At 58.8% G+C, this 57,671-nt stretch carries 50 protein-coding genes and 1 tRNA gene (2 of these 51 cut by a window edge); 27 read left to right on the forward strand and 24 right to left on the reverse strand.

All coding sequences use genetic code 11. From position 1 onward, the window contains the following. Both P8A25_RS01645 and P8A25_RS01650 read left to right on the forward strand, forming a co-directional pair. Positions 1-1,766: the 3' portion of an autotransporter-associated beta strand repeat-containing protein gene (locus P8A25_RS01645; protein ID WP_215458442.1), read on the forward strand. The gene continues 3,715 nt to the left of window position 1, outside the view; only the last 1,766 of its 5,481 coding nucleotides appear in the window; its start codon lies beyond the left edge, outside the window; it ends in the stop codon at positions 1,764-1,766. Continuing rightward, positions 1,648-2,028: a PEP-CTERM sorting domain-containing protein gene (locus P8A25_RS01650; RefSeq protein WP_215443498.1), complete on the forward strand. Its 381-nt coding sequence runs from the start codon at positions 1,648-1,650 to the stop codon at positions 2,026-2,028. Before P8A25_RS01645 ends, P8A25_RS01650 begins: the two co-directional genes overlap by 119 nt. 106 nt (positions 2,029-2,134) lie before the next feature. Here the strand turns inward: P8A25_RS01650 and mazG are convergent, their stop codons facing one another. Beyond that, entirely contained in the window at positions 2,135-2,944 is an 810-nt protein-coding gene (gene mazG / locus P8A25_RS01655) for a nucleoside triphosphate pyrophosphohydrolase (protein WP_102727560.1), read from the reverse strand. A gap of 85 nt (positions 2,945-3,029) precedes the next feature. On the opposite strand from mazG, the gene P8A25_RS01660 reads away from it, so the two are divergent. The 4 genes from P8A25_RS01660 (at position 3,030) to P8A25_RS01675 (ending at position 4,744) form a co-directional block, all read left to right on the forward strand. Then, complete coding sequence (locus P8A25_RS01660) at positions 3,030-3,332, forward strand: hypothetical protein (RefSeq protein WP_404838741.1); 303 nt, start codon at positions 3,030-3,032, stop codon at positions 3,330-3,332. A gap of 30 nt (positions 3,333-3,362) precedes the next feature. Beyond that, positions 3,363-4,112, forward strand: coding sequence for a ComF family protein (locus P8A25_RS01665; protein WP_251828060.1), 750 nt, complete (start codon positions 3,363-3,365; stop codon positions 4,110-4,112). Between the two features lie 48 nt (positions 4,113-4,160). Then, positions 4,161-4,583 (forward strand): thioesterase family protein, encoded by a 423-nt coding sequence (locus P8A25_RS01670; protein WP_251828057.1) that lies wholly within the window; start codon positions 4,161-4,163, stop codon positions 4,581-4,583. Between the two features lie 85 nt (positions 4,584-4,668). Further along, positions 4,669-4,744: transfer RNA gene (locus P8A25_RS01675), tRNA-Lys, on the forward strand. Between the two features lie 187 nt (positions 4,745-4,931). On the opposite strand, the gene P8A25_RS01680 is transcribed toward P8A25_RS01675, so the two are convergent. From P8A25_RS01680 to P8A25_RS01725, 10 genes are all read right to left on the reverse strand, one after another. Then, a complete protein-coding gene (locus P8A25_RS01680) occupies positions 4,932-5,822 on the reverse strand; it encodes a hypothetical protein (protein WP_215443504.1) in 891 nt (296 codons plus the stop codon). A gap of 601 nt (positions 5,823-6,423) precedes the next feature. After that, positions 6,424-7,995 (reverse strand): arylsulfatase, encoded by a 1,572-nt coding sequence (locus tag P8A25_RS01685; RefSeq protein WP_102731623.1) that lies wholly within the window; start codon positions 7,993-7,995, stop codon positions 6,424-6,426. Between the two features lie 167 nt (positions 7,996-8,162). Continuing rightward, entirely contained in the window at positions 8,163-8,774 is a 612-nt protein-coding gene (locus tag P8A25_RS01690; RefSeq protein WP_102722842.1) for a hypothetical protein, read from the reverse strand. Positions 8,775-8,902: 128 nt separating this feature from the next. Continuing rightward, positions 8,903-9,586 (reverse strand): type II secretion system protein, encoded by a 684-nt coding sequence (locus P8A25_RS01695; protein WP_022397614.1) that lies wholly within the window; start codon positions 9,584-9,586, stop codon positions 8,903-8,905. Between the two features lie 147 nt (positions 9,587-9,733). After that, positions 9,734-10,498: a triose-phosphate isomerase gene (tpiA, locus tag P8A25_RS01700; RefSeq protein WP_215443506.1), complete on the reverse strand. Its 765-nt coding sequence runs from the start codon at positions 10,496-10,498 to the stop codon at positions 9,734-9,736. A 52-nt stretch (positions 10,499-10,550) separates the two neighbouring features. Continuing rightward, positions 10,551-11,789 (reverse strand): transcription antitermination factor NusB, encoded by a 1,239-nt coding sequence (locus P8A25_RS01705; RefSeq protein ID WP_215443508.1) that lies wholly within the window; start codon positions 11,787-11,789, stop codon positions 10,551-10,553. A 31-nt stretch (positions 11,790-11,820) separates the two neighbouring features. After that, positions 11,821-13,440, reverse strand: coding sequence for a sulfatase-like hydrolase/transferase (locus tag P8A25_RS01710; protein WP_215443510.1), 1,620 nt, complete (start codon positions 13,438-13,440; stop codon positions 11,821-11,823). Positions 13,441-13,539: 99 nt separating this feature from the next. Further along, a complete protein-coding gene (locus P8A25_RS01715) occupies positions 13,540-14,832 on the reverse strand; it encodes an argininosuccinate synthase (RefSeq protein WP_022397610.1) in 1,293 nt (430 codons plus the stop codon). Between the two features lie 187 nt (positions 14,833-15,019). Then, positions 15,020-15,928, reverse strand: coding sequence for a hypothetical protein (locus tag P8A25_RS01720; RefSeq protein ID WP_215443512.1), 909 nt, complete (start codon positions 15,926-15,928; stop codon positions 15,020-15,022). Between the two features lie 14 nt (positions 15,929-15,942). After that, a complete protein-coding gene (locus P8A25_RS01725; RefSeq protein ID WP_215443514.1) occupies positions 15,943-16,956 on the reverse strand; it encodes a hypothetical protein in 1,014 nt (337 codons plus the stop codon). Positions 16,957-17,295: 339 nt separating this feature from the next. Between P8A25_RS01725 and rpsN the strand changes: the two genes are divergently transcribed. From rpsN to P8A25_RS01750, 5 genes are all read left to right on the forward strand, one after another. Continuing rightward, complete coding sequence (gene rpsN, locus P8A25_RS01730; RefSeq protein WP_022397607.1) at positions 17,296-17,565, forward strand: 30S ribosomal protein S14; 270 nt, start codon at positions 17,296-17,298, stop codon at positions 17,563-17,565. A 72-nt stretch (positions 17,566-17,637) separates the two neighbouring features. Then, positions 17,638-17,898, forward strand: a complete 261-nt coding sequence (locus P8A25_RS01735; RefSeq protein WP_215443516.1) for a zinc ribbon domain-containing protein — start codon at positions 17,638-17,640, stop codon at positions 17,896-17,898. 54 nt (positions 17,899-17,952) lie between these two features. Continuing rightward, a complete protein-coding gene (locus P8A25_RS01740) occupies positions 17,953-19,365 on the forward strand; it encodes a hemolysin family protein (protein WP_215443518.1) in 1,413 nt (470 codons plus the stop codon). A 28-nt stretch (positions 19,366-19,393) separates the two neighbouring features. Continuing rightward, positions 19,394-20,008 (forward strand): ribonuclease HII, encoded by a 615-nt coding sequence (locus tag P8A25_RS01745; RefSeq protein WP_250715703.1) that lies wholly within the window; start codon positions 19,394-19,396, stop codon positions 20,006-20,008. Between the two features lie 28 nt (positions 20,009-20,036). Beyond that, positions 20,037-20,393, forward strand: coding sequence for a YraN family protein (locus tag P8A25_RS01750; protein ID WP_102731626.1), 357 nt, complete (start codon positions 20,037-20,039; stop codon positions 20,391-20,393). On the opposite strand, the gene P8A25_RS01755 is transcribed toward P8A25_RS01750, so the two are convergent. The 3 genes from P8A25_RS01755 to P8A25_RS01765 all read right to left on the reverse strand — a co-directional run bounded on the left by P8A25_RS01755 (position 20,388) and on the right by P8A25_RS01765 (position 24,677). Next, on the reverse strand, positions 20,388-22,769 hold the full coding sequence (locus P8A25_RS01755) for a heavy metal translocating P-type ATPase (protein ID WP_215443520.1): 2,382 nt from the start codon (positions 22,767-22,769) through the stop codon (positions 20,388-20,390). The two genes, P8A25_RS01750 and P8A25_RS01755, sit on opposite strands and share 6 nt — an antisense overlap. 147 nt (positions 22,770-22,916) lie before the next feature. Beyond that, positions 22,917-23,702: a glycerol-3-phosphate responsive antiterminator gene (locus P8A25_RS01760; protein ID WP_022397601.1), complete on the reverse strand. Its 786-nt coding sequence runs from the start codon at positions 23,700-23,702 to the stop codon at positions 22,917-22,919. Positions 23,703-23,705: 3 nt separating this feature from the next. Then, complete coding sequence (locus P8A25_RS01765; RefSeq protein ID WP_215443522.1) at positions 23,706-24,677, reverse strand: uracil-DNA glycosylase; 972 nt, start codon at positions 24,675-24,677, stop codon at positions 23,706-23,708. A gap of 281 nt (positions 24,678-24,958) precedes the next feature. Here P8A25_RS01765 and P8A25_RS01770 point away from each other — a divergent pair, with 281 nt between their 5' ends. The 9 genes from P8A25_RS01770 (at position 24,959) to P8A25_RS01810 (ending at position 34,658) form a co-directional block, all read left to right on the forward strand. Beyond that, positions 24,959-25,390 carry a hypothetical protein gene (locus P8A25_RS01770; protein WP_215443523.1) on the forward strand — a complete coding sequence of 144 codons (432 nt, stop codon included), beginning with the start codon at positions 24,959-24,961 and terminating at the stop codon, positions 25,388-25,390. Between the two features lie 388 nt (positions 25,391-25,778). Next, positions 25,779-26,450, forward strand: coding sequence for a 3D domain-containing protein (locus P8A25_RS01775; protein WP_240454353.1), 672 nt, complete (start codon positions 25,779-25,781; stop codon positions 26,448-26,450). A gap of 96 nt (positions 26,451-26,546) precedes the next feature. Next, positions 26,547-27,185, forward strand: coding sequence for an endonuclease III (nth, locus tag P8A25_RS01780; protein WP_022397597.1), 639 nt, complete (start codon positions 26,547-26,549; stop codon positions 27,183-27,185). A 93-nt stretch (positions 27,186-27,278) separates the two neighbouring features. Beyond that, complete coding sequence (locus P8A25_RS01785; RefSeq protein ID WP_022397596.1) at positions 27,279-28,070, forward strand: MotA/TolQ/ExbB proton channel family protein; 792 nt, start codon at positions 27,279-27,281, stop codon at positions 28,068-28,070. 78 nt (positions 28,071-28,148) lie between these two features. Further along, positions 28,149-28,655 carry a biopolymer transporter ExbD gene (locus tag P8A25_RS01790; protein WP_022397595.1) on the forward strand — a complete coding sequence of 169 codons (507 nt, stop codon included), beginning with the start codon at positions 28,149-28,151 and terminating at the stop codon, positions 28,653-28,655. An 11-nt stretch (positions 28,656-28,666) separates the two neighbouring features. After that, on the forward strand, positions 28,667-29,125 hold the full coding sequence (locus P8A25_RS01795) for a biopolymer transporter ExbD (RefSeq protein WP_022397594.1): 459 nt from the start codon (positions 28,667-28,669) through the stop codon (positions 29,123-29,125). Between the two features lie 79 nt (positions 29,126-29,204). After that, positions 29,205-30,026, forward strand: a complete 822-nt coding sequence (locus P8A25_RS01800; protein ID WP_404838742.1) for a hypothetical protein — start codon at positions 29,205-29,207, stop codon at positions 30,024-30,026. Positions 30,027-30,333: 307 nt separating this feature from the next. Further along, positions 30,334-33,567: a tetratricopeptide repeat protein gene (locus tag P8A25_RS01805; RefSeq protein WP_022397592.1), complete on the forward strand. Its 3,234-nt coding sequence runs from the start codon at positions 30,334-30,336 to the stop codon at positions 33,565-33,567. Between the two features lie 26 nt (positions 33,568-33,593). Beyond that, positions 33,594-34,658, forward strand: a complete 1,065-nt coding sequence (locus P8A25_RS01810) for a hypothetical protein (RefSeq protein ID WP_146017847.1) — start codon at positions 33,594-33,596, stop codon at positions 34,656-34,658. A gap of 766 nt (positions 34,659-35,424) precedes the next feature. Here the strand turns inward: P8A25_RS01810 and P8A25_RS01815 are convergent. The 4 genes from P8A25_RS01815 to P8A25_RS01830 form a co-directional block, all read right to left on the reverse strand. After that, entirely contained in the window at positions 35,425-37,098 is a 1,674-nt protein-coding gene (locus tag P8A25_RS01815; protein WP_102731629.1) for a hypothetical protein, read from the reverse strand. 131 nt (positions 37,099-37,229) lie between these two features. Beyond that, the gene (locus P8A25_RS01820; protein WP_102722856.1) at positions 37,230-38,351 is read right to left on the reverse strand and encodes an AsnC family transcriptional regulator; all 1,122 of its coding nucleotides are present in this window, start codon (positions 38,349-38,351) and stop codon (positions 37,230-37,232) included. A gap of 62 nt (positions 38,352-38,413) precedes the next feature. After that, entirely contained in the window at positions 38,414-40,009 is a 1,596-nt protein-coding gene (locus P8A25_RS01825) for an Rne/Rng family ribonuclease (protein WP_022397588.1), read from the reverse strand. Positions 40,010-40,205: 196 nt separating this feature from the next. Further along, positions 40,206-41,237: a rod shape-determining protein gene (locus P8A25_RS01830; RefSeq protein WP_012419593.1), complete on the reverse strand. Its 1,032-nt coding sequence runs from the start codon at positions 41,235-41,237 to the stop codon at positions 40,206-40,208. A 275-nt stretch (positions 41,238-41,512) separates the two neighbouring features. Between P8A25_RS01830 and P8A25_RS01835 the strand changes: the two genes are divergently transcribed. Both P8A25_RS01835 and P8A25_RS01840 read left to right on the forward strand, forming a co-directional pair. Continuing rightward, complete coding sequence (locus P8A25_RS01835) at positions 41,513-44,251, forward strand: glycoside hydrolase family 2 TIM barrel-domain containing protein (RefSeq protein ID WP_215443528.1); 2,739 nt, start codon at positions 41,513-41,515, stop codon at positions 44,249-44,251. Between the two features lie 14 nt (positions 44,252-44,265). Continuing rightward, positions 44,266-44,736: a MauE/DoxX family redox-associated membrane protein gene (locus P8A25_RS01840; RefSeq protein ID WP_102727542.1), complete on the forward strand. Its 471-nt coding sequence runs from the start codon at positions 44,266-44,268 to the stop codon at positions 44,734-44,736. A 537-nt stretch (positions 44,737-45,273) separates the two neighbouring features. Here the strand turns inward: P8A25_RS01840 and P8A25_RS01845 are convergent. From P8A25_RS01845 to purC, 6 genes are all read right to left on the reverse strand, one after another. Further along, on the reverse strand, positions 45,274-46,353 hold the full coding sequence (locus P8A25_RS01845) for a M42 family metallopeptidase (protein WP_404838743.1): 1,080 nt from the start codon (positions 46,351-46,353) through the stop codon (positions 45,274-45,276). Positions 46,354-46,491: 138 nt separating this feature from the next. Then, positions 46,492-47,271 (reverse strand): hypothetical protein, encoded by a 780-nt coding sequence (locus tag P8A25_RS01850; RefSeq protein ID WP_102729043.1) that lies wholly within the window; start codon positions 47,269-47,271, stop codon positions 46,492-46,494. Between the two features lie 41 nt (positions 47,272-47,312). Further along, positions 47,313-48,020, reverse strand: a complete 708-nt coding sequence (locus tag P8A25_RS01855) for a phosphoribosylformylglycinamidine synthase subunit PurQ (protein ID WP_022397582.1) — start codon at positions 48,018-48,020, stop codon at positions 47,313-47,315. A 48-nt stretch (positions 48,021-48,068) separates the two neighbouring features. Continuing rightward, positions 48,069-50,471: a phosphoribosylformylglycinamidine synthase subunit PurL gene (gene purL / locus P8A25_RS01860; protein ID WP_215443530.1), complete on the reverse strand. Its 2,403-nt coding sequence runs from the start codon at positions 50,469-50,471 to the stop codon at positions 48,069-48,071. A gap of 21 nt (positions 50,472-50,492) precedes the next feature. Further along, on the reverse strand, positions 50,493-50,939 hold the full coding sequence (locus P8A25_RS01865; protein WP_022397580.1) for a hypothetical protein: 447 nt from the start codon (positions 50,937-50,939) through the stop codon (positions 50,493-50,495). 75 nt (positions 50,940-51,014) lie between these two features. Next, positions 51,015-51,725, reverse strand: a complete 711-nt coding sequence (purC, locus tag P8A25_RS01870; protein ID WP_102731633.1) for a phosphoribosylaminoimidazolesuccinocarboxamide synthase — start codon at positions 51,723-51,725, stop codon at positions 51,015-51,017. Between the two features lie 538 nt (positions 51,726-52,263). Here purC and P8A25_RS01875 point away from each other — a divergent pair. The 5 genes from P8A25_RS01875 to P8A25_RS01895 form a co-directional block, all read left to right on the forward strand. Beyond that, on the forward strand, positions 52,264-53,862 hold the full coding sequence (locus P8A25_RS01875; RefSeq protein ID WP_215443531.1) for a hypothetical protein: 1,599 nt from the start codon (positions 52,264-52,266) through the stop codon (positions 53,860-53,862). A gap of 131 nt (positions 53,863-53,993) precedes the next feature. Then, complete coding sequence (locus P8A25_RS01880) at positions 53,994-54,221, forward strand: hypothetical protein (RefSeq protein ID WP_215458435.1); 228 nt, start codon at positions 53,994-53,996, stop codon at positions 54,219-54,221. A 201-nt stretch (positions 54,222-54,422) separates the two neighbouring features. Then, the gene (locus tag P8A25_RS01885) at positions 54,423-54,770 is read left to right on the forward strand and encodes a hypothetical protein (protein WP_215443533.1); all 348 of its coding nucleotides are present in this window, start codon (positions 54,423-54,425) and stop codon (positions 54,768-54,770) included. Positions 54,771-54,880: 110 nt separating this feature from the next. Further along, positions 54,881-56,716, forward strand: coding sequence for a GreA/GreB family elongation factor (locus P8A25_RS01890; protein WP_180971099.1), 1,836 nt, complete (start codon positions 54,881-54,883; stop codon positions 56,714-56,716). A gap of 392 nt (positions 56,717-57,108) precedes the next feature. Then, positions 57,109-57,671, forward strand: the 5' portion of a protein-coding gene (locus tag P8A25_RS01895; protein WP_215443535.1) for a PEP-CTERM sorting domain-containing protein. The gene runs 232 nt beyond the window's last position; the window shows 563 of its 795 coding nt (coding positions 1-563); it begins with the start codon at positions 57,109-57,111; its stop codon lies beyond the right edge, outside the window.

Consider the following 57,671-nt stretch of genomic DNA (forward strand, 5'->3'; position numbering starts at 1 on the left):
ACGGAGCCGGAACCCTGGTGATGGAGACGGCCAACACGTATTCCGGCGGAACGGAAATCAACGGCGGCAGGGTAGTCATGAGGGATGCCGGAGCCCTGGGGACCGGGGAAATCCGGATGTTTGACGGCACCTCCCTGGCGCTGGACTACCAGAGCGGGGGCTTTATCCAGAAGGTGGCTCTGCTGAATAACCTGCTGACGGTGGCGGAGGATTCCGTGGTGACGGTGTCCCATACGGACAGGGTGATCGGTGGCGTCATTTCCACGGTCCGGGGGGATTCCACCGCCAACCTTGTCCTGCAGCATGCCAACGGCAGCGGCCAGACCGTTTTCCAGCTGGATGACGGCTCCAAATTCCATGGAAAGATCAGCATGAGCGGGACGCAGGACGGCCAGGGAACGGTGCAGGCCTGTCTGGACCGGAACACGTGGGAAGAAGCCGGTTTTGATTTAAGCCTGAATGGTGTGCAGAGCACGATACTGCATCTTGATTCCGTGGAGGACGTCCATCACATCACCCTGGCCGGCATCATGGGGCAGGATGAGGCTTCCTTCGTGACCACGGAAGCCAGCGCGGGGCGCGATTCCTCCACCACCCTTTTCCTGGCGGTGGGGACGCAGGACCGGATTTATTGCGGCAATGTGGGCTTTGGGCAGTACATCGACATGTATGATACGGGCCTGCGCCATGATTCCGGCTACATCAGCCTGGTGAAGACGGGCATCTTTTCCCAGACGGTGGGGAATGCGCGCCTGGCTTCCCTGCAAATTGACGCGGGTTCCCTCAAGGTGGTAAACACTCTTCTGCTGGCCGGGGAATTGAGCGTGGCGCAGGATGGCAATCTGGTGGTGGGCCATGACGAATGGCAGGGGCTGTACGATTATGACGTGCAGGTCAACGACGGCGGCGTTCTGCGCCTGGGCTCCGGCTTTGGTTCCCTGACCGGGACTCCCTACACGGAAGACGGAGTTCAGAAAACCGGCAATATGATTCTTCTGAACGGCGGAGGCGTGCTGGGCATGCTGGACGCGGACTGGAGCAATGAGAATGAAATGGTGGTGAACGCCGGAGGGAAGGCCTTTGTGCTGGATACGACGGGTTACGATCCGGACTCCATGACGGCCTCCGGAAACAGCCATGTCATGACGCTCAACGGAACCGTCAAGCTCGGCGGCGCCTCCGGAACCATCATCGTCAAGAACGGCAATGCAGGCAAAAACGGCCGCGTGGTGCTGGGCGCGGCCAACACCTGGGACGGGGTCTACCAGGTAACGGACCATGCCGCGCTGGAGCTGGCGCATGCGGGCGCGCTCAATACGAAAGCCGGAGTCGAACTCCAGGGAGCGGGCTTTTCTAGGTTCTTCCGCCGGAGTGGGAATCGTGCAGGGAGCAGGCTCCGCGGCCCGCGCCCTGTTCAACGGCGTCAACGTGAACGTCAGGACGGGAGCGGCGCTGGCCCATACGGAATTCTCCGGCTCCGTGCTGGAGGTGGCCGCAGGGCAGGAGGCCCGCGTGACGGACATGCTCATTCATGCGGCGGATTCCGGCATCAGGCTGGGCGCGTTTTCCTCCCTGGCCGTCACTGGCGTTTCCACAACGGATTCCGTGCCGAACCTGAACATCAGCTATGCGGACGGCAACTTTTCCATGACAGCTCCCGATGCGTGGACGACCAATGCGCTGATTACCGGGGCCGGGCAGGCCTCCGTGGACTTCTCCGGCGGCGTGAACCTGCTGCTGACGGAGTGCTCCGGCAGCCTGATTGAAAAACTGGTGGAAGCCCGTGTGAGCACCATCAACTTCTTGCTGTATGACGGCTCCCTCACCAATGCCTTCAGCGGGGATTACTCCCTGGCCACCGTCCTTTATGACGCCGCCCTGAAAAACGCCGGCTTCATCCTGGCAAACGGGGACTCCTGGATGCGCGACGGCGTGGTGACGCTGGTGCGCACGGTTCCCGAACCCGGTACGGCCTCCGTGGCCTTGCTGGGCCTGGGCGCGCTGCTGCTGCGCCGCCGCAGGAGCTGAACTCCTGAAAAACATTCCGGCGCCGCGCGCATGAATCATGCAGACGGCGCCGGAAAAGGCAAAGCGGAGAACCGGAACAAGGCCCGGTCCGGGAAATGGAAATACTTTATTGGGCGGACTTCGCCTGCTGCCAGCGTTCCTCCATGGCGTCCAGCGAGGCTTCTTCCAGGGAAAGGCCGTCTTTGGCAAGCAGGCGTTCCATTTCATTGAAACGCCGCTCAAACTTCCTGTTCGCCCCGGCCATGGCCGTTTCCGGGTCTATTCCCTTCTTCCGGCACAGGTTGACTACGGAAAACAGGAGGTCCCCCAGTTCTTCCGTGACGTGCGGATCTTCCTCCGGCACGGGAAGGATTTCCTCGCATTCCGCGGTTTCCTCCTTCACTTTATCCAGGGCGCCCTGGGCGTCCGGCCAGTCAAACCCCGCTTTGGCGGCTTTTTTCTGGAGCTTCCATGCGCGGAGCATGGGCGGCAGCCCCTTGCCCGTTCCGTGAAGGTACGGGGTGGCCTCCGCGCCTTTTTCCTGGCGTTTGATCTTGTCCCACTGGGTCAGCACGGCATCCGTCGTGTCTGCCGTGGACTGGGCAAACACGTGGGGATGGCGGCGGACGAGCTTTTCACTCACTTCCGCGGCCACATCGTTGAAATTGAAACGCCCGGCTTCCCGGGCGATCTCCGCATGAAAAACCACTTGAAGCAGAACGTCGCCCAGCTCCTCCCGCATCTGCTCCCAGTCGTCCCTCTGGATGGTGTCCACCACCTCGTAGGCTTCCTCAATCATGTTGGAAATCAGGGAGTGGTGGGTCTGTTCCGCGTCCCAGGGGCAGCCCTGGGGAGCGCGCAGGCGTTTCATGATGGCGATGAGGCGCTGCATTTGAAGGGCAGGCTCGCGGCATTCGATCATTTCAGTGTCGTTCATGACGGAGCCATACTAATCGCGCAAGGGCGGATGACTAGCAAAAATTCCTCTTTACCCGGAACGGTTCTTCCCTACACTCGCCCCCATGGAAGTTCACACGTGGAAAGAACGCACGGAAGAGGGCACCCTGGTATACAGGGCATGCCACCACGCCAGCAAATGGAAGCTGGAATGCGCCCCCAAGGTGGGCCGTGCGGAACGTGACGATGTGGAGTGGGAACACGTGGGATTCACGCGGGCGCACTGGGTGACCCTGCGCGACGTGCTCTGGCGCAAGTACCAGCGCAAACGCTGCCCGTGGCGTTTTATTGAAGCCATAGACAAGCTTCTGGAAGACATGCCGGAAGAGGAGGAAACCGGTTCTCCCGATGGGGAGGACGGGCGGTAGGAACTCCCTTCAACTTCTGCCGTGCCGGGGATGCTGGGAGCGGTTTTCAGGGAATGGCTCTCCTGGGTGTACCCTTTCGTCTGCGAGTTGTGCGGACGGGGCGGACTGGACGGCTGTCATGTTTGTCCGGAATGCCGGGAGCGTTTCGTGCCCATTGAACCTCCCTGCTGCGCCGTCTGCGGAGAACCTGCGGAAGGTTCCTTCATCCCGTCCGGGTTATGCGCCCGCTGTGCGGAAACGGCTCCGTCCTTTGAGGAAGCCCGCGCCGCATACGTGAACGAAGGGGCATTGAGGGAGCTTCTGCTGGCCTTCAAATATGCGGGGGCCGTGCATCTGGCCGGAACCTTCGCCGGGATGATGGCGGAGGCCGTGCGCGGAAATCCCCACTGGTTCGGAGGAAAAAAGCGCCTGCTCGTTCCCGTGCCCATGCACCGCCGCAAGCTGGTGCGGAGGGGGTACAACCAGGCGCAGGAACTGGCGGTGCTGCTGGGGAGGGAACTGGGCTGGCCCTGTGCCGGGGTGCTGAAACGCCTGCCTGACCGGCTGCCCCAGGCCAGCCTGGCGCGGGAGCAGCGGCTCAGGCACGCCCGCAGGATTTATGCCGCGGATGAAAAAAGAATCAAACGTCATCCCGTCGCGGGAAGGGACGTGCTGCTGGTGGATGACGTTTTTACGACCGGGGCAACGGCGGACGCCTGCGCGCATCTGCTGCTCCGGGCCGGGGCGGCCTCCGTTTGCGTGCTGACGCTGGCGCGGACGCACCATGCATGGCATGGCTGAACCGGAATTTCCTTTCAGCTTCACCGTTTCCTTCCTACAATGGCAGTCATGAATCCGGAGCTCATGTTTCATACGGAAGACGAAGTCATGTTTTATGATACGGACTGCGGCGGAGTGGTTCATAACCTGGCCTACCTGCGCATGATTGAAGCCTGCCGCACCAGGCTGGGAGCCAAATTGGGCATGGATTACAAAACCATGAGCGATTTGCAGCAGTTCGCCGTGGTGGTCCGCCATGAAATCGACTACGTACGCCCCGCCGTGCTGGGGGACACCATTCTGACGACGGGATGGCTGCAATCCGTGGAACGGGCCCGGTTCTGGTGCGATTTTGAAATGCGCCGCGCCTCCAACAACGATCTTCTGGTGAGGGCCCATCAACAGCTGGCCCTGGTCCGGATGCCCCAGGGGCGCCCCGCGCGCATTCCAGCTGAATGGCGTGCGCGGTGGCAGGAATACATGGAATCCTGATCTTTTTTTGTCCGTCTTCCATTTTGCGCTTGCCATGAAAGGGGGCGTGGTGTTTACTGCCTCCGCCCTTCCAGCAAGGGTAAGTGCTTGGGTAGCTCAGTTGGTAGAGCAGTAGACTTTTAATCTATTGGTCCCGGGTTCGAGTCCCGGTCCAAGTACCATTCCCTTTCATACGTTGAAACTCCGCAGGAAGTATTTCCGGGCGGAGTTTCTTTTTTGAGGTAGCCGGAAAACGGGCGGGAACGTGGTATTCCTCCATCCAATGAGCATGGGAATGGGTATTGCCGTGCTGCCCGGTCCGTGAGGCCGCCGGTGGAACGGAAAGACGGAACCGGGCGGGGATGTCCATCAGGGCAAATCATGCCGGACGGCGCGTTCTATTTCATGGAACAGCAGGAAATGGTCTTTCAAATGGTACAGCCATGATCGGATGTCGGCCAGTTCGTGGGTTTCCAGCATGACCACCGGGAAGATGAACGGATTTTTTTTAACGGAGACTTCAATGAGGCCGATGATTTCATTCCTCCTGCTCAGGACGGGGATGGCGAGGTATTGCATGTATTTTTCCTCCGGGGGCTGGTTGCGCTTCCGGAAGAAGCTGCGCCGCACTTCCGCCGGCCCGGAGAGGACTACGGGGCTGAGATGGCGTTCAGCGAACAATTGTTCATCCAGCATGGAGGGAGTTCCCGTCACGGGCCGCGGAGGCTGGGCCAGCAGGGACGGGATGTCGTTATTGTGTTCTCCCTGCGCGTAGCCTGTGACGCGCAGGAAGGTCTGGCCCTGCTGCCGCTCCGCCTGGATGTAAAGCACTTCAAAGATGAGGGAGCTTTTATATTCGGCCAGGGCTGCGGCGATGGTGGAACACAGGAACAGGCAGGCGGAGTTGAAGCTTTCCGTCGTTGCGCGGGAGCCGTCCGCTTTTTTCTCCCGGCGGTTTTCTCCATTCAGCTTGTTGGCGAAGTTTTCATATTCCCCGCTGAGGGCGGCGTAGGTTTTTTTGTAAAGAGCCGCACTGCGGTTTTTCAGGGTGCAGGCCTGTTTCTTCATCTCCCGGTTCCTGTTGATCAGCCTCTGGCATTCCACGTGCCACACGATGAAAGCGGCGCCCAGGATAACCAGCAGGACGATTTTTCCCGTGTTGGCGCCTTCCATGGGCGTCCCTCCGATGATGGAGATCACAACGACCAGGATGGGCTGGAACAGGTTTGCTTTTTTGAGGAAGGAGGGCTCTTTGAACATAAGAAAGATGCGGGAGAAAGGTTGGTTGAAAAGAAGGTGATGCTGTATAAGTCTTGTTAAAGGTGTGTTATTTGTTGATTATCAAAAATATTCCATATTGAAGGTTGAAATGGTGCGGAATGAAAGCAGGAAGCGGAGAGGTTTTTTCTTATGCCATCTTAAATTAAGTTTATTTATAATCAATGAGTTTTTTGTTAATTTAGAAGCATTCTAATACGATATTTCTTTGAATGATAAGGCTTCCTTTGTTCCAATAATTGTTAGGAAAAAATAAGAGTTTTCCATTTGGGAAACGATTTGTTAAATCGCAGTGTTTTGATGTGTTTTATTTTGATTCATGGAATATCTTTGTTTACAGGGTAAAAGCATGGAGGGCCGGACTCCTTGCGGAATTGTCCGTCAATATCCGGATGGGGAAAAGGAATGGTGAATGGGCCCCCGGATATCAAGGGGGGAACAAATATTCTTCCGGCTTTTTCCCGGAAATGATGCGGGTTCCGGCTCCGGTGGCTGCGGTGCCGGAACGTCAGGGCTTGCCCCTGGAAAAACCCTGCCGCGGTAATGTTCCGTGCGCGCCTGCCAGGCTACCCGCCGTGCCGCATTATTCGGCATGGTTTTCTTCTGCCCACTTCCTGTACTGTGCGGACAGTTGTTCAATAAGCGGCTGGTGCCTGGAAGCGAGGTTTTTTTGTTCCGTCCTGTCCCTGATGTCGTATACCTGCCAGGGGCCGCGGTTGGGAGCCACCAGCTTGAATTGGCTGGTCAGGGCCGCGCGGTTCCTCTGGTGCTCCCAGAAAATGGTGCGGGAAGGGCAGGTGCCGGGAATGTAGTCCCATACCCTGGATGGAGGAAGCTTTCCGGGATTGGCCCAGTAGGCGTTGAGCGGTTTGCCGTCCATGTGGACGGGAACCGGAAGCTGGGCCCACGCCAGGCAGGTGGGGGCGAGATCCTGAAGCAGGAAGGGGGAGTGATAGCGCGCGCCGGGACGGATTCTGGAAGGGTAGCGGATGATGAAAGGCGCGGACAAGCCGCCGTCAAAGGTCTCAATCTTATACTGGCGGTAGGGAGTGTTGGACACGGCCGCCCACATGGGGCCGTACCCGTCCCGGCAGCCGGCTTCCCCCAGCGGACCGATGGGAAGAACGGTTTTCTTGTTCCTGTTGTTCTGGGGCATTTCCGCCGTTGCGCCGTTGTCTGACAGGAACATGACGATCGTGTTGCCGCTGAGGCGGTGGCGGTCCAGGGACGCAAGGATGCGTCCTATGCCGCGGTCCATGATGGAGATTTGGGCGGCGTAGGTGGCCATGCACCTGGAAAGGTAGTCCTTGCGCTCTGCTGTGGCCTTTTCATAGCCGGAAGGATTGAATTTTCCGGCCATGCCCAGCTTGGCGGAGGGAGGGACGATTCCGAGCTGTTTTTGTTTTTCCAGCCTCTTGGAGGCGATGGCATGCGGAGATTTTCCGCGGTAGGACGGCAGCATTTTTTCTATTTCCTCCCGGGGGGCCTGAAGGGGGGTGTGCGGGGCCGTGTAAGCCACGTAGAGGAAGAAGGGTTTTTTGCTTTTGGCGGCGTCGTCAATGTAGGCCAGGGCCGTTTGGGTGATGTCTTCCGTCATGTAGAAATTCTCCGGCAGGTCCTCCGGCCGGAGCAATTTTCCGTCTTCTCCGAAGGGGCGGTCCGGCATGGGCTTGTAGTAATCCGCCGCGCCTCCCAGCAGGCCGCGGGAACGGTCGAAGCCGCGGTCCCAGGGGTAGGTTCCCCGGACTTTCCCCAGATGCCATTTTCCGGAAAGGTAGGTACGGTATCCCGCTTTTTTCAGGAGTTCAGGGAGGGTGGGGATATCCGGATTCAGCCGCCCGCGGTAGCCGGGGCGTCCGCTGTCGTCGTCCAGCAGCCCTACGTCCACCTTGTGGGGCTCGCAGCCGGTCATGATGGAGGCGCGGGAGGGGGAGCAGCGGGAAGCCGTGTAGCACCGTGTAGCCAGCATGCCCTGTGCGGCGAGGGAGTCCAGATGGGGAGTGGGGATTTCCGAGCCGTAGCAGCCCAGGTCGGACCATCCCATGTCGTCAGCCAGGATGAGGACGATGTTGGGCTTGTCCGCCGGGGAGGGAACAGGGGAGAGCAGCCAGAGGGCCATGCAGGCCAGGAGGGGGAAACTTGGAATGAAGCGCATGGGAGGAACGGGGTGTATGATAAAGCAGGCAGGCCCGCGGACGGATCCTGCCCGGAGGCTGGAAAAGGAAAGCTGTCTTCCCTGTTGGCCCGGACAGCTTGCGCGACCGGGAATTCCTCCGGAAAAAGCCGGGTGGGCGATATGGTGCGCCGGAAAAAATGCGTCTGCTACCACCACAGGACGGCGCAGAGCAGAATGGCGGCTCCGTAGGCCATGCCGCCCAGGCAGAGGGGCGTCCACCAGGCCGGTTTGGAGCAGATCTTGTTCACCATGTCACGGTACAGGTAGGGTTTGCCTATCCAGAGGAGGGAAAGGAAAATGACAATGTAGCACCAGATGGGGATGAGCAGCCTGGTGACCGGATCCTGGAGGAAGGCCGCGCTGAGAAGAGGGGCCGCCACCATCAGGCCGAAGATGCCGAGCGCCCGCGGAAAGAGCAGGTTTTTCACCTGGGTGACCATCAGCACCAGGAAAACGGGACACGCAAGCTGGAGCAGCCAGCGGATGCCTTCAAACTCCGCCAGTCCTACCCGGAAATAACTCAGCACGCCCAGCCCTTCCGGAGCCACCAGCAGGAAGAACCAGAACAGGCCGATGGCCAGCAGAACCTGGGCCAGCAGGTGGTTGCGCGGGGAGGCCAGCAGAAAGGCCTGCACCTGCTGCCTTTTTACCAGTGCGTAAAGGTGAACCAGCAGCAGAACGGCGCCCAGGACATATCCCGCCACGGGCAGCGGTATCATTCCATCATACGGATGCAGGAAGGGAGCGTGCTGGTTCATCTGAACGCTAACCTTAATGATTATCCCGGCTTCGTAAAGGCGAATCAGCGGGAGAGAGAAGAAAATTCCATCGGATTCCCGGCGTCAGGCCGCTGGAATTCCCCCGCAGCCGGCGGAGGAACGCAGGCTCAGGAGCCTTGGGTGACTTTTTCAAACGTGGGATCCTCCACAGGGGTGATTTTCCCGTCCGCGTAAAGCACCATGATGCCTCCCTGATGGCGTTCCAGGGCCGGGACCACGATTTCCTCAAAGTCCTGTTCCGTGATGACGCTGCGCCCGTCAAGCGGAATGCCGTCGCTGATCCAGGGCTTGCCGCGCAGGGCCTGACCGCGCGCCACGTTCATGGGGCGTCCCTTCCGGTTGTCCAGCCAGCTGGTGTAGGAAATGGTGTCCGGGCTGGCGGGAAGGATGGAATCTTCCGCCGCGAGGATTTCCGGCCGGTTGTCATTCTTGCAGCGGAAGGTGTCCGGAAGCATGTTCGGCTCCTTGTCGCTCCGGGCGATCAGGTCGGGCTGTTCTGCGTTCACGATGGGGGCCAGAGCGTCCCACCAGTTCCGGCACTCCCTGGCGGTCAGAAGGCTGTCCTTCATGCCGCTGGAGGGCAGTTTCCCGCCGTTCTGGCCTGCGAATTCCTTGCCCCAGTCGCTGATGCGGCGCAGGTTGTCCGTGCAGCGCGTTCTGGCCGCAGTCTCCGTAGCATGGGAATAAATGCTGTAGGATACGCCAGCCAGCAGGGCGATGATGGCGATGACCACGAGAACTTCAATAAGCGTGAAACCTTTGCTGCGTGAGGGGAGTAAGCGGGCTTTCATGATTTCCCGCCATTATGCACGATTGCCGCCGCTTGAAAAGGCAGAAACTGCGCCCTGGGGCGAAAAGCGCCGGACGGAGCTCCGGAAACGAAAAGGGCCGGTCCCGTGAAGGACCGGCCCGCAGGAAAGGAAATGGCTGGATTGCGCTTACTTGGCGGAAGTGACCAGCGCGGCGAAGGATTCCGGCTTCAGGGAAGCGCCGCCCACCAGGGCGCCGTCAATGTCCGGCTGGGCCATGAGCTCCACCACGTTTTCCGGCTTTACGGAACCGCCGTACTGGATGCGCACCCTGGCGGCGGTGTCCGCGCCGAAGACGTCGGAAATGACCTTGCGGATGAAGGCGTGGGCTTCCTGCGCTTCCTTGGAGGTGGCGGTCAGGCCGGTGCCGATGGCCCAGACGGGTTCATAGGCGATGACCAGGTTGGCCACTTCTTCCGGGGTGAGATCCTTGAGACCGCCCTTGAGCTGGATTTCCAGCACGGGTTCCAGAATGCCGCCCAGGCGTTCATCCTTCGTTTCACCGATGCAGAAAATCGGGGTGATGCCGGCGGCGATGGCCTTCTTGATCTTGGCGTTGATGATGGCGTCCGTTTCTCCGAAGTACTGGCGGCGTTCGCTGTGGCCGAGCACGACGTACTTGAGGCCCAGTTCATTCAGCATGCTGGTGGAGATTTCCCCGGTGTAGGCTCCGTTGTCATACTGGGAGACGTTCTGGGCGCCTACGGCAGTGCAGGAGCAGCCGTTCAGGGCGTTCAGCACGGAGGGGATGGTGGTGAAGGGGGGAATGACGACCACGTCGCATGCGACGTCTTTTCCCTTAACGAGGTTTTTGAAGCTTTCGATGAATTGGGCGCCTTTGGCGGGGCCGATGTTCATCTTCCAGTTGGCGGCAATGATGGGTTTGCGGGACATAGTGGAATGAGATTAATCAGGAGCACGCATTGTTGCCAAATTGGGGCCGAGGTCAAGCACAGATCAAAAGGGCCGCATACGCGCCGTCCGATTTTTCCTCATGGGGAAGGATGAGTTTTTCCTCCTTCAGGGTCCATTCCGGGTGGTTTTGCAGAAAATCCCTGACCACCAGGCCGTCTTCCTCCGCGTCAATGGAACAGGTGGAATAAACCAGTCTGCCGCCCGGCTTGACGGCCTGGGAGGCGTTTTCAAGAATGCTCCTCTGGAGGGCGGCCAGGCGGCGGATTTCCTGCGGGGTCAGGCGCCAGCGCACGTCCACGCGGCGCTGGATGACCCCGGTGTTGGAACAGGGCACGTCCAGAAGCACGGCGTCAAAACGGCGTTCCCATTCCGGAGGGCAGGGGAGGGACCAGTCCGCCTGCGCCGTCCGGACGGAGGAGGAACCCTGCCTGTCCAGGTTTTCCTTCAAGGTGGGCAGACGGTGTTCATGGAGGTCCGTGGCGGTCAGGCGCGCCTTGCCTCCGGTAGCGGCGATGATGGCGGCGGATTTGCCGCCGGGGGCGGCGCAGGCGTCCAGGATTTCCTCGCCGGGCCGGGGAGCCAGCAGGTCGATGGCGTAGCGGGTGGAGGGGTCCGCCACGTAAAGGGAGCCCGCTTTGATCTCTTCCAGCGGCAGGGCGCCGTCTACGGAGAACCAGCCGGGAGCGCGGTCCAGCGGAGCCAGGGAGGCTGGCATGCCGTTCACGGGGACCAGCGGATTGGCGCGGACGTACAGGCGCGGCGTGGTGTTGTTCCAGTGGAGCAGGGCGCGGACCGTTTGCGGCTCCATCTGCTGCGTCCACCGCTGCACCAGCCACGCCGGGGTGGAATAAAGAACGGGAAGCGGCAGTTTTTCCCGTTCCTCCAGGATGGCTTTCTCCCGCCGAAGCGCGTTGCGCAGGATGGCGTTGACAAGCCCCCGCAGGCGTGCGTGCGCAAGATTGACGGTTTCATACACGGCGGCGTGGTCTGCCATCCCCAGCAGGAAAAGCTGGCACAGCCCCAGTTGGAGGATAAGGCGCATTTCCAGGTCCAGCCTGCCTTTCCGCAGGGAGTCGATCACATGGTCCAGCCAGGTCTGGTTGCGCAGCACGCCGAAGACGAGGGCCTGCACCAGATGCCTGTCCGCCGTGGAAAGCGCAGCCCGCGAACATTCCCGGTCCACGAGGGTTTCCGCAAAGGAGCGGCCTTCATGCCAGCGCATCAGGCAGGTCAGGGCTGTCTGGCGGGAGGTGGGGGGATTGTTCTTCACCGGGGAACTCTACATGCGGAACGTTCAAGTTTCAACCTGCAAAAGCAAGCGGCGGAAAAAGGGCGGTTTTCCGGGGTTGTTCCGGCTTTTGCCTGTCTTTTCTGGGACTTCCCGCTTCCTTCCTGTAAATGGCCTGGAGCCTTTCCAACTGGTCTTTCCTTGTTTCCGCCAGATTGTGCCTTTCCTCCGGGTCGCTGCTGATTTGAAAAAGGAGCCACTTGTCCTGCTTGTGCGTGAGCTTCCAGCCGTCCCCCGTGATGACCGTGTGGTCCACCACTACGTAATCACGCTGGCTGGAAGGTTTGCCGAAGAGCATGTTTTTATAGGAAACGGAATCCTTGCCTTCCGGCATGCCCACTCCCGCCAGCTCGGCAAAGGTGGCCATATGGTCGTAGCTGGCTACCAGGCTGCGGCAAACCTTCCCGTGCGGCACGGTCCCGGGCCAGGAGACGATGAGGGGAACGCGGATGCCCCCTTCATGGTTGGTCCATTTCAGCCCGGCCAGGTTGACCATGGCGTTCTTTTGGCCGATGAGCCCGCGGCTGCCGCGGAAAACGTCCAGCAGCTCCCCGGTGCCGTCCAGAACGCCGCCGTGGCAGTTGAGGCCGCGGCCCCGCTCCTTGTCCGTGCGGTAGTAAAGTTCATGCCCGTTGTCGGAGCTGAAAACGATGATGGTGCGCTTCTCCAGTCCCAGCTTGTGCACCTGGGCCAGGATGGCGCCCACCTGCCTGTCCAGCTTGTCCACCATGGAGGCGTATTCCTCCGCCGCCCCGGCGCATTCCCTGTTGCCGCCCGCAGCGCCCGCATAGGCCTGGCGGATGGCTGGATGACCGGCATACTTGTTCTCTGCGGGGGGAATATCCACCGGGCCGTGGGGCAGGTTGGTGGAGAAAAGGATGAACATGGGCCTGTTCCGGTTTTCCTCCATGAACTTGAGGGTTTCCGCCAGCATGGCGTCCGGAGCGTACGTCACTTTGCCGTCCCGGTTTCCTCTCCGTTTTTCCGTGGCTCCCGGCCCGTAAATCTCCGGCGTCTTGCCGCCGTCGGCATGCGTGTTGCCCGGAAGGGGAAGGCGTTCGCCGTCTTTCCAGAGGAAGGAAGGATAATAGCCGTGGGCCCGCTGATGGTCCATGTATCCCACGTAACGGTCCCATCCGTGCCTTTTCAACTCTCCGTGCCAGGTGGTGAAGCCCCACTCCAGCTTTCCGAACTGGCCCGTGACGTATCCTGCCTTTTTCAGCAGTTCCGGAAGGAAAACCTCTCCTCCGGAAGGCTTGATGCGGGCCGCCCTGGCCGCTTTCTTTTCCAGTTCCTCGTTGGACCAGCCTTGTTGTTCCGCCGTGATGACCAGGCCGCCGTTTGTCTGGGTGTAGGAGCGGGAGTGGCTGTCATGCACGCCCATGAGCAGGGAGGCGCGCGCCGGGCAGCAGTATTGGCTGCTGTAGCACCGGGTGAACATGATGCCCTGTTTGGCCAGGCGGTCGATGTTGGGCGTTTTCACGATCTCCTGGCCGTAGCAGCCCAGCATGCCCATGCCCAGGTCATCCGCATAAATCAGAATGATGTTGGGTCCGGAAGCGGCAGTGGCCGGGACCGGACAGAACGCCAGAGCTGAAACAACTGCCAGAAATGTGCATGAAATAAATCCCATCACGGGCAGTACGTGGAAAAGGAAAGGATTGTTGCAAAGAAAAAACCGTCCGGAACTGGTATTCCGGACGGTTGATTGAAAACGTTGTGTTGCGGGGGCTTAGTTGCCGTAGGGCTTGTTGACGCGGCTGAACTGCTTCAGGCGCAATCCATTGAGGTGGATGAAGCCTTCCGCGTCGTCCTGGTTGTACAGTTCCTCATGGCCGCCTTCCATCGTGGCGATTTCTTCGGAATACAGGGACTGCGGGGAACGGCGTCCGGCGTACATGACGTTGCCCTTGTAAAGCTTCAGGCGCACTTCCCCGTTGACGGTTTCCTGGGACTTGGTCACCAGAGCCTGGATGGCTTCACGTTCCGGCGCAAACCAGAAGCCGTTGTAAACCAGCGTGGCGTATTCCGGAATGAGGGAATCGCGCACCTTCTGCACTTCACGGTCAATGGTGATGGTTTCAATGTCGCGGTGGGCCGCCAGCAGGATGGTGCCGCCGGGGGTTTCATAAATGCCGCGGCTTTTCATGCCGACGAAGCGGTTTTCCACAATGTCCACACGGCCGATGCCGTGCTTGCCGCCCAGAGCGTTCAGCACGTACATGACGCCCAGCGGGCTGAGCAGGGTATAGCCGTCGCGTTCACCCTTCGGGGTGACGTTCAGTTCTTTCAGCAGCGTGTCAAGGCCGTCGTACTTGATGCCGATGGCATCGCCCTTTTCATACAGGATCTGAATGTATTCGGCCTGGTCCGGAGCGTCTTCCGGGGAAACGGAAAGCTTGTACATCTCACGGTCGGCGGGGGTGGTGCCGTCGTACCAGGTATCTTCCAGCATCCCTGCTTCAAAGGAAATGTGGAGCAGGTTGCGGTCCATGGAATAAGGCTTTTTCAGCGACTGGCGGATCGGGATGCCGTGGGATTCCGCGTAGGCGATCATTTCCGTACGGCCCGGGAACTGCTTGCGGAATTCGGGGTCGCGCCAGGGGGCGATGACCTTGATGTTCGGGGCCAGGGCATTGACGGCCAGTTCAAAGCGCACCTGGTCGTTCCCCTTGCCGGTGGCGCCGTGGGCGATGGCGTCCGCTCCTTCACGGATGGCCAGGTCCACCATGTCCTTGGAAATGCAGGGGCGCGCGATGGAGGTGCCCAGCAGGTAGCGGCCTTCGTAAAGGGCGTTGGCCTGCATCATGGGGAAGATGTAGTTGGCGGCGAAGTCTTCCTTGAGGTCGCCGATGAAGCACTTGGAGGCTCCCGTAGCCAGGGCCTTGGCTTCCAGGCCGTCCAGTTCTTCCGCCTGGCCTACGTCTGCGCAGTAGGCGATGATTTCGGCATTGTATTTTTCCTTGAGCCACTTCAGAAGAACAGAGGTGTCAAGGCCGCCAGAGTATGCAACTACGATTTTCATGTACGTCAATGATTAGTGTGCGGCGGCATGATGCCCCATTCCCCCCCCGGAGGAAAGGACAAAATCATGTTTAACCACGGGCTTTTTCCCGGAACTGTCCGGAGCGGCTTCCCCGGGATGGTTCCTGAACAAAAACAAGTGGAGGTTCGTCAGGATTCGTTCACCGCATAAGCCCGGAAAGCTGCTTTTAATTCTTTTTCTTGCCTCCTCTATACAGAAACTCCGTTTCCTTGGCACGTCCCAAGGTCCGGTCCACCAGTCCGTTGATCTCCTTGTCTTCGTATCCCGCCATCCGGATGTACTGGCGCGCTTCTGCCGTACGGCCGGGAAAATACCTCGCCAGAATGCGGATCAATCTTTCTTCCAGCCATTCCTCGATAATACGTTTCATACTCCTGTTCCTGTCCTGGGCCACGATGAATTGGTCTTCCCAGCCAAAAACACGTCCCTCCCGGTGCACCTTCCACGCGTTCTTTGCCCCTTCCTTCCATCGCTTCCTCAGCTTTTCTTCGGAAGTCGCCTGGTGCTCCTCCCGGAATCCTTTTAAAATTACCGCTGCGTACAACGCGCTGAACTTTCCGAGTTCCCTCCGGTCCACGTTCATGCGTCTGGCAGATTCTTCTCTTACAATCCGGGCCACGCACGTAACGGCCACCCTTTTCATAGCTAAATCTTGCGTCCTTCTTGCATACTCCCACGGGTGTTCTCCGCTGAAGTCCACCTGGTAGAACGGCGCTGCCGTCACCAGACCGCACAAGTGGTACAGTTCTCGGCACTGTCCTCCTCCCAGGTCATCAATATGGATCCCGCAATGGATTTGAAACAGACGGGCCGCGCACAGGTAGAACAGTTCCAGCTCGTTCTTTTTGAGCATTTCCTGCAGGTGCCAGTGAGGGGAGTACGGTTCCTTCACCGGCAGGTATACCCATCCCATCTCCGCCAGCATGCGGTAGCCCGGATACTCGCGGGACTGGGCCGTTTCCGGATAGGCCAGGGAAAGGCGTACCCCTGGGATCGTCGTGGCTCCCTGCGCCGGGGATGTGATGCCGGAGCAAAGCAGGATAAGCGGGAGGAAAAGGTGGAGTATTTTCATCATTATTGTGGTAATCATTATTTGTTGTCTTGCGGGGAAAACACATGGGTTCCCTGCTGGGAGTCGCGTTCCACCTGGCATTCAAATTTGGAAATCCATGCATGGACGGCTTTTCTGGTCCTGGGGTCCGTCCACCGGACCTTGAAACTCTGCGTCACGGTATTGAGCATGTAGACATCGCGGTGCTGAATAGACTGCACGTAACGTTTGCATGCCCAATCCCATTTCTGTTCCGGGGCATCCGGACTCAATCCGGCTTTCACCTCATTCATCGTCTTTTTCCATGCTATGGTGTCAATGACCCTGTTGCCGGGATCAATCTGGGACCATGTTTCTCCGGGCCGGTGTCTTCCTCCCAGGGGAGGGAAGGTTTTGTCGCTGGCGTCCGCATCTTTTTCAATCACATGGATATTCTTGAAATTGACGTTCGTGGGATGGATCGTCAATTCCAGTTGGGCGGAAGCTCCGGGTTTGCCCCGGTCTTGTGCCTGATCCGTGGGGAAGCCGGGAAACTTCGCAGCGTCCGCAATCATTCCCCTGCCGCCTCCTTCCTTTTTCCTGTGCTTCCCGGTGATGTGCGTAGGGAGGCATACCTCCAGTTTGAGCGGTTTATCGGGCATCTGCTGCGTTTTCGAACAATATGCCCAGACTTTGATTCTGTTGTTATTTCCTAATGTTTTGGGACTCAAATCGTCATTGATGACTAATGTTACTTCTCGTTCTCCATCTGTCATTCCCTCAAGGCTGCCCAAATGCGCTCCATCTTCCAGAGTCCACCGAATGTCCTTATTCTCTCCGATAATCGCCTGCTTTCCTGTCAACGTCAAGGTAACCCTTTCGCCCATGCCCACGCAGTTTCTTTTTTTATCCTCGTCCTCGTCCGGATTCTGTCCTTCTTCCTTGGCGATGTAGTAGTCCGCGGAACATTCTTCCGTTTTCGATTCAATCTTCAGCCCCTGCATGGGTTCCTCCTCTTCCGCCGTCACACGGCAGGGGCATGCAAGAAGTGCGCCAAAGACGCAGATCTTCATAACAACCTTGTTTTTCAACAACATTCTTGAAAAAGTTTTCCAAAAATACGATTGAAGTCAAGGGAATTCCCATTTTATGCTGATGCCTTGCAGATATGATCCCGTTCCGCCGGGGAAGAAATGATTAGGAAGAGTTAAATAATCGACTGCTTCCGTTCCGCCGGAAACGCCTGTGAGGCTTTTCCTGATGGTGCCGCTTGCGGAAGAAACAGGCGTTCAAGCCGATGTGCGGAAGCTGCCAAAAAGGACGGATGACATTGAAAACGGCTTGAATTTGATGAAATTGAAAAAAAGCGCTTGATTTTTCATCCCCGGCCCTCTACTTATTCCGCCGAACTTATGGCTAAGAAGAGCTGGATCGCAAGAGACAAGAAAAAGGCTGACACCGTCAAGCGCTACGCGGAACTGCGTACGCAATTGAAGGCTGAGAAGGATTATATCGGTTTAACCATGCTGCCCCGCAATGCAAGCCCGACCCGTACGGTCAACCGCTGCCTTGTTTCCGGCCGCCGCCGCGCATTTATCCGCCGTTTCAAGCTTTCCCGTATTTCCTTCCGCGAACTGGCCAACGCCGGCATGATCCCCGGTGTGACCAAGTCCAGCTGGTAAGGGCAGGGAAAGGTTGCAGCCTTATAAAGATTTTGACGCTAGGCTGATTTTTATTTAGCCTAGCGTTTTACTATGCCCATATACGAGTATATTTCCGAAAACCCTGACGACCTCGGCCAGTCCTGCCCGGTGTGCCGCCGCGGTTTTGAATTGCGGCGGCCGGTGGACCGTGCGCCGCTTGAAAAGTGCCTGGTGTGCAAGCACCCGGTGCGCAAGGTCATTAGCCGGATCAATGTGCCGGAGGCGACCAAGCCCCTTTCCGTTTCCGACGCCAAGGCAGCCGGGTTCACCGTGCTGGAGCGCCGGGACAAGGGCGTTTATGAAAAACTGTAACACAAAAGCCGGGAAACATTCCGGCCTCCTTTCCCGTATACTACTTGAAACAGAATGAATGATCCGGACCCTCTGAGTATTCTTGCGGCCTTCGGGGCCGCTGAAGCGCCCGACGCTGTTCCGGCGCTGGGTGGAATGACGCTGGCGATTGCCGGCTTTATCCTTTTTTTACTGCTGAACGCGTTTTTTGTGGCGGCCGAGTTCGCCCTGATGAAGGTTCGCGAAAGCCAGCTGCACGCCGGGGATGGCGTTCCGGCGCGTACCCGTAGGAAGCTGGCCCGGGCACGGAAGGCGGTCAAGCACCTTGACCTGTATCTGGCCGCCTGCCAGGCGGGCATTACCCTTTCTTCTCTGGCGCTGGGATTTCTGGGCACGTTTTTCGTGGCGGAGCTGACGGCTCCCTTCCTTGTTTCCCTGGGGCTGGGCGGTAAGGTTCCCGTTTACGGCATTGCCCTGGCCGTTACGTTTATTTTCTTTGCCTGCTGCCAGGTTATTTTTGGAGAGTTTATTCCCAAGGCCATGGCAGTGCGCCATCCGGACAGGGCGGCTCTGGCGACGGTCCCGCTGCTGCATTTCTTTTACACGGTGTTCAAATATACGGGCATTCTTGGACTGACGGACGGAATTGCCCGGTTTGTGCTGAAGTACCTGCTGGGTATCGATCCCCGCTCCACGGCCTGCACGGTTCACAGCACGGATGAACTGATGTACCTGGTGGAGGAAAGCGAACGTTCCCGAGAGCTGACGAAGCAGGAGGCGGAGATCTCCAAGAATGCCCTTGAACTGAACGACATGTGCGTCAAGGACGTGATGACGCCGCGTTCCGAAGTGGACGTGATGGATTTGACGGCTCCCTTTGAGGAGAACTGGGAACTTGCCCGGAAGTCCCGCCATACCCGTTTCCCCCTGGTGGAGGGCGACCATCTGGACGAGGTGAAAGGCTGGGTGCACGTTAAGGATCTGCTCAAGCTGGTAGGGCAGGAAAATCCGGACCTTAGAAGCGTGCGGCGTGAGTTGCGCGTGGTGCCGGATACGATGCCTCTGGACAGCCTTCTGACGTTCTTCCTGAAAGAGCATGCCCATTTTGCCCTGGTGGTGGATGAGTTTGGTGATTCCATCGGCCTGGTGTTCCTGGACGATGTGCTGGAACAGATCGTGGGGGACGACATTCAGGATGAGTTTGACCAGGAGGAAATGCGGGAATTCGTCAAGACCGGCAAGGATACGTATGCCGTGAACGGAGCCGTTACCCTGTTTGACCTGGCGGATTACCTGCCTGAAATGGACCTGGATTGCCCGGGCGTCACCACGCTGGGCGGTTACGTGATCAGCCGGCTGGGTTACATTCCGGAAGAAGGGGAGGAATTGAAGATTGGCCGCTACCGGGCCGTAGTGACGGGGTCGGACGGCAGAAGAATCACGCAGATTCTGCTGACCCGCCTTCCGGAAGAACAGGAGGAGGAATAAGGCCATGACGGAAAAGTCACACCCGGATATGAGTTTTGAAAGGGAGGCCCGTTCCTCCGGTTTTCTTTATGTGGCCGGGGTGGATGAAGCTGGCCGCGGCCCTTTGGCCGGCCCTGTGGTGGCCGGGGCCGTCATTCTGCCTGAACTGCCGGAGGAACTGTCCGGGTTGAATGATTCCAAGCAATTGACCGCGGCTAAGAGGGAACGCCTGTTCCTGGCTCTGCTGGATTGCGAACAGGTGGCCTGCTCCGTGGGGGTGGCTTCCGTGGAGGAAATAGACCGTCTCAACATCCTGAAAGCCACTCATCTGGCTATGGCGCGCGCCGTGGAAGGGCTGGCCCCGCATGCGGATTTCTGCCTGGTGGACGGCCTGCCCGTCAAGGGGCTTCCCGTTCCGCACCGCGCTATCGTGAAGGGAGACGGCAGGAGCCTTTCCATTGCCGCCGCCAGCGTGCTGGCCAAGGTGACGAGGGACCGCATGATGACGGAGGCGGATGCCTCCTATCCGCAGTACGGTTTTGCAAAACACAAGGGATATGGCACGAAAGCCCACATGGAAGCCCTGCGGAGGCATGGGCCCTGTCCGCTTCATCGCCGCTCGTTTGCGCCGGTTTCACAAATGGAACTGTCCATTCCTGAATAGGAAGGAGCGGGATACGGCATGGCTGGGAATGTACGGGGAACTGGCAGCGGCTTCTTTCCTGCGTGGGGAAGGGTGTTCCGTCTTAAGGAGGAATTGGCGTCCCGTCAGGGGCGGGGAACTGGACCTCGTGTGCCGGGACGGGAACTGCCTGGTTTTTGTGGAAGTGAAAACCCGTACGGGAAACGGTTACGGGGGAGCCCGCCGCGCCGTGGACGCCCGCAAAAGGGCGCTGATACGGCGGGGAGCGGCGGAATGGCTCCGCCAGCTTCCGGAACCGGTTCCCTCCCGTTACGATATTGTGGAAGTCCTGTACCGGGAGGGGAAGCCCCCGGAATTCAGGCGTATCCGCGGCGCGTTCGGGGAGAAGGATTTGGACGCCTCATGAAAAGCGCCGCAGGCGCAGGGCGTTCAGAATGACGGATACGGAGCTCAGGCACATGGCCCCTGCCGCAATAACGGGAGAAAGCAGGATGCCCCAGAAGGGATAGAGGATGCCGGCGGCTATGGGGATGCCCAGAGCGTTGTACACGAAGGCGAAACCCAGGTTGGATTTCATGTTTTTCACGGTGGCGGTGGAAAGGGCGAAAGCCTTGGAAATCACCAGCAGGTTCCCCTTCACCAGCGTGACGCCGCAGCTCTGCATGGCTACGTCCGATCCCGTTCCCATGGCGATGCCCACATCCGCTTCCGCCAGTGCGGGAGCGTCGTTAACGCCGTCCCCCGCCATGGCGACCACGGCGTTCCCGCTTTTCAGGGAGGCGATGAGCGCCTGCTTGTCCACCGGTGTCATTCCTCCGTGGAATTCGGAAATGCCCAGCTCCCTCGCCACGGCTTCCACCGTCGCGGGCGCGTCCCCGGAGGCAATGATGATGCGGATGCCGCGCGCAGTAAGGTCCGCCAGGGCCTGGCGCGTGTTTTCCCGGATTTTATCCGCCAGGGAGAAGGCTCCCGCCGCCTGGCCGTCCACCGCGGCAAAGACGGTAACGCGGCCCTGCCTCCGCTGTTCTTCCACCCACGGAGCCAGGGAGGAGATGTCTACGCCCCGCTTCTGCATCATGTCTGCGGTGCCTACGCAAACCTTGCTGCCCTGGAAAGTCCCGGCCACGCCGCCGCCCGGGAAGGACTGGAAGTCCTCAATGGGCGACAGGGTGAGCTTTTCCTCCGCCGCCTTCTGGAGGAAGGCGCGCGCGATGGGGTGTTCGCTGTTCTGCTCCAGAGAGGCGCACCGGGCGAGCAGCGCGTCCATATTCACGTTGTTTCCCGTGGTTACGTTGACCAGGGATGGCCTGCCTTCCGTGAGGGTGCCTGTCTTGTCCATCACCAGGATATTGACCTTGTGCATGGTTTCCAGAGCGGCCGCGTCCCGGAAAAGGATGCCCAGGGAGGCCGCCTTTCCGGAAGCCACCATCATGGACATGGGAGTAGCTAGGCCAAGCGCGCAGGGGCAGGCTACGATCAGGACGGCGACGGCGTTCACCAGCCCGTGCGGCCAGGATGGCTGCGGCCCCCAGAATCCCCAGGCGAAAAACGTGAGAACGGCAATGAGCACCACCGCAAGCACAAAGTAGCGCGCCACCTTGTCCGCCAGCCTCTGCATGGGGGCCTTGGTCCGCTGGGCCTGGGCCACCAGGTTGACGATACGCGCCAGGACGGTGTCATTCCCCACGTTCTGCGCCGTCATGGTGAAGGTGCCTGTGGTGTTCAGCGTGGCGCCGATCAGCTTGTCGCCGGGAACGTGGGAGACGGGAATGGGTTCTCCGGTCAGCATGGACTCGTCTACATCGCTTCCCCCGTCCTTCAGGACGCCGTCTACCGGAATCTTTTCTCCCGGTTTCACTCTCAGCACGTCGCCGGTCTGCACGTCCTTCAGGGGAATGTCGCTTTCCACCCCGTTGGGGAGTACCAGATGGGCGGTGGCGGGGGCCAGATTCATCAGGGCCCTGATGGCTTCCGCCGTACGGGACCTGGCTTTCAGTTCCAGCACCTGGCCCAGAAGGCTGAGGGAGATGATGATGGCCGCCGCCTCATAATAAACGGGAACATGCCCGTCATGGGTAAAAACGGCGGGAAACCAGCCGGGCACGATGGTAGCGGCCAGGCTGTACAGAAAGGCGATGGAGGTTCCGGCTCCGATCAGCGTCCACATGTTGGGATTGCGGGTCTTGATGGAATCCCATCCCCGGACCAGGAGCGGCTCTCCCGCCCACAGGACCACGGGGATGGCCAGGAACAGTTCCACCCAGTTCTGGACTCCGGCGTTCATCCAGCGCGCAAGATGGCCGCCCATGGAAATAATGAAGATCAGGACGACGAAAGGCAGGGAAAAATAAAAACGCCTGCGGAAGTCATTCAGCTCCGTATCGTCCCGGGCGTTTGCGGAAGGGAGCAGCGGTTCAAGCGTCATGCCGCAGATGGGGCATGCTCCGGGATGATTCTGCCGGATTTGAGGGTGCATGGGACAGGTGTACACCGTACCGGGGGCGGCGGCCGCAGACTCCATGGCAGAGGAATGGTCCATGTCTTCATGGTGGTGCATGGGCATGTCCATGCCCTTCATGTCCATGCCGTGTCCGGCGTCCGGAGGGTGGGCAAGAGCTTCTTCCGGCGCTGCCGTGAATTTATCCCGGCAGGAACGGCTGCAGAAAAAATAGGTTTTCCCCTGATAGCCGGCCTTCCAGGGAGTATCTTCCCCGACTTGCGCTCCGCAGACGGGGTCCGTGTGTCCGGAAGCTCCATGCCGGGCATGCGGGCTGTTGGTCATATCCATACGGAAAGTGAGACAATTCCGGGACCCTTTCCGTTCCGGGACAGCCATGATTGGAAAAACCGCGGAAGCGGCTTCAAGCCCGCATTTCTCCATGCGGGCACAGATTGCGCCTGTCTATTATATATAGTGCAGGAGGAAAAATCATTCCGCCCTGAGCGCCAGAATGGCTTCCATGAAATCCTGGGGAATATCCATGCGGGCCAGTTCGTCCTGAAGAATGACGCCGTTGGCTCCGGCGTCCAGCATGCGGCGCGCGTCTTCCACGGTGCGGATGCCTCCTGCGGCCAGGACGGTGACGGAGGCGGGAATTTCTTCAATGAGTTTTTCCGTAACCGCCGGATTGGCCTGGAGGGTATGCGGATCCGCATTGTTGATGCAGACGAATTCCGCTTCCAGGTCCATGGCGGTTTCAAGCTCATTCAGGGTATGGACTTCCATCATCACGTCCAGTCCCAGCCCGGAGGCCATGCGGTACAGGTCTTCCAGGTCCTTTTCCGGCAGGGCGGCCGCCACCAGGTTGACGGCGTCCGCTCCCGAGACGATAGCCTGGCAGATCATGGCGGGATGGATGAAAACGTCGCGCGCCATGACGGGGACAGTGCTGATTCTGGAAATGGTGGAAACCATGTCCCAGGAACCGCCGTATACCTCCGGTTCCACGGCGATGGAAATGCCCTGCGCGCCGCCCTGGATGAACATGCCGTACAGGTGGCGGAGGTCCTGGTTTGACTCCCGGAGGTTGAGGACGGGATGGACCCTGGACATTTCCGGGACGACGGAAAGACGGTTTTCCCCAAGGTCCACCGCGGTGCGGAATCCCGCATAGTCATTCCTCTGGATGGCGGAGGCCCGCAATTTCCCTTCCAGGGGAAGGATTTTTTTCAAGTCGGCGCGTTTGCGCTCCAGAATGCTGTTTAAATAATCCATATGTTACTTTTTGGGCAGGAAATAGGAACGTTGCTTTTCGGAAATGGAGAGGCCGGCCTGTTCCATGACGCACAGCATGTCTTCCCAAACCTTTCGTTTTTCTGAAATATCCTCCGTGCGGAGGAGGTAGCTGGGATTGTAAGTAACGCGCACAGGCGTGTCGAAAGCCGTGTGGAACGTCCCCCTCAGGGCGGAAAGCGGCGTCTCTCCGGATTGGAGGATGCCCCTGGCCGCGATGGCGCCCAGGGCTACCACCACTTTCGGGCGCACCAGCATGATTTCCTCCCGGAGAATGGGGAGGGATACCTCTATCTCCCGGTCCGTGGGAGGCCGGTTGTTGGTAAGCTGGCGGGGGAGGGCGGGGCGGTACTTGACCAGATGGGTCAGGTAAATGTCCGTACGGGAAAGCCCCATGGCTTTCAGCATGGCGTCCAGCTTCTGTCCGGAGGGGCCGGCCAGGGGAACGCCCTGCTTTTCTTCATACAGGCCGGGGGCGTCCGTGACCATCATGATGTCCGCCCTGGGACTGCCGGAGGAAAAGACGGGCGTGTCCCGCAGGGACTCCATATTCCGAAGCGGCGGCCAGTTGACGACCAGTTCCCGGAGGGAGGACAGTTTCTCTTCCTCCGTTTCACCTTCCAGGGCAAAGGAAATATGGCGGGGCAGCGTGGCTTCCTCCTCCGTTCTGCCCGGCTGTACTCCGTTGAGGATGTCCCGGAGTTCGTTGCCGAAGGAAACTTCATCCACGGAGTCCGGCGGCTGGCCTGGGATTTCCGGCGGCGGCTGCGTTTCTCCGGAAACAGGGGGGGCGGAAACGGAAGAGGGGATTTCCCCCCTGGCGATCCGCCGTGCGTCCATGACCCATTTCCTCAAGACCGTTCTGGCCTCCTCCGTGACGGCAGCCTTCTCCACGCCCCGGGATAACAGGGCGCGCAGGTAGTCCAGCGTGAGGTGTTGGGGCAGGCCGGCAGACATGTTCGTTCCGGAGTGTAATCTATTTCCGGAGGGATGCAACAGCCCATTGGGTGTGCGCCCGGCCGCCGGGAGCAGGAGGCTTGGCGTCATCTGAAGAGCGTCGCAGGAAAGAGGGGAAAGAGAAAAAAGGAAGGGCGGCTATGAAATTTCCCCCCTCTTGTCCATGAATGCCGTTCAACGGGGCAACGCCCGCCTGCAAGCGGGCATGCTTGTTCCGGGACCGTTTTACAGGAGGCAGGGAATTGATTCGTTCGCCTTCCGGCTTTCCCTGCTCTCCAGGGTTGAAGCTTCGTTTTCCGTCCAACCGGGCTTTTCCGGTTCCCGCTCCGGAAAAATTACAGGAGAAAACGGAAGGATTCCTTTCCTGCGCAGAGCGGGCTGTTCCCCGCATCTTTCTTTTTCTTGGCATGGAAGTTTCTCCAGAATTTGAAAAACTGCTGCAAGACGGGTTACGGGATGTTTTTTCAATCAGGCCTGCATGCCTTTTTTTCTATAGCTTTCCCATGGCCGGAGCATGCCCCGGTAAAAATCCCGTGTCCCGAATCCTTATTGCCGGGAAATGTTCTTCCCAACCTCTTCCCGAACCCTGCATTGCGGCATATTGGGAAGCAGGAAGGGCGCAGATAAGGAAACGGGAAAGGAAAAATTCACGTGGAAGCCTGAACAGCAAAGGGAAATTCGTTCAAGGGGAGACGCGATTTTTCCATCCATGACGGCCTTCCGGAATTTGGCCCATTGAACTTTTTTAGGGAATCTTTTGAAGGATTGAGGTCGATTTTCTCTTATATCATATTTATAGTAAGCAAGATGTATTAAAAATAAAAAAGTGTGTCGTGATGTGATAGAAAAAGATGTTTCGTGAAGTATATTATTTGTCATGATATGACAAAAATGCGGCATGTTTTATATATTGCTTATTTTTAGCGTTTTATATTAATAGGTTTTCCTTGTTTGGAAGGGGGTCGGTGAAAAAAAAGGATTGCCAAGGCAGAAATTATTTCGTACCCAAGAGCCGCCGTTGCCGATTTTTCGGCTTCCGCACATGGCCTGAAGGTTCTGCCGGAGTGACTGCCATGTGTATGGCGCCTAACCTCATACCGCATGAATTTAAGAATAATTGCCACCCTGTCTTGTGCCGTCGCGGCCATGTTTGTCAGCAGTTGCTCGACAAACGGAGCTGTAACCGGCATGGGGAAATCCAGTAGTGACGCCCTTGTTTTGGCCCGTGTAGGTGAAAATGCCCAGGGATTTGTTCAGCCCCTGGCGCCGAGCCGTTCGGCAGTGCCTTCTTCCAAGCTCCCCAAACTGGGGCGCGACAAACACAAGATGCCGTTTTACCACCCCGCCCAGCGCACCCGTGTAGTACGCACCACGGCTTATACCCATTCCGAACGTGACCATCTGGCCTACGGACCCCGGAATGCCGTTGGCACGACGCTGAAATACACTTCTTCCGTGCGCAGCGCCGCTGCGGACTGGTCCGTTTACCCTCTGGGAACAACCTTCCGCATCAAGGGGCAGCCCTATCTCTACGTCGTTGACGATTACGGGAGCGCCCTAGTCGGGACCGGAACCATTGACATTTACCAGCCTAACAAGAAGCTGATGAAGGAATGGGGCCGCCGCTATGTGGAACTGACCATCGTCCGCTGGGGAGACCCCGCCAACAGTCTGGAAGTGCTCGGCAGCCGCCGCGGCTACAGGCACTGCCGCGCCATGTATGCGGCCCTGCAGCACCGCGTGTCCAAGGGGCTTTACGCCAAGGCTGACTGACCGGATTCCTGAACCCTTTAACCCGGGCGCCGCCATTCATCACATGGCGGCGCTTTTTTATTTTCCGGCGTGCGTGCAGGATGGTAATCTGGCGGCATGGATACGAAAAAACGGGCTTCCATTGTCCGGGAGGAACTCATGTCCCTGTATGGGAACCCTCCCATTCCCCTGGCGCACCGCGACGCCTACACCCTGCTGGTGGCGGTTCTTCTGTCCGCCCAGTGCACGGACAAGCGCGTAAACCTGGTGACTCCGGCCCTGTTCGCCCTGGCTTCCACTCCGGAGGAAATGGCCCGGCAGGATGTGGAAGCGGTCCGGGAAATCGTGCGGCCCTGCGGCCTCTCGGAAAGGAAGGCGTCCGCCATCGTGAACCTCAGCCGCATCCTGGTGGAAAAATACCAGGGGCAGGTTCCCTGCGACTTTGCGGCCCTGGAATCCCTTCCTGGGGTAGGGCATAAAACGGCCTCCGTCGTCATGACCCAGGCCTTCGGCGTTCCTGCCTTTCCGGTGGATACGCACATTTTCCGCCTTTCCCGGCTGTGGGGGCTGAGCAAGGGGAAAACGGTGGAAGCCGTGGAACGTGACTTGAAAAGCCTTTTCCCTGAAAATTCATGGGGGGATCTTCATTTGCGCATCGTCTTGTACGGGCGTGAATACTGCTCTGCGCGGGGTTGCGGAGGGCGCTGTCCGATCTGCAGCCGGCTGGCCCGGGAAGACGGTTCCGCGGGTGTCTGAATTTTTGCCAGGGCCCGAAATGAATGCTTGCAAGTCTGAATTTGCATGCTTTAATACACCAGTATCTTTTCGAACAACCATATAACTTAAATTATGAAGAACCTTTTTAGACTGGGTTTCCGTTTCGCCGCATTTGCTTCCGTCCTGATGGCCGCGTTTTCTACATCCGCCTTTGCTCAGGAAGCTGCCGAAGCCGCTGTTCCGCAGGAACAGACCATGCTTGACAAATGGATCATCGCCGGTGGTTGGACCATGATCCCGATTATGCTGGTGGAAGCCTTCATCGTTTTCCTGGTAATCTACAACATGGTGGCTCTGAAAAAGGAAAAATTCTGTCCGGAAGACCTCAAGGTCACCCTGTTGCAGCTGATGGCCGAATGCCGCATCCGCTCCGCCATTGAAGTTGCAGCCGGCAGCCCCACCTATCTGGGCCGCCTGGTTGCGTATGCCCTGCCGAATGTGGACGCCACCCGTCCGGAAGACCTTGGCAAGGACGCCATTGAAGACGCCGTAGCCGACTTTACGGCCAATGAAAGCCGTTCCGTATTCAAATGGATTAACATGCTGGCCCTTTGCGCGCAGATTTCCCCCATGCTCGGCCTCTTCGGTACGGTGCAGGGGATGGTGGGCGCGTTCGGCACGCTGTCAAGCGCCGGACAGGCAGACCCCACCCAGCTTGCCGGTGACATCTCCGTGGCTCTTCTGACGACCTTCTGGGGCTTGATCAACGCCATTATCGCCACGCCGTTCTTCTTCTTCCAGAAGGGCATCGCCAACGCCCATATTGCCGAATGCGTAGGCACCGTGCAGGAAATGGTGAACACCTCCATCAACGTGGTGAACGCCGAAGCCCAGCTTGCCCGCATTCCCGAAGGCCTGGCCTGATCGCCGGGAAAGACGGTCCGGTCCGGAAGTTTCCGCCCAGGCGGAGCCGGGCCGGAGAATCTCAACCAAATGTAGCTTATGGGTAAGAAAAAAGCCAATGTAGCGGCCGACGAAGAGAGCGGGGAAATGGATATGTCCCCCATGATCGACATGGTTTTCCTCCTGTTGATCTTCTTCGTGGTGAACGCTACGGCCATTACCGTTAAAAAGGATAAGAACATTCAAATGCCCACGGCCAGCAGTTCCGGTGAAGTGAAATCCGCCAACGGCTGCATCGTGGTGAATGTGTACGGTGAAGGGGATGGAAAGCGTCCCGCCGGCATGGATCCCAACGTTCGCTGGGCTTCCGATGTCAGTGCGCCGCTCAACTCTCCGGATGAACTGAAGGAATATATCAAAAACCTTGCGGAACGCTTCAAGGACAAGCAGGACTTTGAAACCCGCCTGTATCTGCGCGGCGACCAGAAGGCCCTGTTCAAGGGCTCGCGGGAAGTGATTCGCGTGGCTGCGGAATGTGGCGTGGTCAAGGTGATCTTTGCCGTATTGCCTGCCAAAAATTCCTCTGCTGCAAACAAGGACGAATAACATTACGCGCTATGGCAAGACATAAAAAATTGGAGATGGTTGAGGATGAAGATCCCAAGCTGGATATTTCCTCCCTTATCGACGTGTGCTTCCTTCTGTTGATTTACTTCCTTGTGGCGACCTCCCTGATTCAGGAACGCAAGCTGGACATGTCCATGCCGGGACAATCCGTGAGCGATACCGCCTCCCAGATTGAACCGGCGCTGATTCGCATCATCAAGGACGGCACCATTTACTGGGGCAAGGACAACAGCCTGATGATTGACAATGACATGAACAACCATAACTTGGCGACCCTCGTGCAGCAGCTGGAAGCCAAGAAACAGGAAGCCAGCGCCGTAGGCACCAAGCCGGTAGTTCAGTTGTGGGTGGAGGGCGATGTTCCCCACCAGCGCGTCATTGACGTCATGAACGCTTTGACGGAAGCAGGAATTACCACGGTGGCCCTGACCGACCTCAAGGACGACTAAGCCATTCACGGATGGACCGTGTTATTGATGTTCAGCTTCCCTGCAAGAGTGTGGAAGTGGCCCGCTGTCTTTTTTTCTTATGGTCCGGTCAAATCATGCAGCCCGGTGGGGGGCAATCCTGATCGTCTTCTCGAACGCCGTTCTGGCATTACCGTTGAAGGCGTCTCAGGAATCGGGCGCCTGCCGCAGCATCCCGGTTTCCGAGACGGCAGGATGTAGTGCGCGGCGGGGAGAGGAAGGCCTTCAGATGCGGGAAGATGAACATTCCGGAGAAATCAGGTCATCCTTCGGCAACATCGTGATCAATGTGTATGGCAAAAAGGAGGACAGGCGTCCGGAAGGTACTGATTCCAGTATCCGCTGGGGATCCGGCTCCCATGAGCCTCTCCATTCCCCGGAAGAACTAAAGAAACATATCAAGAAGCAGGCAGAACAGCTGAGGGCAAAGGGCTGTAAGGAGCCTTTCCTCTATCTGCGCGGTGACCGGAAGGCTCTCTTCACGGATTCCCGCGAAGTTATACAGGTTGCCGCAGAATGCAATGTGAAGAGGGTTCGTTTTTCCGGACCTCCTGTTGCAGCAGTTCCAGGCATTCCTGAAAGGCCGCAGAGCGGGACGGTTTCATCAATGCCGTCCGCTTCCATTTTTCTTCTTCCGCATGTTCTCTTTTACGGTAACGGGAATGGCCTTTTTTATCCTCTGGTGGAGGAGAAAGGGAGCCTGGGGGTTATCGTCGAGTGGCTGAAAAACAAAAAGCGGAGCGCAGGGAGGGCGGGAGGCCGGGTAGTGGTTCAGTTAATGGTGGCTGGAGATGTTCCCAATCAGCGCGCCGCAGCTGTCATGGATGTTTTGATGAGAGCCGGGATGGACTCAGTGGTCCTGAAAACTTTCAAGGATAATTGAGAGAGGGGCGTTCATTTCGTTAATGGCCGGAATTTGCTCCGGCTCGGAATGCCGGATCTTTTTTTGAAAGAGCAGGATTCTCAGAGATAAAAAGGCCTTTTTGGTTCCAAACCCAATCCTCCCTTAAGGGAACGCGAGCAGGAAGAACTTTCTTGCAAGGATGACTAAAAATACAGAACTTTCTGCTTTAGAGTTTGCAGCATCCTGTTAGAATGACGCAATCCATTACAGATAGGTGCATTCCGTGCATTTGCACAGATATTGTACCTATTCTATTATCTCTTCTGTTTCAACGAATTTTAAACACATGATCAAATCAAACTATACTACTGCACTGGCTGCAGGCCTGGTTTCCGTGGTGAGCATTGGGGCGGCGCTCCCGTCCAGTGCCCAGCATGGCCCGCGCGATTACCAGCGCACGGCCCTGACCGCCATGAAGGAAGGCAAGTGGCAGGAAGCCCTGGATGCCGTGGACCGCTGCATCCGCGTTTATGAACCCCGTATCAAGACGCTGGGGCTGGATGACGGCTTCGGCTGGTTCTATTACCAGAAGGGCGTCTGCCTGGCCCAATTGAAGCAATACAAGGAAGCTGTGGAAGCGTTCAAGGCGTGTTACACCAAGTTTCCGAGCGCCAAGAACCAGCTCGTGAAAATGGCCCTGTTCCGCGAGGGGGAAAACTATTGCCGCCTTGGGGATTTTGCCAAGGGCGCGGAGCTGCTGGAGAAATTCCTGAAGGAATACCGCAGCGACCCTGTAGCCCGGAATGTCAATGCCGGTGAAGTGCAGGGACTGCTGGCCCAGTGTTATTTCAAGATGGATCCGCCCGCCTTTGAGAAAGGGTTGGAAAACCTTACCTCCTGCGTCACCTCCCGCTACAAGGGGCGCCGCATTACGGATGCCGTCATCACCAACGGCTTCCTGGCGATGGTGGATGCCGCCATCAAGACCGGCAAATGCCAGGAAACGGTGAAATTTGTGGAAGCCCATCCTTCCGTGATGAACATCAGCCCCACCCGCGTGGCGCTGTACGCTCCCCGGCTGGTGAGCTACATTGCGGAAGTGCTGGAAAAATCCCGCGCCCTTCTCCAGGAAGGAAAGCAGAAGGAGTCTGAAGACTACGCCTCTCTGGCAATGGTGCTGATGGGCCTCCTGCCCGACCAGGCCGGAGTGCTGGCGGACGCCAACCATTCCCTGGACCGCCTGGGACGCGCCAACGGCGCCGTGCCCGGCGTGACGGACCTCTCCCATACGCTGGACAGGACGAAGGTGACCGCCCTGATTGACCAGTTCAACAAGATGAAGGAGGAAGGGAAGGTCATGGACGCCTTCACGTTCAGTTTCATGGGCAACCAGGCCCTGGTGCATGGTTCCCAGAGGGTCGCCCGCGCCGCTTACCAGCTTATCAATGAATCCTATCCGGACGCCCCGGGCAGGGAGGACAACCTCTATTACCTGGCCATGACTACCTGGCAGTTGGGAGAAGCGGACAAAGGCGGCGAGCTTGTGGCGCAGCACCTGAAGGAATTCCCGAATTCCAAGTATGCCCCCATGCTGAACACCCTGTCCCTGGAAGGACTGCTGAAGGACAAGAAATTCGATCTCTGCGTCCAGCAGGCGGACAAGGTCATGGAGCTGCACAAGGACGACCCCACCCACAAGTTCTATGAACTGGCCCTGTACTGCAAAGGCGCCTCCCTGTTCAACCTGGGAGCTGCGGACGCCGCCCGCTACAAGGAAGCGGTGCCGGTGCTGGAACGCTTCGTGAAGGAATACCGTGACAGCACCTACCTGAAAACGGCCATGTACCTGCTGGGTGAAACCTACACGAACCTGGGCAATACGGATGAAGCCATCCAGGCCTTCACCAATTACATTGCCCGTTTCCCGGACAAGAATGACGCCAATATGGCCGCCGTGCTTTATGACCGTGCCTTCAACTACCTGAACCGCAAGAACCCCGGAGACGAGGAGCTTGCCACGAAGGATGCGAAGGAAATCGTGGACAACTTCAAGGAGCACCGCCTGTTCCCGTATGCCAACAACCTGCTGGCGAACCTGTATGCCGGCAGCAAGGAGCATGAACAGGAAGCGGAAGGCTATTTCCTGGCCGCTCTGGAATCCGCCAAAAAGCTGGGCGACAAGCGCCCCGCCGCGGAAGCCGTGTACAACCTGCTCATCAATGCCACCAAGAAACCTCTCCCCGTAGAACCGAAGGAAGCCGTGGAAGCGGCCAGGACGGCGCGACGGGACGAAGTCAAGAAGTGGTATGACGAGTACTGGAAGAACAGCGACCAGCCCGGCAGCCGCTACAGCCTCCAGCTGGCTGCCGCCGCCATGGACTTCTTCAAGGACGACAAGGAGATGTTTGACCCCGCGTCCGTCAAGATGCAGGAAGTCATTGTGAGGGAAGGCAAGAAGGACGATCCCAAGATGACCGTTCTTCTGGAGGAAGCCGTCAACTCCTACACCAAGACGTACATGGCCGGCAATCAGGCGCTGGGCCGCAATCTGGACGCCAACGCCATGCGCAACCACTTCTACCGGTTCCCAGGCGTGGACAATGACAAGGACAAGACGCTGAGCGCCATGCTCCGCATGGCCGTCATTGCCCAGACGCAGGAACGGTATGAAAAGGCTCCCACGGAAACGGACGAACAGCGTGCCGAGAAGGCCGCTCTGGAAGGTCTGGTCAAGCAGCTCTTCGTGGAGCTGAAGCGGGACTTCAAACCTTCCGACCTGCCTCCGTACACGCTCGTGAAGCTGGGTGTCCACCTGGCCAATACGTCCCAGCCGGAAGAAAGCATCGCCTACTTTGATGAAATCCTGGACCCGTCGGAACCTGATCCGGTGCGCAAGAAGGCCCGCATCAACGGCATGTCCAAATACCGCAAGAATGCGGTCTTCGGGAAGGCCGTTGCTCTGGGCCGCAGCAAAGATAACGCCAAGGTGGAAACCGCCATCAAGATGATGAAGGATGAACTCAGCAAGGAGGAATCCAGCGCCAACCCGGACCGCAAGGCCATGGAAGACGCCCAGTACAACCTGGTCAAGTTCACCTCCGCCCGCCAGGACTGGCCGTCCGTCATTGCCGCCGCCGACAAGTACCGCGAGAACAAGTCCTACAAGAAGAATCTGCCGGAAGTCCTCTACCTGCAAGGTGAAGCCTACCTGAAGCAGAACGAGCTGGACAAGGCCCTGATCAACTTCATGAACATCACGGGCACGTACAAGGGCCTCGTGAAGTGGTCCGCTCCCGCCGTGCTTGCACAGATGGATACGCTGTGGAAGAGGAACACGATGTCCCAGGGGGCGGGCAAGCAGCCGTCCGACAGGTATATCGCCTGGAAGGCCGGCAGCCAGTATGTGCAACTGCTGGATACTCCCGCCAACCGCAAGAAGATGACGGCAGAAGACAGTGCCCTGGTCAACGAGGTGAAGGATAAGACGGCCAAGTTCGGCTCCGATCCCGCCGTCAGCCAGGAACGGGCGGACATCGCCGCCTATGAAGCCGCCATACGCGCCGCCAAGGGCCAGAAGTAACAACAAAAGGTTTAGCAATCAACAATATGAAAGCACTTTCAGTAATAATGGTATTGGCCGGCTTGTCCACCCTGGTTCCGGCTATGGCTCAGAATGCCCAGAATCCCCAGCGCCTGCGCGCCAGGGCTGCCGCTCCGGCCATCAAGAATGGCCGCCCGACGGATATTTACATTCTTTCCGCCAACGGCCCCATGGTCCAGTTCGTGGAAAGCCGGGAATCCCAGGAAGTCCTCCAGCAGATGGCCAGCGCCTTCAAAACGCTGTACATCTTTGAAACGGATGATTTCGTGGACGCCAAGGTGGCTATGGAAAACCGGAAATACCAGGACGCCCGCAACAAATTCCATGCCCTGGTGAACAAATATGCCTCCACGCTTTCCATCAAGGACAGCCTGTCCGCCCGGGCGGCCGTTTATGAATTGGAGTGCGCCATGCGCATGATGGACTGGGCCGGGGTCAAAGGCCTGCTGGCCAAGTTCCCCGTAAGGGGTTCCAATCTGTCCCCCTCCGCCCAGGATGATCTGGAGGTTGCCAAAATCATGGCCCTGATTCCGGACAAGGACTGGAACGGCGTGAAAAGCCGTGCCGCCTCTTTCCTGGCCACCAAGAAAAATGCCACCCGCCTTCAGCAGGCGCGGATGAAGTATGCTCTTGGGGCCGCCGCCATGGTGGCCCAGGATTGGAACAAGGCTCTGGATTACTTTGCGGAAGCCCTGGTGCTGCTGCACGGTTCCGATGAAGAACTGGCCTCCGCCTGCGTGGTGCGTTCCCTGGACTCCTACCTGCACATGCCGGATGTGGCCAAGTTCCTGGAGGATTCCGCCGTGACGGCTGCCGTGGAAGCCAGAAAACACAATCCTGAAACCGTGATTCCCGACTTGCAGATGAAGGCCCGTCCCGCGCACGTCAAGGAAGCGGCCGCGCTGTACCGCCTGCATGAACTGATGCTTCCGGACAGGAAGCTGCCGGCCAAGTACGACGGGTTTGCGGTTTCCTACAAGCATCCCGCTGCCGTTGCTCCGGCCCAGACTCCCGCTCAGGCGCCTGCCCAAGCCCCGGCACAGGCTCCCGCCCAGCCGGAGAAAAAGTAGTAACGAACTGACGCGGCGGGTTTTCTGCTAGCCGCCTTCCATTCAACAAGGACTGTCTCCCCTTCACAGGGAGACAGTCCTTTTTTGTACTTCGTTCCCTCATGAGGGTACCGCATCCCTACTGTCCGGAATGGCTGCCGCGCCTTAGGGGACGCTGCACGTTTTCCGGAGACATTTTTTCATTGGGAAAATGCGGAAGAGCCGCTGGCAGGGAGAGAACAAGAGCGGTTAAAAAACGGTGCGTACCGTAGGGAGGGGCTCTCTTGAGCGCAGACTTGCGGAAAAATATGAGGTGGCGGCTGCGGGCGCGTGTTCCACAAGGAAGAAAAGACAGTTTTTTGCAGATGATGCAGTTTCCGGGACTTTGTGCGGAGATGCCTGGAAAGCCATATTCCGTATGTTTTGCCCTGGCGCGGGGAAGGAGAAACGGCGTTGTTGATGATAGGGGGCCGGAACAGGGAAACCGGTGCGGCTGTTGCGGCTTCCATGACTGTTTGGGGTTTGCCTCCCCCTCAAGCTGAAAGCCGGGAATGAAGAATTCCGCATGGACGGCCAGCCGGCCACTCAACGCCGGAGAGGGAACAGGGGGCAGGAAGGCCGTTGCGCGGCGCTGTCCTCCGTTAGAAGGTATCCTTTTGTTGGTTTTCTGCCCCCATGTACGGAACGCCCCTGCGTCCGGGAAAAAAGCTCGTCTTTTCAGAAGCTTTATTTTTCCCGTGCAGGGTCATTCCCTGTTGGAGGATTTGGGGGGTCCGGAAGAATGATGTCAGGCCGCAGTGCGCCGGCGCCGCAGCATGGAGAGGGAAAAGCCGAACAGGCCCAGGGCAGCGGCAGCCGGTTCCGGCGTGTTGAAATTGACGCCTACGTAGCCATCCCGGCTCATATCCAGCTTATACCCTCCTTCCGTCCGTACTTCCAGCCCTTCCAGGCTGATGCCGTTCCCTGCCAGTTTGAAGTAAACCATGCCGGACCCATCCACCGGAAGAGCGTCCGGAGTTCCCATCAATTGAAGGATTACATTGTTGAATAAAAGAGAGCCGGAGGCTGTGGAATTCCCCTCCAGGCTGAACAGGGGCTTGTCCTGGCTCAGGGAGGCCATATCCAGGGTAATGGTCAGGTTTTCCAGGGTGACGGAAGCGCCCGGGGAAAGGGATGAGCCCTGGATGCTGATGGAATGGAAGTTTTTCAAATCGCTTGAAAACGTGAGGTCCGTCTCCGCCGGTTGGAAGACCATGGTGTTGAAGCCTGTTCCTCCGTCCACGCTGCCGTTCACTGTTCCGCCGGAATAGGAAAATACATCGTCGCCGGAACCCATGACCACCGCCTGGCCGCTGCCTCCTGTAATGGTTCCTCCTTCCATGAAGATGCAGTTCTCCCTGTCGCTGACAATCCTGATGCCCACGCCGTTGGCGCCTGTTCCCTCAATGGTGCCGCTGTTGGTGATCCGGATGGCTTCAAAGGCATTGCCGCCGTCGGAATCATCCACCAGAATGCCGTAGGCCTGGCCGTTCGTGTTGGAATTGGAAGCCGTGATGGTCCCGGTATTGGTTACGACGCCCCCGCCGATGGCAAGGCCGTCCGCACTGCCGAAGGAGTCCTTGGCAATAATCGTGCCGGAATTGGTCAGGTTTACGATGTAATCCACGTCCACGCCGTCGCCGTCCAGGGTGGTTGCGTCTCCGGTGCCGCTGATGACGCCGTCTTTGCCGTTAACCACGGTGACCACGTACTTGTCGTCCTGCTGGAGGGCGGCGTTCCAGTCCCAGTTCAGGCCGGAACCTCCCCTGCCTTCAATCCTGCCGTTATTGCTGATGGCGGCTTTCCCTTCTCCGGTAACTCCGTGTTTCATGCCGGTGATTTTCCCTCCGCTGTTGTTGGCAAGGTCCAGGCCATGGGCAAAGGTGTCAATGCCGTCGTCTTCCGGATCGTAATGCTTGGCCGTGATGCCGTTTTCCCCCGCAGCCGTGGTTTCAATCGTGCCGTTGTTGATCACAGTGGCGTTATTGCCCAGTTTGACGGCTCCTTTCTGACCGGCGGAAATGGTACCGTTGTTGGTGATGGTGGCGGACGTGTTGATCATGTAGCGCAGGTCGATGGCCTGTTTTTCCGTTCCGGTCATCGTGCCGGAATTGGTCACGCTGATCAACTGTCCCGTTATTCCGTTTTCCATGCCCTGGTCCAGGACAAGGGCGCTTTTTCCGGAAATCCTGCCTCCTTCCATTACCTCGATCTCAAGGGCGGACTGGATGGGGTCTTTCAGGTTGACGGCATTTTTGGCGACGTTCAGGAATCCGGTTCCCGTGACGGTCAGTTTGCCCTCCGTCATGTTGACGGCCTTGGTCTGGGTGTCGCTGATGGTCTGGTCCGCAAGGGAGGGCGCGGCAAGCAGAACCGCCGTGGCCAGGGTCGTGGCTGTGGAATAAAGATGGTGTGCCTTCATGGTGACAAGCTCCGCAGGTTATCGGGAGCGACGCCACCATGCCAGAACGGACGCGCGGGAGGGAAACCCGTTCGTGCAACAAGTTTGCCACGGGGAATGGCGCGAAGCAGGGAGGAAAGGAAGAAGGCCGCCTACCGCAGGACGGGGGCGCTTTTCACTTCCTCCGTCCATTTCCTGTACAGGTCCGGGGAAATTTCGGAGGGCTTGATTTCCGAGCGTTCGCCCCAGAAGACGGCCGTATGCAGGACGGGAATGCCTGAGGCGTCCAGATGGCGGTCAATCGCCGCCTTGTGTTCCAGCACGGCGTTTTTTTCCAGGCCGTGCACCACGCCCATGATCTGCGCCCCGCCGAAGATGTCCCCTCCGGTTCTCCAATAGCAGTGGGTCATGCAGATGTGGCGTCCGCATTCCGCTCCCGCCCGGATTTCCATGCCGGCGGGAACCGTCCAGTGGAACAGTCCGTTGTATTTGGTGACGGGGCCGTCGTTCGTTCTGGTCCGTACATGTTCCAAAAAGGTGGCGAAGCGGCCGATGACCTGCTTCCGGTCCAGCTCTTCCGCCGTGCGGCAGTATTCCTCCGGTTCCAGGCCAGCCTGGGCGGCGCGGAGGGCCCAGGGGTCTTCCACCATTTCCTCCGGCCTGAGCTGTTCCTTGACGGAGAGGAGCACCTTCCATTCCAGCCCGGAGAGGGAGACGGTTTTCGTTTCCTGCATGGGGGCCGGTTCCGGAGTCTTGTCCCCGGGCCGGAGGCCCCTGCGGCGCATGTGCCCCACGCCCAGCGCAAAAACGCCGCGGGCGGGCAGCAGGACATAGTCGTCCGCGCCGATGTGGCGTTTCAGTATCTCGCAGTGTTCCTCCAGCGTGCCGCAGCCCACAGGCACCTTGACCGTGGTCCAGAGCCTGTATTGGGCGCCGGGATTGGCCGCATCCGTGTTGCGGAGCACCACGTGGCCCGTGAAGGGGTCATGCTCCTTCATCCAGTCAAAGGCCGCATCCAGGTTCTTCTCCGGCAGGGACCATGCCACCAGGGCCCCCTGGGCGAGCTTGGTAGCCAGCAGCGTCTGGCGCACGCGGCGCACCACTCCGGCTTCCATCATGGCTTTCAGGCGCTGGATGACTACCGGGACCGGGTGGCCGCATTGCTCGGAAATGGCATGGAAGGGGAAGCGCCGGAAGCCCTTGACGCGGTCTTCCGCCACCATCAGGATGTCCGTGTTGACGGGATCGTTCGGAGAGGAGGGAATGCTGTTCATGACGGGTCAAAAAAAGGCCGGGCGATGGTGTCGCCCGGCCCGGAAAGCCGGAGTTGGTTTAGCTACTGCCCGGATTGGTACAGCGGCTTGTTGTCGTACCGGGCGTCGTAAATGGCGAAGGATTCGCGGTGCTGGTTGTGGTCGCCGCGGAAGATCAGCCTTCCGCTGTGCTGGCGTTCCAGTTCCATGAGCAGGCTGGCGTCTTCATTCTTGAAGCGGGAGAGCACCTCCGAGTTTACGACGATGACCATGTCCCCGATGGTTTCCCTGTATTTCTGGATGCAGGCGTAGATCTGCCGCTGGATTTCCACGCTCATGGTCATCACGGATTTGACGCGGCCCCGGCCTCCGCAGTACGGGCACGGGTCATGAACGGATTCCCGGAGGCTTTCATTGAGCCGCTGGCGGGTCATTTCCATCAGGCCGATGGGGGTGATCTGCAGTACCTGGGTCTTGGCCTTGTCGCGCTTCAGGCGGTCCTTCATGGCTTTGTACACGGCCTGCTGGTCCTTCCTGTGGCGCATGTCGATGAAGTCCACCACCACCAGGCCGCCGATGTTGCGCAGGCGGAGCTGTCTGGCGATTTCATAGGCGGCTTCCAGGTTGGTGTCCAGAATGGTCTTGTCTAGGTCCTTGGTGCCCTTGTTGCGTCCGGTATTCACGTCAATGGCGATCAGGGCTTCCGTCTCGTCAATCACCAGGTAGCCGCCGCAGGGCAGGAGCACCTGGCGCTGGAAGGCTTCGTTGATTTGTTTTTCAATCCCCAGTTCTTCAAAGATGGGCGTGCGCACGGGGAAGTGCTGGATGTGGCGCTTGGCGCGGCGGGAGATTTTTCCCGCAATGGAGCGCATGTGCTCCGTAGTTTCCGCGTCGTCGCAGATGATGTTGTCCACGGTGTCCGTCAGGAAGTCCCGTGCCGTGCGTTCGATCAGGTCGGGTTCCCGGTACACGCAGACGGGGGCGGGGTTGGCCTCCTTTTTTTCCTCCACGCCGTACCATTGCTCCAGCAGCATGGCGAGGTCGCGGACAAAGTGGCGGTAGCGCTGTCCCTGGGCCACCGTGCGCATGATGATGCCCATGCCGTCCGGCACGTTCAGCTTCTGCATGATCTGGCGCAGGCGCAGGCGTTCCTTGGGGTCTTCAATCTTGCGGGAGATGCCGAACTGGTCCGTGAAGGGCATCAGGACCAGGTAGCGTCCCGCCAGGGAGACGTTTGTGGTGACGCGGGGGCCCTTGGTGCCGATCGGGCCCTTGGTGACCTGCACCATGATTTCGGAGCCGATGGGGTAGATGTCCGGAATGTCCTTGGACGTGATTTTGCGCTGCTGCTTCTTTGGCCGTCCTTCGCGTTCGATTTCTTCCAGGCTGGAGTCCAGCGCGGCGGGCAGAGCGTCCCAGAAGTGGAGGAAGGCGTTCTTTTCCTGGCCGATGTCCACGAACATGGCCTTGAGGCCCGGTTCGATGTTTTTGACGCGGCCCTTGAAGATGCCGCCTACGATGTTGTCTTCGCCTTCGCGCTCGATGGTGTATTCTTCCAGTACGCCGTTTTCCAGAAGGGCTACGCGGCGTTCGAGTTTCTCGGCATTGATGATGATGGTGGAGCCTTCCATGGGATCACAGGATCCGAAGCCGAAGGCTCGTTTAATTTTTTTAAGCATTTTTGTAAACACGGGGTGTGAATAAGCTAGGGTGTGCTATTGCCCGCAATGTTCCCGGAGGGCCGCCTCCCGGCAGGAGCGGCTGGATTTCAAGCTGTGGAGATGGCCGGAGAGGAATCATGCAGGCAGATGCGTTGATGTGATGCGGCAGTACGGCAGGCGCAAGGCCGGAGCGCTGGCTCCGGAGGTTCCGTCTTCAGTCTTCCGCGTCAGTAACATTAGTGAAGAAGTCCAGTTCCTGAAGGGCTTTTCCGGTACCTTCCGCAACGGCGCTGAGCGGGTCTTCCGCAATGTGGATGGGCAGGCCGGTCTGCTCATGAAGGAGCTGGTCCAGTCCGCGCAGCAGGGCGCCTCCGCCGGCTAGAACGATCCCCCGGTCCACGAGGTCGGCGGCCAGTTCGGGGGGGCAGCGTTCCAAAGTCGTCCGCACGGCGTCAACAATTGTGTTGAGTTGTTCCGTGAGCGCTTCGCGCACTTCTTCTGATCGGATTGTCACTGTCTTGGGCAGGCCCGCGACCAAGTCGCGGCCCTTGACCTCGATAGAGAGTTCCTGGGGCAGGGGATAGGCGGAGCCGATGCGGATTTTAATGTCCTCGGCGGTGCGTTCCCCGACCATAAGATTGTAGGTTCTCCTCATGTAGGAGATGATGGCGTCGTCCAGCTCGTCCCCGGCGCAGCGGACGGAACGGCTGTAAACGATGCCGGAGAGGGAAATAAGTGCCACTTCCGTGGTGCCCCCGCCGATGTCCACGATCATGTTGCCGGCGGCTTCCTGGACTGGAAGGCCCACGCCGATGGCGGCGGCCATCGGCTCCTCAATCAGGTGCACGCGGCGCGCTCCCGCCGCTTCCGCGGATTCCTTGACGGCCCTGCGTTCCACTTCCGTAATGCCGGAGGGAATGGCGATGAGCACGCGCGGCTTGATCAGGTAATACCTGGCCGTGGCTTTTTTAATGAAGTAACGGAGCATTTCCTCCGTGATGTAGAAGTCGGCGATGACGCCGTCCTTCAGCGGCCGGATGGCCGTGACGGAGCCGGGGGTGCGGCCCAGCATTCGCTTGGCTTCGTCCCCCACGGCCAGAACCTTGTCTCCCTTGACGGCGACGACCGAGGGCTCTCGCAGAACGATGCCCTGGTCCTTGACGTTGACCAGCGTGTTGGCGGTGCCCAGGTCAATGCCAATGTCATAGGAGAAAAGTTTGACAATTTTCTGAAAGAAAGATGACATAAAAAACTAGTGGATAAAGGCGTAGCCCTGAAACAGCCGGGGGGAGGAACGCCACACTTTTTCCTTTTCACGGGACTGAAAGCCTGGCACCCGGACCGGGGCTGCGGGATAATCCCGTACAGGACGAATCGACTATGAAAAAACATGCCTTCCAGGTCAAGCGGAAGATGCGGGATGACATATGTATTTGCATTATCAGCAAGGATGTACTATATGAATGAAAGATGGCGGCAGTGTTTCCCCGTATATCCAAATTACATTCACCTATTCCATTTATGAAAGTCACTACTATCCTGACGGCGGCGGCATGCCTGGCTGGTTCTTTCTCTCTTTATGCAGACCCGGCTGTGGACAGGGAAGAAGCTGCGTCATCCACGGGAGCCTATTCCGTAGCGGGGGCCCTCCGCCTGCCTGAAAATACGACCAAGAGGGATGTCTACGGCATGAACGTGGGCTGGAAGCTGTTCAAGGGCAAAAATGCCCCGGAAGGAGTGAACAGTCCGGACTTTAATGATTCTTCCTGGGAATCCGTGAATCTTCCCAACGGCATTGAGCTTCTTCCGGAGGAGGCCAGCGGCTGCTCCAATTACCAGGGGCCGGTGTGGTACCGGAAGACGTTCACGGCCCCGGAGAAGCTGAAAGGCAGGAGGAACACCCTGTATTTTGAAGGCATCATGGGGAAGAGCGAGGTTTGGGTGAACGGGGAGAAGGCCGCGGAGCATTTCGGGGGTTATCTTCCCGTCATCGTGAATCTGGACAAGTGGCTGAAGCCGGGCCAGAAGAACGTGATCGTCGTGAAGGCGGACAATTCCAACGACGGGTCCTATCCTCCCGGCAAGCCCCAGGAAAGCCTGGATTTCGCCTACTTCGGAGGCATTTACCGTGACGTTTACCTGATTTCCACCGGTCCCGTCTATATCACGGACCCGAACGAGGCCGGAACCGTTGCCGGCGGCGGAGTTTTCTTCCGGACGGAATCCCTTGACCCCCGTACCCGCAAGGGCAGGGTGGGAGTGAAGGTGCAGGTGGCCAACGATACGGACAAGGAACAGAAGGTGCGCGTGCAGGCGCTGATGACGGACCCCAAGGGCGTGGACCCCGTCGGAGAGACCGCCCCGCTGGTCATTCCGCCCCATTCCACGGGTGAAGTGGATATTCCCCTGGTGATCTCCAATGTAAAGCCGTGGTCGCCGGATGATCCCAACCTGTACACCCTGAGCGTGGAGGTATGGAACGCCGCCGGAGGGAACAATGCCAAGAATCCGGCCCATCTGCTGGACAACCGCTCCATGAGGGTGGGCGTCCGGACCGTGGAGATTACGGAAAAGGGGCTGGTGCTGAATGGCTCCCTGTTCCCTGAAAAGCTGATTGGCGGCAACAGGCACCAGGATTTCGCCCGGCTGGGGAATGCAGTTCCCAACAACTTGCAATGGCAGGACGCCGTGAAGCTGAGGAAGGCCGGCATGCGTGTAATCCGGAGCGCCCATTATCCGCAGGATCCGGCCTTCATGGACGCCTGCGACCGCCTGGGCCTTTTCGTCATCGTCGCTACGCCGGGCTGGCAGTTCTGGGGCAAGGGGCCTTTTGCGGACCGGGTTTATGACGACATCCGCCAGATGGTGCGCCGGGACAGGAACCATCCCTCCGTGATGATGTGGGAGCCCATTTTGAACGAGACCCATTACCCGGCGGATTTCGCCAAGAAGGCCCGCGACCTGGTGCATGAGGAATACCCGTATAAGGGCTGTTACACCGCTTGCGACGCGGTGGCCCAGGGCAATCAGCATTATGAGGTGCTGTACGCCCACCCGGCCACGGGGGACAAGCACTGGTCCATCAAGGAACGGAAGGACAACAAGCCGTATTTTACCCGTGAATTCGGGGATAACGTGGATACCTGGTCCGCCCATAACTCCACCTCCCGCGCGGCGCGCCACTGGGGTGAAGTCCCCATGATGGTGCAGGCCCTCCATTACCTCAAGACCTCGTTCCCGTACACTACGTATGATACCCTGAACGCCGCTTCGGCCTACCACTTCGGCGGTTGCCTGTGGCACCCCTTCGACCACCAGCGCGGCTATCATCCGGACCCTTTCTACGGCGGCATTCTGGATGCCTTCCGCCAGCCCAAGACCTCCTATTACGCCTTCATGTCCCAGCGGCCCCAGAAGACGCGCAATGAGCTCGGCTCCGGTCCCGTGGTGTACATAGCCAACGAATGCACGCCTTTTTCTCCGGAAGACGTGACGGTGTTTTCCAACTGTGATTCCGTTCGCCTGAGCGTCAACGGAGGCGTGCCGGTGGAAAAGAAGGTGGCTTCCTACCCCAACGGCCTCAAGCGCGTTCCCGTCGTGTTCCCGAAGGCCTGGGATTTCATGGAAAACAAGAAGCTCGCCCGCGCCGGCAAGGAAGGGGCGGTGAAGCTGGTGGCGGAAGGCCTGATTGGCGGCAAGGTGGTGACCAGGCATGAAGTGCGGCCCTCCCGGAGGGCGGAAAAAATCCGCCTGAGCCTGGACCGTGAGGAAGGCGTGGAGCTGTGCGCCAACGGTTCCGACGTGTTTGCGGTGGTGGCGGAAGTCACGGACAGCCGTGGAACGGTGAAGCGCCTGAATGATGAAGAGCTTGTCTTTTCTGTGGAAGGTCCTGCCGAATTGCTGACGGATTCACCGGACGGCACCCTGACCCAGCCCGTCAAGTGGGGCTCCGCTCCGGCGCTGGTGCGCCTGGGCGCCAAGCCCGGAACAGTGACGGTGAGGGCCTCCGTGAAGCATCCCGGCTCTCAGAAACCCGTTTCCGGCGTCTTGAAGTTTGACACGAAGGCTCCCGGGCTGAACATGCTCTTCACGGAAGATGCCGTAGGCAAGGCGAAGAAGGGGGCGGCTGCGCCGTCTTCCGCAGAGGCGCCTGCTTCCGAACGGGAAAAATCCCTCCAGACGGAGCTGGAAAAGGTGCGCCATGAGCTTAACAAGCTGCGCAACGACAAGGTGAGCGCCCAGCAAACCCACTTTGAATAACCGGACTCCCCGCCATGCTGAGAGAAAAGATCATCCGTTTCTGCCTGCTCCTGCTCCGGCTGGGGATGGGGGGCTTTTTTCTCTTTGTGGCGGGGCGCAAGCTGTTCCACCTGGACCAGCTCCAGGCGACTATTGACCGGTTCGCCATTTTCCCGGAGGCCTGGGGACATCCCCTGGCCTGCCTGGGCGTGGCGTGCGAGATCGTGGTGGGTCTGGGACTCCTCTTCCGCCGGACCTGCGCCGGCGCCGCGCTGCTGGGCAGTGCGCTGACGTTCACGTTTGTGGCTCTGTTCGTCCAGGGATGGGTCAGGGGGCTTTCCCTTTCCTGCAATTGCATCGGCGTGGAAAGGGAAGTGACCAGCTATCCCTTTGAAGTGGCGTGGAGGCTGGGCCTGTTCCTGCTGATGCTGGTCATCCTGTGGAATTCCTGCCGGAAGGGGAAGACGTATTTCAATGTGACCCGGCTGGATTTCAGCGAAATGTGACCGATGGGAAAGGGCGTGCGGCCGTTTTCAGGCCTGGAACGTTTCTCTGGGAATACATTCCGGGGAGAAGGATTTCCAGGGACCGGAAGACCCTTGCTCCCTGGAGGCAGTTTCGCGTGCACGCCGCCGCATTCATATATGCTTGGAGAACAGGCTCCCTTTCCCGGAATGAAGGTTTGATCCGTTCATTTTTCAGATTTACTCACCCTGCGGGCTTCAAGCTGCGCTTTCCGACCTGCCGGTTTGTCCGGTTTCCCGGCCTTCATAGCCTCATTTTACCAATGAACGCCGCCTTCCGTCCAATCGGGTTTTCACCGTTTCTTGAGACCGGTGTTCGTCGTGGAAAATTTCCTTGCAGGGGCAGGGAGGCAGGGTATCGTCCGGAGGGATGGAGAAGCCTGAAGCCCGCAGGAAGGAGGAACCCGCAGGCCGGCGCATCACCCTCCGCTTGTTCTCCGGCGCGAACCCTGTGCACATGCCCTGGCTGCCGCCAAAAGAAGGCGCACCTTTCCCGGGCGCCTTTGCCGCCGTACTGTCTTACAGCTTGTGGCCGAAGGTATCTTCCGGCTTCAGGGATTTGATCAGTTCCAGCAGGAGCTTGATCGTGTTTTCCACGTCCGTAAGGGCGGCCGTTTCCACCGGGGAATGCATGTAGCGCAGGGGCAGGGATACCAGAGCGGAGGCCACGCCGTTGCGGGAAACGTAAATGCTGTCCGTGTCCGTTCCGGTGCGGCGTCCGGCGGCTTCGTGCTGGAGCGGGATTTTGTTCTTGTCAGCCACGATTTCCAGGCGCGCCACCAGGTTGGGGTGGTTGGCCGTGCCGTGGATGACCGCGGGACCGCCGCCCAGCTTGATGTCTCCGAATTTGCCCTTGTCCAGTCCGGGGGAGTCCGTGGCATGCGTCACGTCAATGCAGATGGCCGCGTCCGGACGCAGGCGGTGGGTGATCATTCCCGCGCCGATGCAGCCCACTTCCTCCTGGACGGCGTTGACGAGCATCACGTTCCAGGCGAGGGGCTTTTTCAGCTTGCACAGTTTCCTTGCTATTTCCGACAAGACGAAACCGCTCAGGCGGTTGTCCAGGGCGCGGCATACCAGCTTGCTTTCATTCATCAGCATGGGGCCGTCGCAATAGACGCCCACATGGCCCACGCGCAACCCGAGTTCCGCCACCTCCTTGTCGGAGGATGCACCTACGTCAACGTAGATTTCCCAGATTTTAGGTTCCTTTTCCCCGGGTTCCCGCAGGTGGATGGCCGTGTTTCCGGTTACGCCCGTCACTTCCCCCTGGGAGCCCAGGAAGCGCACGCGGCGTCCGCGGGCGATGGCCGTATCCGTGCCGCCCACGCGCTCCACGTAAAGGAAGCCGTCCTTGGTGATATGGCGGATCATGAAGCCGATTTCATCCGCATGGGCTTCAATCATGAGCGTGGGAGCGTTTTCCGCTTCCGCGTGGAAGGTGGCCCAGGTGTTGCCGTAGGTGTCGCACTGGACGTCTTCCGTGTACTTGCGCAGCTCGTCCGCCCAGATTCGCTGGGCGTCTATTTCAAAGCCGGAGGGGCTGGGAGTTTCCAGAAGTTCCGTTAAAAATCCAAGACTGTCGTCGCTGATCTTCATGGCTTTTGTATAGCACCGTTCCCGTATCCGCTCAACAGGAAAGCATGGCTGCTGGCGGGGAGACGTTCCGGGAGGGGGATGAAAAAGCCCCGCCTGCACGGGATGCGGGCGGAGCCGGGAAATGGTTTTCAGCGGGGGCTAGGCCTGCCTGACCGGAGAAAGCCCTTCCAGGACGTCCTGCTTGTCCATGATATAGCCGGTGTCCGGATCATGGTACTGCGTGGAGTAAACGGATGTTCTGGCGCTCCCGTACGGGTCCGTTTCCTTCGCGACGGGAAGACGGTTGCTCAGGGAGGGGAAGCACTGCTCCACCAGTTCAAAGGTGGTGACGGGCTCCGGCACCAGGTTGACGGAGAAGATTCCGCATTCCCATGCCTTTTCCACATCCCTGACCAGGCGGTTCATGGGATAGAGCTGGTGGCGTTCCAGCAGGGCCGCTTCCAGTTCTTCCGTTCCTTCCGGGGCGGCGGCCAGCAGATCCGCCACGCTCATGTCCGCTCCCGTTCCGGTGACTTCCGGAAGGTAGACGTTCAGCACGCGTCCGAACCGGAGGTTGATGAAGGCTTTCATTTCCACCAGCGCGGCAAGCCATTCATCTTCCGGTTCGCGGAGCAGGGGGGAATGTTCATTGCCCGTTTCCGGCTGGGTGTCAATGCAGGTAACGTAGGTTACCCGTTCCGCCTTCACCTCATGCAGGAGGTCGATCAGGGTTTTAACCTGCGCCAGAAAAGGGGCCATGTTCTGCCGGATGGCCCTGCGCCCTTCCCGGAGGGAGGGGCAGATGATCACGGCCTGCCCGAATTCCTTGCCGCGCAGCAGGGACAGATTGGTTTCATCAATCAGGTAGTCGAAGTACCGTTTTGAGGACCAGAAGGCGCCGAGGGCGCAGGAGGAACCGATGAGTGCCGTGTCTGTCATGGGGAGGTGCGGAGGTTGGGCGGTTGAGTGGGATGGTGCCGTTATTTCAGGGCGTCAAAGGCGGATTTGAAGAGGAAGTATCCCCAGCCCCAGTCTTCATTGCCGGCCCAGTCCTTGTCATAGTGGTGGCGGGGCAGCAGGAAGCGTTCCGGGTGGGGCATCAGGCCCATGGCGCGGCCGGTGGAATCCTGGAGGCCCGCGATGCTGCATTCACAGCCGTCGCGGTTGTCCACGTACTGGAGAGCCACATTTCCGGCAGCCAGGTATTTTTCCGCGTCTCCGGGGCGGGTGACCAGGCGGCCTTCCGCGTGGGCGGAGGGCAGCTCGAATTCATCCGGAAGGCCCTGGAGGAAGGGTGAGTTTTTAGCTACCTTCACCAGCTTGGCCCAGACGCATTCAAAACGTTCCTTCTTGTTGTCAATCAGGCTGGAATCCGGCAGAATCCCCAGCTTGGTGAGTATCTGGAAGCCGTTGCAGATGCCCAGGAGCAGGCCGCCTCCGGCATGGTGCCGGTGCAGGGCGTCTCCCAGGAAGCGTTCCGTTTCCAGCTGGGCCAGGCGGCCGCTGGTGACGTAGTCCCCGTAGCTGAAGCCGCCGCCGAGGACGACGAGCTGGGATTTGGCGACGTGTTCCGGCGTGGCCGTGGCGATGGGCTGGATCTGGGTGGAGAAGCCGGCCGCGCGCAGGGCGCGTTCCGTTTCCGCGTCACAGTTGGTGCCGGGGTATTTCAGTAAAAGTGCGTGAGGCATATTGGTAGAAATGAATCGTTGGTATGGTTAGGTCCCGGTTTTTGGAAATCAATAATAGGGGGTGAGCCCGTCTTTCCAGAGCTTCTTGAGTTTGGCTACGTCGCAGTCCAGCACCTTTTCCCCGCCGCAGCAGGTGGCGGTGAGGCGCTTTTCCTTCGTGACGCTACCGATGCAGGCGCAGGGGAAGCCGGCCATGGCCGCTTCAAAGTCCGCGGCGAATTCCGGGTCCACTTCCACCAGGATGCGGCCCGTGCTTTCACTGAACAGGGGGACTGCCGGGGATTTCCATCCGTTGACGGTCGGCGCCTTCGTGAGGTCCAGCCGTACGCCGCCCTTGCCGGAGAAGGCCATTTCCGCCGCCGTGACGGCCAGGCCGCCTTCGGAGACGTCGTGGGCGGAGAGCACCAGGCCGGAAGTCAGGGCGTTGTAATAGGCCTTGTACAGCTCCATGTTTGCCGCACAGTCCGTTTGGGGGACCTTGCCGTCTTCCACGCCGTGGGTGCGGGCGAAAACGGAGCCTCCCATCTCGTCTTCCGTGTGGCCGATGAGGTACAGCAGGCTGTCGTTCCGCCGCAGGGAGGAGCCGATAACATGGTCCGGACTTTCCACCACGCCGAAGCCGGAGCAGAGGAAGGTGACGGGCACGTTGATGGGGCCGTCTTCCGTTTCAAAGTAGTTGTAGAAGGAGTCCTTGCCGGAGATGAAGGGGGCGTTGTACGCGTCCGCCGCTCTGGCGATGGCCTTCACGCATTCCACCAGGCGGCCGAGTTCCGCCGGGTCTTCCGGGTTGCCCATGCAGAAGTTGTCCAGCAGGCCGATCTTGTCCGGGTTGGAGCCTACCAGGATGAGCTGGCGCACGCATTCGTCCACGGTGCCGGTGCCCATGGCGTAGGGGTCCGTCTTGCCCCATTCCGGAAGAATGGCGCAGGCCATGGCCATGCACTTGTCCGAGCCGTCGATGTCCACCACGGAGCCGTCCTGCGGGGCGTCCGCCTGTGCGCCTGCCAGGGGCTTCAGGATGGTGTTGCCCTGCACTTCATGGTCGTATTCCCGGATGATGGGTTCGCGGGAGACGATGGCGAAGTCTCCCATGACGGTTTCCAGGGATTTGTTCAGGTCCTTGTCCGGGAGGGGCAGGCCCGTGAGGCCCTTGCCGGGGGTGAAGACGGATTCCAGCTTCTTGATGGGGGCGTCATGCAGCTTGGAGTTGTCCAGGCAGCAGACGAGTTCCCCCTTGTGCCAGACTTTCAGGATGCCCGTATCGTCGGAATGGCCCAGGACGGTCAGCTCCGTCTGGAAGGTGTCCGCCAGCTTCTGGAGCTCCGGCAGGTCTTTTTCCTCCACGGCCAGGACCATGCGTTCCTGGGATTCCGACAGGAAGATTTCCCAGGAGATGAGGCCCGGTTCCTTAAGGGGTGCGTTGTCCAGGAAGATTTCCCCGCCCGTGACGGAGAGCATTTCCCCGGCGGCGGAAGAGAAGCCGCCCGCGCCGCAGTCCGTGATGAAGACGATGAGGCCGCGTTCGCGCGCTTCCAGAATGAAGTCCAGCGTTTTCTTTTCCTCAATCGGGTTGCCGATCTGCACGGCGGTGAAGTCCTCTTCGTGGGAGGCTTCGTCCAGCGCGGCGGAGGAGAAAGTGGCCCCCTTGAGGCCGTCGCGTCCCGTGCGTCCGCCGATGACGATCACCTTGAGGCCGGGGCGCATTTCCTTCAGGATGTCCCCGCGGGGAATCACGCCGGCGGTTCCGCAGAAGACGAGGGGGTTGTAAATGTACGTGGGGTCAAACTGGATGGCGCCGTTCACGGTGGGAATGCCCATGCGGTTGCCGTAGTCGCGCACGCCGCGCACCACGCCGCGCATGATGCCCAGGGGGTGGATGACGTCCGGAGCGGTGATGTCCGCCGGATTCGTGTCCGGAGCGCCGAAGCAGAAGACGTCCAGGGAGGCGATGGGCTTGGCGCCCTTGCCTGCGCCCAGAATGTCGCGGATGACGCCGCCCAGCCCGGTGTTGGCCCCGGCATAGGGTTCAATGGCGGAGGGGTGGTTGTGCGTTTCCGCCTTCAGGCAGACGGCCAGCTTGTCGTCCAGGGCGATGAAGCCGGCGTTGTCGTCAAACGCGCTGAGCACGAAGCCCGGCTTGCGTTCCATGATCTTTTCGGAAGGCTTCTTGATGTAGGTCTTGAAGAGGCTGTCCACGGTTTCCGGCGCGCCTCCGTTGACGCTGTGGCTGATGGAGGCGGAGAAGATGCGGTGCTTGCAGTGTTCCGACCAGGTCTGGGCGATCACTTCCAGCTCCACGTCAGTGGGGTCGCGGTCGATTTCGCGGAAAATCTGCTGGACGACTTCCATGTCCTCGCGGGACAGGGAAAGCTTCTGCTTTTTGCTGAGTTCAAGCAGTTCGTCGCTGCTCAGGTCCCTCACGGGAACGGTGCGGTAGGTTTTGGCGGACATGTGGATGGGGAAGGAGAGGGGTTAGGCGATGGTCCAGTTGTGAATGGCGGGGTTGCAGACGTCCTTGGCAAAGCGCGCCGCCAGGGCTTCCTTGTCCCCCTGGCCGAAGACGTACACGCGCTGGGTGATTTTCAGGCCGTCCAGGGTAAAGCCCATGTTCTGGCGGCCGCGGTAGTTTTGCAGGATGGCTTCCTTTTCCAGGTCCAGGGCGCCGGCCTTCATGCCGTAGTCAATCGTGAACAGGGAGTCTTTCAGGATGGGGGCGGCCTGTTCCGTGCATTCCTGGGAAATGGGGTCCACCAGCACACTCAGGAGATATTCGCGGGCTTTTTGTTCGTCCCCGCTGATTTCTACGGTGTAAACGCGGCTGCGGCGGAAGGTGAGGCCGGCATTCAGGGGAGTGTAGAGCAGGGCGTCCGCGTTGGCGGCGGCCTGGAACCGGCTGATAACTTCAAAGTGGAGGGTCATATCGCTCAAGAGTGGTGGTAAAATGAAAAATGGGGGCCGGCGGGAAAACCGGCTCCCATGGGAGGGGAAAGGGACTCAGGCCTTGTTCTGGAGCCGGGAGAGGACTTCCTCGTAAGCTTCCATCACGTTGCCCAGGTCCTGGCGGAAGCGGTCCTTGTCCATCTTCTCGCCGGTCTTGATGTCCCACAGGCGGCAGGTGTCCGGGGAAATCTCGTCCGCCAGCACAATCCGGGAGGGATCTTCCGCCAGGCGCCCGAACTCGATTTTGAAGTCCACCAGCGTCAGTCCGACCTGCTTGAAGAAGTCGATCAGCACGTCGTTTACGATGCGGGCCTGGTCTTTCAGGAAGGCGCATTCCTCTTCCGTGGCGGCGTTCAGTTCACGGGCGTAATCGTCATTGATGAAGGGGTCGCCCAGGTCGTCGTCCTTGTAGGAGAACTCCACGATGGGCTTCTTGAAGGGGGTGCCTTCCTTGACGCCCATGCGGCGGCTGAAGGAGCCGGCGGCGATGTTGCGCACGATCACTTCCAGGGGAAGGATGGAAACCTTTTTCACGTCGATGTTGATGTCGTCCACGTCCGCGACCAGGTGGGTCTTCACGCCCTTGCTTTCCAGCATGCGGTAAATGACCAGGGTGATGGCCTTGTTCATCCTGCCCTTGTTTTCAAACTGGGCCTTCTTGGCTCCGTTTCCGGCGGTGGCGTCGTCCTTGTATTCCATGCGGAGGACGTTGGGATTGTCAGTCGTATAAAGGCGTTTGGCCTTCCCTTCGTAAATAGGTTCCATGATACGTGTTGCGCAGGGGTTGAATGCGTGCGGGGATGTTACGCCACCCTCCCCGCAGGGTCAAGCCACAACTGGACGAAGGAGGGGGCGCCTCCGCGCGCCAAAAATGGAGCGTTCCGGAAAAGGAATGGAACAGAACCCGGAAGGGAGGCGGTGTCTCCGGTTTGCGCATCCCCTCCGTCGCGTGGTGAGGGCCTTCAGGGAGATTGCGGTTCTCCAATGGGGAACGGAATTGACAAGGGCCATCCAACCGGACAAACCCGGTTTTCCGGTCTCTGGACTCGGGTCTTTTCCGGAGAGCCGCAGAGGAGAATTTCTGAAATCCGGCACAAACCGGCGGCCATTATTCTCCTGAATGAAAAAAGCATAATCAACTTGCCACCTGTTTCCGCGGATGTTAGGAAGATGATTGATGTTCAAACTGGCTGTATGTTTCTGGACGGTTCTCGCTCTCACATTTCCGTCCCGGGCGGAGGACACCTGCCATTCCGATGTTGAAAGTTGGAGTACTCTAAGATGCCCGGTTCAGTATTTTGCCGTGGAATCCCAGAACAGCCGCTATTGGACGACCCTTTTTCCGGACAATCCGCCCTTTGCCTATGCGTGCCTGTACCTTCCTTCGTTTGACCGTGAATTCGGCTTTTATCTGGACGGGAACGAACTGTGCTGGGCCAGAGCCATCGGGCCATGCAGCATGCAGATGCTGTCCCAGTTTCCGGTGGCGGATTTCCGGAGTCCCGGGATGAAACAGGCTGCCGTGCTGCTGACCTGCTTGCACTTTCCCGTTTTAGGGAATCTTTTGGAGGGGTGGGACTGTGTTGCCGATACCGTAACGGAAGAAGACCCTTTTGCCGGGCGTAAAAGAAATATGGTTCTGAATTTCCTCCAATTTCGGGAATATCGTGAGCTCTCTGCCGCCTGGGTGGAGGCCGTGGTCAATCCTGTTCTTTACAGTCGCTTATTTGTTAAAAGAGGCCGGACGGCATTAAACCCTGCCGTAGCGGCTGAACTTCGCAAAACGTGGGATGAAGCGGTCACTCGCAGAACTTTCCCCATGGACCTGTACCGCCAGTACGTGACCGGGTGCGACGGGAATTACTGCTACTTCCGCGGGGAGTCCGGCGCTATGGCGGAAGACCTGTGCCGGGGAGAAGGCAGGATGAGGCCGGCCATGAGGTTTCTGGCCTGGGGATTGGCAGACATGGCCATGATGGATGATTTGACCCCGGCAGGGGAGCAATGGGTGATGAAGCAGTGCGCCGCCGTCCGGAAGTATGCCGCAGAAGCGGGTGACGAGCCGCCTCCCATGGTGTCCAGTGAATGGGTGGAGGGATTCAGTAAACGGGTTTGGAAACGAATGGAGCAGGAGGAGGCCGCCCGGGAACGGGAAAAAAGCATGCGCGGGGAGTTTGCAGCTGCGGAAGAGGAGCCGGAAGAAAAAGCGCCCTCCCCGTATTCGGGAGAAAAATATGTCCGTGGGTTCCGGGAGCGTTTTCTGAAGCCTTTGGGAACAAATCCCCTTTGGAAGGATTTGTTCCCGGCGGGGACGGAGGGGAAGCCCGCCGTGTGCTGTTTGCTTCCCGGGCGCGGCATCTGCGGTTTTTATCTGGATGGCCCCCTCATGGGGCGTGCGGAATCCCAGTCACATCATCCCTGGGAGGTTTATGACAGCTGGTTTTTTCACCGGGTACCGGAAAGGGTGCTATTCCCTTATGAGGGCATTCCGGATGCGGAGGGGGATTGTGAAGCCAGGGTGAAGAGGGAGTGGCTCATCGTCGGGAGGGAGATAGGCGGCATGATGGAAGGGCTGCTCACCGGGATTGCCAGGGGGGAGCTGGTGTCCGGAAAAGGGAGAACGGCTCATCACGTGGACGATACCGGCTTTTGCATCGTGCGCGGGGCTGACGGAACGGAGAGGATCATGTCTGCCGCTGATGCTGATTTGGGAACCGTGGTGGAGCTGATGGATTTATTGTATACCATGGACCTGCTGTTTACTTGCGATGAGGATTATTTGAAGGGAATTGTTGAGAAGCGGGCCGTGCTCCAGGGAAGAACGCCGGAGGAAGGGGCGCGGGAATATCGCCGTGAAAGCGGCCTGTGGAGCAGCAGGGGAGGCCGGGCCTGGTGGTTTTAATCCGGGGCCGGAGGGATTTTCCCTGTGTCTTTTCCGGAAACGTCCGGGCTAGGGCTCCGCAGCGGAAGGGCCGGAGATGAATTGCCTTTATTAACTTGCCCATGGTATTCTACTGGTTTAAAAAAATACTGATGTTCAAACTGCTGCTCTGCTTCTGGATGACTTTTTCGCTGGTTCCTTTTCCATCGGCGGCAGATGAGGAGGTAGAAGAAGGAATGACTCTCATTTACCCGGCCCAATATTTCGCATGCGCTTGGGAAGAGGTCTATTGGGGTGACGCCGGCGTTTATTGGGAAATGCTTTTCCCGGAAAATCCCCCCTTTACGTATGCCTGCATTTACCTGGGGTCCTTTGACTAGGAGTTCGGTTTTTATCTGGACGGAACGCTGATGGTCCGGGCTTCTTCCCTGAATTTGAATCCTGCCCAGATGTATTGCAATTGGTTTTTTGAAGGAACTCCTGAAAGGTGCCTTATTCCTTATGAAGGCGAACCATTCTGGATGGATGCCGGGGGCGTGGGCCGGGATTATTCACCCAGGGTGAAACGGGAGTGGATGGATATGGGGAAGGGTTTGTCCCGGCTGATCATCCGGGTCCTGGACGATGCCGCTTCCGGGGAGATTGCCGCCGGGAAGGCGGCGGGGGATTCAGACCCGGATTCCCTGGACATGGTGATCATCCGCGGGACGGACGGAAAAACCAGGATACTGACGCCGCAGGACGAGGGGTTTGAAACCGTGGAGAAGCTGCTGGAGTGTGCGTACAGCGCATACCAGGACGAAAGCGTGAAGGACAGTGCGGGGTATATCATGAAGCATTACGATGTGTTGCGGGGGAAGACTCCGCCGGCGGGAGGGTGCCCCCGCAAAGAGTGCTTTGGAATCAATGGGAGCCGTTTTGACTGGTAGGCGGAAGGGGTTCAGGCAGCCCTTGATGCACTGGCCGTGTGCCTCTACGGGAATTTAGTCTTGATACCGGTAGGGGTGCGCGTATCATGCGCTTTAGTATGCACGCCGACTTGGAGAAATTATTGTCTCTGGGGAAAATCACCCCCTCTCTCGCTGAAAAACTTGATCGCATCGCACCTGGCCGTTACTGCTTCCATACCACCTGGGGCGCCGGCAAAGTCATTTCCTGGAACCTGGCCGCCAAAAAGCTGGTTATTGATTTTGAGGAAAATCCGGAACATGAAGTTGCCTTGGAATTTGCTCCAAAAATTTTGGAGTTCCTCCATGATGACCATTTCCTGGCCAGGCGTTATGAAGATACCGAATCCCTGATCAACCTGTCCGTGGACGATCCGGTGGAACTGGTGCGCGTCACCTTGCAGGGCTACGGCAATTCCCTTACCCCGGAAAAGCTGGAAGCCGCGCTGAAAGGCACCGTGATTGCCGCGGACAAATGGAAGAACTGGTGGGACAAGGTGCGCGCCATGCTCCGTTCCAACGTCCAGTTCATGATGCCTACCCGCAAGGGAGAGCGCATCACGCTCCGCACGAATATTCTTTCCCGCGCCCAGGCCGCCCTGGAGGATTACAACAAGGCCGCGGACCTGAAAGCCAAGGTGCGCGTGCTGGACGGCATCAAGATGGAAACGGTCATGACGGAGCCGGACGCCGTCAACGCCCTGGTTCAGGCGGTGGACGCCGACGTGCGCAACGGCGGAAGCCTGGCTCTTCAGCAGGTGCTGGAGCTGGCCGTGCTCCGGGACGACCTGATCGCCGCCGTGAAGAACACGGAAGCGGCCCAGGCCGCCTACCCCCTCCGTTCCATCGTGGAAGCCAATATCGGCGATGTGGAACGCTTCGCGGAAGTGCTCAATTCCATGCCCGCCGTGCGCCAGAAGCGCGTGTACGTTACGCTGCCCGCCGTCTTTGGAGAAGAGTGGACGCAGAAGGCGCTGGAGCTGTTTGACGCGAGCGGCGCCCGCGCCGTGGGAGAGATTGCCAAGTTCCTGATAGAGGAAGGGCACGACAAGGCCCTGGTCAAGCATTTGAAGCATGAACTGCTGCGCCAGACTCTTCCGGCTGAATCCCTCATCTGGATATGCCGCCAGCGGCATGACGCCTCCAAGCCCCTCTTCGGCCTTCCCGTCGGCATTGCGATGCTTTCCCTGATTGAACAGGACCACATGGACGGCGGCCCCAACCGCATGCTGCGCTTGAAAAACCTGTTTATGGAGGACAAGAACATCATCCAGGAAATGATCAAGGGGCAGGACGTGGCGGAAGTGCGCCAGTTCGCCAAGATGCTGTACAATACCTCCGCCTTCTCCGAACAGGACCGCGGTGCGCTGATGGCCCGCGTGATCAGCGTGTTCCCTGACCTGCACGCCATCGTGCTGGACGCCCTGGTGGATACCTCCGACAAGCCGGAACCGATTTTCGTTTCCTGGGACAGCCTGGAAGCCCGCAAGAAGGAGCTGGAAGAGCTGGTGAATGTGAAGATTCCGGAAAACCTGCACAACAAGAAGATTTCCCGTGCGGAGGGAGACCTCCGTGAAAACGGCGGCTACCAGGATGCCAAGGAAGTGGAAAAGGTGCTCAACCGCCGCCGTTCCGAACTGGAGCATGCGCTGGCGCTGGCCCGCGGCACGGACTTTGCCGTGACGGATACCTCCAAGGCCGCCATGGGGATGAAGGTGACTCTCCAGCCCCTGACCGGAGGGGATGCCGTGGTGTACACCATTCTGGGCGCGTGGGATACGAATCCGGAAAAGCACATTGTCTCCTATCTTTCCCAGGTTGGCAAGGAGCTGACGGGCAGGAGCGTGGGAGACCAGGTGAAGATCGTGCCGATGGACGGCGACAAGAAGAAAGTGTTCACCATTACGAAGATTGAAGCCGCTTTTTAATTTTTAAGAGAGTTGCTTTCCCTTTTGACTAAGGCCTTTAAAAAGGCTCCCCATCCTGAAAGGAGGGGAGCCTTTTTGTTGTTCATGGAAAAACTTTCCATTGTTTCACGGATTTAGAATCCGTGGTCAACAAAAAAGACCAGAGTTCGGATTATTATTTCATTAGTATGAATACCTTAATCAAACAGACTATTGTTTGAATGGGCTGGACAATCTCTCCGGCAAAGATTCATTTTTCAAGGCACAAAAAATAAAACGGCTTATTTTCAATGAGATGCGCAGTATATTTTTTCAGATTTTCTTCTAACATTCATAACGGATTCTAAATTCGTTATTTGTCAAGAAATGGAAGCGGTGTTTCATCATTTCCAATCACATATCCCATTGACACCATGAAGAAAACATTATTCATTCTGGCAACTATGGTTGCGACGGCGGTGGCGGCCGAAGCCTCCACCGTTCTGATCTCGTTCGGGATCAATTCAGGCAATGGCACCGCCGTTGTGGACGGCACGTATCTGGGAGAACCCGGACAGAAAGTGAACAAGATTTCCACGGGACAGAGTAATTCCTATACTTCCGGAACCTTGGTCACTACGGGGGGAGGAAGCACCGGAATCACCCTGACGACGGGAGGACTCTGCTGCGGAGGTCCCGGCGCCATGACCGATGCCGCTGCCAAAGGGTCCGCCCTGGGCCAGGACAACAAGTTTTACGATGTTTTCGGCCAGGATATGACTACCGGCAATCCGATGGGGGGCGCGATCAATCCGATAGGCTCCGCGAACGGCAATTTCACGATGTCCCTGAACAACCTGTCCGCCGGCACCTACACGCTGACCATGCTGGTGGGACGCGGAAACAACTACGGTGCGGGCAACACTTCTTCCTTCAGCCTTGACGGCGCCGGAATCTCCAACATTTCCGCCAGCCTGGACGATTACTCCACCGGGTC

The organism is Akkermansia sp. BCRC 18949 (assembly GCF_045011645.1).
Lineage (GTDB): Bacteria > Verrucomicrobiota > Verrucomicrobiia > Verrucomicrobiales > Akkermansiaceae > Akkermansia > Akkermansia massiliensis.

Bases quoted from the DNA above. Each gene is read 5' to 3' on its own strand.
- P8A25_RS01735 (WP_215443516.1), top strand. From the start codon at position 17,638: ATGCCCATATACGAGTATATTTCCGAAAACCCTGACGACCTCGGCCAG.
- P8A25_RS01790 (WP_022397595.1), top strand. From the start codon at position 28,149: ATGGGTAAGAAAAAAGCCAATGTAGCGGCCGACGAAGAGAGCGGGGAA.
- P8A25_RS01880 (WP_215458435.1), top strand. From the start codon at position 53,994: ATGTTCAAACTGCTGCTCTGCTTCTGGATGACTTTTTCGCTGGTTCCT.
- P8A25_RS01720 (WP_215443512.1), bottom strand. From the start codon at position 15,928: ATGATGAAAATACTCCACCTTTTCCTCCCGCTTATCCTGCTTTGCTCC.
- P8A25_RS01795 (WP_022397594.1), top strand. From the start codon at position 28,667: ATGGCAAGACATAAAAAATTGGAGATGGTTGAGGATGAAGATCCCAAG.
- P8A25_RS01855 (WP_022397582.1), bottom strand. From the start codon at position 48,020: ATGCCTCACGCACTTTTACTGAAATACCCCGGCACCAACTGTGACGCG.
- rpsN (WP_022397607.1), top strand. From the start codon at position 17,296: ATGGCTAAGAAGAGCTGGATCGCAAGAGACAAGAAAAAGGCTGACACC.
- P8A25_RS01740 (WP_215443518.1), top strand. From the start codon at position 17,953: ATGAATGATCCGGACCCTCTGAGTATTCTTGCGGCCTTCGGGGCCGCT.
- P8A25_RS01885 (WP_215443533.1), top strand. From the start codon at position 54,423: ATGGGGAAGGGTTTGTCCCGGCTGATCATCCGGGTCCTGGACGATGCC.
- P8A25_RS01765 (WP_215443522.1), bottom strand. From the start codon at position 24,677: ATGTCTGCCGGCCTGCCCCAACACCTCACGCTGGACTACCTGCGCGCC.
- P8A25_RS01710 (WP_215443510.1), bottom strand. From the start codon at position 13,440: ATGGGATTTATTTCATGCACATTTCTGGCAGTTGTTTCAGCTCTGGCG.
- P8A25_RS01835 (WP_215443528.1), top strand. From the start codon at position 41,513: ATGAAAGTCACTACTATCCTGACGGCGGCGGCATGCCTGGCTGGTTCT.
- P8A25_RS01850 (WP_102729043.1), bottom strand. From the start codon at position 47,271: ATGACAGACACGGCACTCATCGGTTCCTCCTGCGCCCTCGGCGCCTTC.
- P8A25_RS01805 (WP_022397592.1), top strand. From the start codon at position 30,334: ATGATCAAATCAAACTATACTACTGCACTGGCTGCAGGCCTGGTTTCC.
- mazG (WP_102727560.1), bottom strand. From the start codon at position 2,944: ATGAACGACACTGAAATGATCGAATGCCGCGAGCCTGCCCTTCAAATG.
- P8A25_RS01680 (WP_215443504.1), bottom strand. From the start codon at position 5,822: ATGTTCAAAGAGCCCTCCTTCCTCAAAAAAGCAAACCTGTTCCAGCCC.
- P8A25_RS01820 (WP_102722856.1), bottom strand. From the start codon at position 38,351: ATGAACAGCATTCCCTCCTCTCCGAACGATCCCGTCAACACGGACATC.
- purL (WP_215443530.1), bottom strand. From the start codon at position 50,471: ATGTCCGCCAAAACCTACCGCACCGTTCCCGTGAGGGACCTGAGCAGC.
- P8A25_RS01690 (WP_102722842.1), bottom strand. From the start codon at position 8,774: ATGAACCAGCACGCTCCCTTCCTGCATCCGTATGATGGAATGATACCG.
- P8A25_RS01825 (WP_022397588.1), bottom strand. From the start codon at position 40,009: ATGCTTAAAAAAATTAAACGAGCCTTCGGCTTCGGATCCTGTGATCCC.
- P8A25_RS01650 (WP_215443498.1), top strand. From the start codon at position 1,648: ATGACAGCTCCCGATGCGTGGACGACCAATGCGCTGATTACCGGGGCC.
- P8A25_RS01810 (WP_146017847.1), top strand. From the start codon at position 33,594: ATGAAAGCACTTTCAGTAATAATGGTATTGGCCGGCTTGTCCACCCTG.
- P8A25_RS01750 (WP_102731626.1), top strand. From the start codon at position 20,037: ATGTACGGGGAACTGGCAGCGGCTTCTTTCCTGCGTGGGGAAGGGTGT.
- P8A25_RS01785 (WP_022397596.1), top strand. From the start codon at position 27,279: ATGAAGAACCTTTTTAGACTGGGTTTCCGTTTCGCCGCATTTGCTTCC.
- P8A25_RS01745 (WP_250715703.1), top strand. From the start codon at position 19,394: ATGAGTTTTGAAAGGGAGGCCCGTTCCTCCGGTTTTCTTTATGTGGCC.
- tpiA (WP_215443506.1), bottom strand. From the start codon at position 10,498: ATGTCCCGCAAACCCATCATTGCCGCCAACTGGAAGATGAACATCGGC.
- P8A25_RS01830 (WP_012419593.1), bottom strand. From the start codon at position 41,237: ATGTCATCTTTCTTTCAGAAAATTGTCAAACTTTTCTCCTATGACATT.
- P8A25_RS01665 (WP_251828060.1), top strand. From the start codon at position 3,363: ATGCTGGGAGCGGTTTTCAGGGAATGGCTCTCCTGGGTGTACCCTTTC.
- P8A25_RS01755 (WP_215443520.1), bottom strand. From the start codon at position 22,769: ATGACCAACAGCCCGCATGCCCGGCATGGAGCTTCCGGACACACGGAC.
- P8A25_RS01695 (WP_022397614.1), bottom strand. From the start codon at position 9,586: ATGAAAGCCCGCTTACTCCCCTCACGCAGCAAAGGTTTCACGCTTATT.
- P8A25_RS01865 (WP_022397580.1), bottom strand. From the start codon at position 50,939: ATGACCCTCCACTTTGAAGTTATCAGCCGGTTCCAGGCCGCCGCCAAC.
- P8A25_RS01800 (WP_404838742.1), top strand. From the start codon at position 29,205: ATGGTCCGGTCAAATCATGCAGCCCGGTGGGGGGCAATCCTGATCGTC.
- P8A25_RS01660 (WP_404838741.1), top strand. From the start codon at position 3,030: ATGGAAGTTCACACGTGGAAAGAACGCACGGAAGAGGGCACCCTGGTA.
- P8A25_RS01840 (WP_102727542.1), top strand. From the start codon at position 44,266: ATGCTGAGAGAAAAGATCATCCGTTTCTGCCTGCTCCTGCTCCGGCTG.
- P8A25_RS01715 (WP_022397610.1), bottom strand. From the start codon at position 14,832: ATGAAAATCGTAGTTGCATACTCTGGCGGCCTTGACACCTCTGTTCTT.
- P8A25_RS01670 (WP_251828057.1), top strand. From the start codon at position 4,161: ATGAATCCGGAGCTCATGTTTCATACGGAAGACGAAGTCATGTTTTAT.
- P8A25_RS01725 (WP_215443514.1), bottom strand. From the start codon at position 16,956: ATGAAGATCTGCGTCTTTGGCGCACTTCTTGCATGCCCCTGCCGTGTG.
- P8A25_RS01815 (WP_102731629.1), bottom strand. From the start codon at position 37,098: ATGAAGGCACACCATCTTTATTCCACAGCCACGACCCTGGCCACGGCG.
- P8A25_RS01760 (WP_022397601.1), bottom strand. From the start codon at position 23,702: ATGGATTATTTAAACAGCATTCTGGAGCGCAAACGCGCCGACTTGAAA.
- P8A25_RS01685 (WP_102731623.1), bottom strand. From the start codon at position 7,995: ATGCGCTTCATTCCAAGTTTCCCCCTCCTGGCCTGCATGGCCCTCTGG.
- P8A25_RS01775 (WP_240454353.1), top strand. From the start codon at position 25,779: ATGAATTTAAGAATAATTGCCACCCTGTCTTGTGCCGTCGCGGCCATG.
- P8A25_RS01845 (WP_404838743.1), bottom strand. From the start codon at position 46,353: ATGAAGATCAGCGACGACAGTCTTGGATTTTTAACGGAACTTCTGGAA.
- nth (WP_022397597.1), top strand. From the start codon at position 26,547: ATGGATACGAAAAAACGGGCTTCCATTGTCCGGGAGGAACTCATGTCC.
- purC (WP_102731633.1), bottom strand. From the start codon at position 51,725: ATGGAACCTATTTACGAAGGGAAGGCCAAACGCCTTTATACGACTGAC.